This is a genomic window from Streptomyces sp. CAI-85, assembly GCF_013363615.1.
Classification (GTDB): domain Bacteria; phylum Actinomycetota; class Actinomycetes; order Streptomycetales; family Streptomycetaceae; genus Streptomyces; species Streptomyces antibioticus_B.
Window position 1 is genome coordinate 1 of the sequence record NZ_JAANNX010000045.1, and the last position, 42,297, is coordinate 42,297.

The window sequence follows — 42,297 nt, forward strand, 5'->3', positions numbered from 1 at the left end:
GGATGCCGAGCTTGTCGTACGTGTTCTTGATGTCCTCGGGCAGGTCCTCCCAGGACTCCGCCTGCTTCTCCGTCGACCGCACGAAGTACTTGATGTTGTCGAAGTCGATGCCGGAGAGGTCGGAGCCCCAGTTCGGCATGGGCTTCTTCTCGAAGAGGCGCAGGCCCTTGAGACGGAGCTTGGTCATCCACTCCGGCTCGGACTTCTTCGCCGAGATGTCCCGGACCACGTCCTCGTTCAGACCGCGCTTCGCGGAGGCGCCGGCCTCGTCGGAGTCGGCCCAGCCGTATTCGTAGGTGCCCAGACCCTCGAGTTCGGGGTGGGCAGTCTCCGTGGGGAGAGTCATGCGGGGTTCCTCCCGGCCGTGCTGGCGGATGCGTTGTGGGTGGTCTGGGAAATCTCGGGGATGAACGTCGTGCACACGCCGTCGCCGTGGGCGATGGTCGCCAGCCGCTGGACGTGCGTGCCGAGAAGCTGGGAGAAGATCTCGGTCTCCGCGTCGCAGAGCTGCGGGAACTTCTCGGCCACATGGGCGACGGGACAGTGGTGCTGGCAGAGCTGCTCGCCTTTTCGGGGGAGGGGCGCGCTGCGCGCCGTCGCAGCGTACCCGTCCGCGCTGAGGGCCTTCGCCAGGGCCTCGGTGCGCCGCTCGGGGGCCGCGGCCTCGATCGCCGCGCGGTACGCGGCGGCCTGTTCGGCGATCCGGGCGCGGGCGAAGGCGACGACCGCCTCGTCCCCGCCGAAGCGCTCCTGGATCCAGCGCAGGGCGTCGGCGGCGAGCTTGTCGTAGGACTGGTCGAAGGCGTCCCGGCCGCAGTCGGTGAGGGCGAAGACCTTGGCGGGTCGGCCACGGGTCCGCGCTCCGTACACCCGCTGCTCACGGGCCTGTACGACGTCATCGGCGACCAGGGCGTCGAGATGGCGGCGGACGGCGGCGGGGGTGAGCCCGAGGCGCCCGGCCAGCTCGGTCACGGTCGACGGCCCGTGGTCCAGGATGGAGCGCGCGACGCGGTTGCGCGTGGAGCGCTCCCCGGTCGCGAGCTCTTCCTGGGGTGCCCCCTGAGGGGTCGCCCGAGCCTCGCCGACGTTTTTCACAACGCCATTGTTGCGTAATTCCTCAGGGGCAGGCAACCCGCGCCCGGACCGGTGGACGGTGCCCTGCGTCACTTAGGCATACCTAATCTGACCTGCGGAAACGATCACTGATCGATCACGGCGGGGGTCCGCCGAGGGGTCCGCGCGACCCGGCCCGCACCCCCTCCCACCGGCCCACTTGCCGGTGCCGGACGGGGTGACGTACCGGGCGGAGTCACCCTCTCCCGCACCTGCCGTCCCTCCCGTGGCCGGTTCCCGTACCCGGCCGTCGGAGGGCCCGTCCGCGAACCTAGACTCCTGTGCCATGCGAACTGAGCCTGTCGTCCGGATCCAGGCCCTGGTGAAGCGGTACGGGACGAAGACCGCGGTGGACGGCCTGGACCTGACGGCCCGGGCGGGCGTCACCGCCGTACTCGGACCCAACGGCGCCGGCAAGACGACCACGATCGAGGCGTGCGAGGGATACCGCAGGCCGGACTCCGGCACCGTGCGCGTCCTCGGCCTCGACCCCGTACGGCAGGCCGCCCTGCTGCGCCCCCGGATCGGCGTGATGCTCCAGTCCGGCGGCGTCTACTCCGGTGCGCGGGCCGACGAGATGCTGCGGCACATGGCGAAGCTGCACGCGCATCCGCTGGACGTGGACGCGCTGATCGAGCGGCTCGGCCTCGGCTCCTGCGGCCGGACGACGTACCGCCGGCTGTCCGGCGGCCAGCAGCAGCGGCTCGCGCTGGCGATGGCCGTGGTCGGCAGACCCGAACTGGTGTTCCTGGACGAGCCGACGGCCGGCCTCGACCCGCAGGCCCGCCGCGCCACCTGGGACCTGGTCCGCGATCTGCGCGCGGACGGTGTCTCGGCCATCCTCACCACGCACCACATGGACGAGGCCGAACAGCTCGCCGACGACGTGGCGATCATCGACGCGGGCCGGGTCATCGCACAGGGCTCCCCCGAGGAGCTGTGCCGCGGCGGCGCCGAGAACACCCTGCGCTTCACCGGCCGCCCGGGGCTCGACGTGAACTCCCTGCTCAAGGCGCTGCCCGTGGACAGCGCCGCCACCGAGCCGACCCCGGGCTCCTACCGGGTGGCCGGCAAGGTCGACCCGCAACTGCTGGCGACGGTCACCTCCTGGTGCGCCCAGCACGGGGTGATGCCGGACCGGATCTCCGTCGAACGGCACACCCTCGAAGACGTCTTCCTCGAACTGACCGGCAAGGAGCTGCGCGGATGAGCGCCCTCGGGACCTACTCCCCCAGGCCGGGCGCGGCCCCGCTGCCCCGGATGATCGCGGCGCAGGCGGCGCTGGAGACCAGGATGCTCCTGCGCAACGGCGAGCAGCTCCTGCTCACCGTCGTGATCCCGGCGCTGCTGCTGGTGCTGTTCAGCACGGTGGACATCGTCGACACCGGCGCGGGCGAGGCGGTGGACTTCCTCACCCCCGGCATCCTGGCACTCGCGGTCATGTCCACGGCGTTCACCGGACAGGCCATCGCGACCGGCTTCGAGCGGCGCTACGGCGTCCTGAAGCGGCTCGGGACCTCCCCGCTGCCGCGCTGGGCGCTGATGACGGCGAAGACGGTGTCCGTGCTGGTCACCGAGGTGCTCCAGGTGATCCTGCTGACGGTGATCGCCTTCGCGCTGGGCTGGGACCCGCAGGGCAACCCGCTCGCGGTGCTGCTGCTCCTGGTGCTGGGCACCGCCGCGTTCTCCGGCCTCGGGCTGCTGATGGCCGGCACGCTGAAGGCGGAGGCGACGCTGGCCGCCGCCAACCTGGTCTTCCTGCTGCTGCTCGTGGGCGGCGGGGTGATCGTGCCGCTGGACAAGTTCCCGTCCGGCGCCCAGGACGTGCTCGGACTGCTGCCGATCTCGGCGCTCTCCGACGGTCTGCGGGACGTCCTCCAGCACGGCGCCGGGATGCCCTGGGGCGACCTGGGGATCCTGGCGGTGTGGGCGGTGGCCGGGCTGGCCGCGGCCGGCCGGTTCTTCCGCTGGGAATGACCGGCGCCCGGCACGGGGGGACCCTCGTGAACGCGTGCACAAGCGGCCCCCTACGATGGACGGCGTGCCAAACGTGACCCGCGCCGACGCCCTGGCGGCCCTGCGCAACCCGCTCGCCTTCATCGCCTCCCGCTGGACCCCGGACCCCCGGACGGTCGAGCGCGCGGCCCTCGGCGCCCTCGTGATGTCGGTGCTCATCGTGGTCACCGGCGGTGCCGTACGGCTCACCGGTTCCGGTCTCGGCTGCCCGACCTGGCCCAAGTGCACGGAGGACTCGCTCACCGCGACCAGTGCGATGGGTCTGCACGGCGCGATCGAGTTCGGCAACCGCATGCTGACGTACGTGCTGTGCGCCGCCGTCGGCTGGGCGATCATCGCCGCGCGGGCCGCCAAGCCGCACCGCCGGGACCTCACCCGGCTGGGCTGGGCCCAGTTCTGGGTCGTGATGAGCAACGCGATCCTCGGCGGCATCGTGGTCCTCGTGGGCCTCAACCCGTATACGGTCGCGGCGCACTTCCTGCTGTCGTCCGCGCTCATCGCCGTCGCCACGGTGATGTGGCAGCGCACCCGGGAGGGCGGCGGGGAGCCGCGTCCGCTGGTCGGCAAGGCCGTCCAGCAGTTGGTGTGGTTCCTGGTCGCCGCGTCGGTTCTTGTCATCGCGGTCGGCACGGTGGTCACCGGCGCGGGTCCGCACGCGGGCGACTCCAGCGAGGTGGAGCGCATCCCGATCGACTGGGAGACGGTCGCCAAACTGCACGCCGTACTGGCGTGGATCGTGGTGACACTGACCTTCGCGCTGTGGTTCGTCCTGAAGGCGGTGGACGCGCCGAAGGGCCCGCTGGACCGGACCCGCGAGCTGTTCATCGTGCTGCTGGCTCAGGGAGCGGTGGGCTACGTGCAATATTTCACCCACCTCCCCGAGGTCCTGGTGGCCGCGCACATGCTCGGCTCCACCCTCATGTGGATCTGGGTGCTGCGGGTACTGCTGTCGCTGCGCGAACGCCCCGAGACGACGATCCCCCTGCCGGGCCCGTCCCCCGAGGCGACCGTCGGCTCCCGCGCCTAGCCGTACACCACGACGAGCCCGTCGATCGCCGGACCGAGGTAGCCCCGGGCAAGCCCCGCCCTGCGCTCGGTCCAGCCCGCCTCGGGTGCCACACGACGGTCGTCGTAGCGGCGTCGGGTGATGTCCTCGACGACCTCGGTGGGCGCGCCGAGGGTCGGCAGCAGGTCCAGGGCCTCGCGCTTGGAGATCAGCCGGCCGTCCCGCAGGGTGGCGGTGGCGCGGGCGAAGGTGAGCAGGCCCAGGTCGACCCAGACGTCCTGGCGCCACAGCGCCGCCCGGTCCACATGGGGCCGCCAGAACTCCCGCTGGTCGCGGACGACGAAGGCGCCGAGTTCACCGTCCGGCACCGGCGGCAGGACCGCACGTGGGGGCTCGCCGTGCAGCACCCGGCCGAATTCGTGCAGTTCGCGCCGGGTCACGGGGGTGACCGGTCGCCGGAACAGTTCGCCGTGCGCCCAGGTGACGTGGCGCCGCTCCGGATCCGCCGCCCCGCCGGGGGTGAGGTAGGTGCAGTGCAGCAGCGGGGCGAGCGGTTCGCCGCGGAGGCGGGCGTGCAGCCGGGCCAGGGCCCACACCGTGCGCGGACCGAGGGGCCCCGGCAGGACCGCGACCAGGTCCAGATCGCTGCGGCCCTCCTGGTAGTCGCCCCCGGCGAGCGACCCGTGGGCCCAGACGGCGGCGGGGTCCAGCGCCGCGAGCCCGGCGAGGAAACGGCCCAGTAGGGCGTCCGTACGGCGTGTCATGCGCCCAGTGTCCCGGCCTCACTCCAGCCCGTACACCCGCCGCGCGTTCCCCGAGGCGATCAGGGCCGCCACCCGCTGGGCGTCCGGGCGGGACCAGGCGCCCTCGGTGACCCAGGCGCCCAGGACCCGGGCCAGGGCCTCGCGGAAGAGACGGGCGCCCACCACATGGAGTTCGGGCAGACGCTGGCCGCCGCTGGAGAAGAGGATCTTGCCGAAGGGGGCCAGTTCCAGGGTCTCCGCGAGGACCGTCGCGGCCCGGGCGCCGGTGCGCACCAGGGCGGCGCCGGAGTCGGCGTACACATGGGGGAAGACGCCCGCAAGATGGGCGGCGTGGCGGTGGTACGGGTAGGCGTGCAGCAGCACGAGGTCCGTGCCGAGGCCGGCGGTGGCCCGGACGAAGTCCGTGAGCAGCACGGGGTCGGTGCGGTCGATGCGCGCGCCGGTCTCGCCGAGCCCCGCGTGCAGTTGGAGCGGCAGCCCGGAGGCGACGGCGATCCACAGCAGATGCCGTAGCAGCACCGGGTCGGTCAGTTCGTCGCCGACCCGGCGGGCGGCCAGCCAGCGGCCCGCCGCGCCCCGCACCTCCCCCGGGCCCGGCGGTTCGGGCGCGAGGGCGAGGCCGTGGCGCACCCCGGCCACCGAGGTGAAGGCGACCGCGCTCGCGGCGGCCCCGTGGACCGACTCGGCGAGGTTGGCGAGGAAGGACTCGACGGTGCCGGAGGTGTCGGCGACCTGCTCGGCGAGGAGTTCCAGGCGGACGATCTCACGCGCCTCGGCGTCCCCGGCGGAGGCCAGTTCGCCGGGCCCGGTGAGGTCGCCGGGCAGCCCGGTGTCGACGAGGTAGGTGGTGATGCCGCTGCCGCGCAGCAGCCGGCGGCCCGATTCCAGTACGCCGAGTTCACGGCGGCGGGCGAGATAACCGGCGGGCGGGCAGTGCGGTTCCAGGCCGAGCAGCGGGGGGCACCAACGGCGTACCGCGAAACCGGTCTGGGTGTCGAAGAGGGTGGTGCCCGGGGCGGGCGGGCCCTCGGTACGGGCGAGCTGGGCCTCGAAGGTGCCGAGACCCAGCTCCGTTCGCAGGACGCCGTGGCAGTACTGGTCCACCAGGGACGGCGTTTCGATCATCGGCACTCCCGTGAGGCGGACCGCGTACTCCTGAAGGTCCTAACGGGTGAACCGGGTGTCAGGTGTTGCTCAGGTGCCGCTCGGGGTGTCGCCCGTCGGGTTCTTCGGGCCGCCGACCTGGATCCCGGCCATCCGGCTCCACTCGTACGGTCCCGTGGTCACCTTCGCCGCGAACTCGCCGTCGAACTCGTCGTGGACCGTGATCCCGGCCTTCTCCACGGCCCGGTTCGCGATCTCGACCGAGGGGGCCACCAGGTCGCCCCAGCCGCCGTCCGCGCCGACGAGCACGATCCGGGCGCCGCGCTCCCCGATGTACGCGACCTGGCCCTCGGCCCCGCCGTGCTCGCGGGAGAAGGCGCCGATCTGCTTGGCGAGCCGGGCGACCCGGCGTCCGTCCTTCGCGTCAACCTGCTGCGTGTCTGCCATGGTCAGGATGCTACCGACGGGTAGATCGAACGGCGACGGCCGGGGTGCGTGGCCTTGCCCACGCACCCCGGCCGTCGCACGGATCCGGGAGGGACTACCGCAGGAAGGGGTCCACCGCGACCGCCACGAACAGCAGCGACACATAGGTGATGGACCAGTGGAAGAGCCGCATCTCCTTCAGCTTGCCGCCCGTGACCTCGGCCTTCGCCCGGCCGTGCAGGGCGTGCGCCTCCCACAGCCACCAGCCGCCCGCGACCAGCGCGACCGCCGTGTAGAACCAGCCGGTGTAGCCCAGCGGGGTGAGCAGCAGCGAGACGGCGACCATCACCCAGCTATAGAGGACGATCTGCTTGGCGACCGTCTTGTTGGAGGCGATGACCGGCAGCATCGGCACGCCCACGCGCGCGTAGTCGTCCTTGACCTTCATGGAGAGCGGCCAGTAGTGCGGCGGCGTCCAGAAGAACATGACGAGGAAGAGGACGACCGGGGCCCAGGACAGGGAGTTCGTCACCGAGGACCAGCCGATGAGGACGGGCATGCAGCCGGCGATCCCGCCCCACACGATGTTCTGCGAGGTACGCCGCTTGAGGATCATCGTGTAGACGACCACGTAGAAGAGGAGCGCGCCGAGGGCGAGCCAGGCGGACAGCCAGTTGACGGTCAGTCCGAACAGCAGTGTGGAGACCACCGCGAGGGTGATGCCGAAGGCGAGACATTCACGCGGGCTCACCATCCCGGTCACCAGCGGCCGCTGCGAGGTGCGGTCCATCAGCGCGTCGATGTCGCGGTCGATGTACATGTTCAGCGCGTTGGCGCCGCCCGCGGAGAGATAGCCGCCGAGGCAGGTCAGAAGGACCAGGCCGAGGTCGGGGACACCCTGCTGTGCCAGGAACATCACCGGAACGGTGGTGATCAGCAGCAGCTCGATGATCCGCGGCTTGGTCAGCGCCACGAACGCCTTGACCCGGGCCCCGAACGGCCGCCGGCTCGGGCTCTGGCTCGTCCCGATAATCCCCACTGGACGGGATTCAACGGCCGTCACGCACACCCCTGACAGAGACTCCCAGCAGGCCTCCCCATGTGAATAGGGGGTAAAGGCCCGCGCGTACCACGCCACTGTAGACGTTGCCCACACCCCGGCCTTCGCGGGGGTGGGGTCGTGTTGGAAGGGGGTGTCCGGCGGCGTCTTCGGGCCATGATCGACAGGTGGTCGGAGGCCCGCTCAGATGTCCGCTCAAGGGTCCGCTCAAAGGTCGTACAGAAACTCGATTGAGCAGTCAGATGAGCGGCTCCGTATTCATGTGCCGAATGCGGAACGTGCCAGTCGGGAGGCGGATCCCAGCCCGGCCCGGCAGTCTGGAATGACTCGAAAAAACGCACGTCTTCGCAGGGGTAGGCTCGACAGCGGCCGGTGGACATCCAGTGCATCGGCAGCCGGTGGGCGCGCGCCCTCAGCAGCCGGTATTCGACATGTGGAGAGGAGCCCTGACCCAGGGTGAGCACCAAGCCGACCACCACAGACCTCGAGTGGACCGAGTTGGACCAGCGGGCCGTGGACACCGCACGCGTTCTGGCCGCCGACGCCGTACAGAAGGTCGGCAACGGCCATCCCGGTACGGCGATGAGCCTGGCCCCCGCCGCGTACACCCTCTTCCAGAAGGTGATGCGGCACGACCCGGCCGACGCCGACTGGGTGGGCCGCGACCGATTCGTGCTGTCCGCGGGCCATTCGTCCCTCACTCTTTACACCCAGCTCTACCTGGCCGGCTTCGGCCTGGAGCTGGACGACCTGAAGTCGTTCCGCACCTGGGGTTCGAAGACCCCGGGCCACCCCGAGTACGGGCACACCGTGGGCGTGGAGACGACGACCGGCCCGCTGGGCCAGGGTGTCGCCAACGCCGTCGGCATGGCGATGGCCGCCCGCTACGAGCGCGGTCTGTTCGACCCGGAGGCCCCGCAGGGCGAGTCGCCCTTCGACCACTTCATCTACGTCATCGCCGGTGACGGCTGCCTCCAGGAGGGCATCTCCGCGGAGGCGTCCTCGATGGCCGGCCACCAGGAGCTGGGCAACCTCATCCTGCTGTGGGACGACAACCACATCTCGATCGAGGGCGACACGGAGACGGCCGTCTCCGAGGACACCGTCAAGCGGTACGAGGCGTACGGCTGGCATGTGCAGCGGGTCGCCCCGAAGCCGGACGGCGACCTCGACCCGCACGCGCTGTACGACGCGATCGAGGCCGCGAAGCTGGTGACGGACAAGCCGTCCTTCATCGCGATGCGCTCGATCATCGCCTGGCCCGCCCCGAACGCGCAGAACACCGAGGCCGCCCACGGCTCGGCGCTCGGCGACGACGAGGTGGCCGCCACCAAGCGCGTCCTCGGCTTCGACCCGGAGCTGACCTTCGAGGTCACCGACGAGGTCATCAACCACACCCGGGGCGCCCTGGAGCGCGGCGCGCAGGCGAAGGCCGAGTGGGAGAAGTCCTACCAGCTCTGGCGGGACGACAACCCGGAGCGGGCCGCCGAGTACGACCGCATCGCCGCGACCGAGCTGCCGGCCGGCTGGGAGGAGAAGCTCCCGGTCTTCGAGCCCGGCAAGGGTGTCGCCACCCGCGCCGCCTCGGGCAAGGTGCTCCAGGCGCTCGGCGCGGTCATCCCGGAGCTGTGGGGCGGCTCGGCCGACCTGGCCGGTTCCAACAACACGACGATCGACAAGACGTCGTCGTTCCTCCCGGCGGACAACCCGCTGCCGGAGGCGGACCCGTACGGCCGCACGATCCACTTCGGCATCCGCGAGCACTCCATGGCCGCGGAGATGAACGGCATCGCGCTGCACGGCAACACCCGTATCTACGGCGGCACGTTCCTCGTGTTCTCCGACTACATGCGCAACTCCGTGCGGCTGTCGGCGCTGATGCACCTGCCGGTGACGTACGTGTGGACGCACGACTCCATCGGCCTCGGCGAGGACGGCCCGACGCACCAGCCGGTCGAGCACCTCGCGTCGCTGCGCGCGATCCCCGGCCTCAACGTGGTCCGCCCGGCGGACGCCAACGAGACCGCGATCGCCTGGCGCGAGATCCTGCGCCGCTACACCAAGGTCTTCGGCGAGGGCGCCCCGCACGGTCTGGCGCTGACCCGCCAGGGCGTGCCGACGTACGAGCCCAACGAGGACGCGGCCAAGGGCGGCTATGTGCTGTTCGAGGCGTCCACGGGCACGCCCGAGGTCATCCTGATCGCGACCGGCTCCGAGGTGCACGTCGCCGTCGAGGCGCGCGAGCTGCTGGAGGCCGACGGGGTCCCGACGCGCGTCGTGTCGATGCCGTCGGTGGAGTGGTTCGAGGAGCAGGACCAGGGGTACCGGGACGGCGTTCTGCCGCCGTCGGTGCGGGCCCGGGTCTCGGTCGAGGCCGGTATCGGTCTGACCTGGCACAAGTACGTCGGGGACGCCGGACGCATCGTTTCCCTGGAGCACTTCGGTGCCTCCGCGGACGGCAAGGTCCTGTTCCAGGAGTACGGCTTCACCGCGGAGAACGTGGCCGCGCAGGCCCGGGAATCCCTCGCCGCGGCTCGGCGCTGACGCTCACACACGACACGTAGGAGATGCAATTTCCATGACAGACGCACTGAAGCGCCTCTCCGAAGAAGGCGTCGCGATCTGGCTGGACGACCTGTCGCGCAAGCGGATCACCTCGGGCAACCTCGCCGAGCTGATCGACCAGCAGCACGTCGTGGGCGTCACCACCAACCCGTCGATCTTCCAGAAGGCGATCTCCCAGGGCGACGGCTACGACCGGCAGCTCGCGGACCTCGCCGCCCGCAAGGTCACCGTCGAAGAGGCCATCCGCATGATCACGACGGCGGACGTCCGCGACGCCGCCGACATCCTGCGCCCGGTCTTCGACGCCACCGACGGCCAGGACGGGCGGGTGTCGATCGAGGTCGACCCCCGGCTCGCCCACAACACCCGGGCCACGGTCGCCGAGGCCAAGCAGCTCGCCTGGCTGGTCGACCGCCCCAACACCCTGATCAAGATCCCGGCCACCAAGGCGGGTCTGCCGGCGATCACCGAGGTCATCGGCAACGGCATCAGCGTCAACGTCACGCTGATCTTCTCGCTGGAGCGCTACCGCGAGGTCATGGACGCCTACCTGGCGGGCCTGGAGAAGGCCAAGGAGAAGGGCCTCGACCTCTCGCTGATCCACTCGGTGGCGTCCTTCTTCGTGTCCCGCGTGGACACCGAGATCGACAAGCGCCTCGACGCGCTGGGCACCGACGAGGCCAGGGCGGCGCGCGGCAAGGCCGCCCTCGCCAACGCCCGGCTCGCCTACCAGGCGTACGAGGAGGTCTTCTCGGGTCCCCGCTGGACCGCGCTGGAGAAGGCGGGCGCCAACAAGCAGCGTCCGCTGTGGGCCTCCACGGGTGTGAAGGACCCGGCGTACAAGGACACCCTGTACGTGGACGACCTGGTCGCCCCGAACACGGTGAACACCATGCCGGAGGCGACCCTGTTCGCCACCGAGGACCACGGGCGGATCACCGGCAACACCGTCGCCGGGACGTACGAGCAGGCCCGCGCCGAACTCGACGCGGTCGACAAGCTCGGCATCTCGTACGACGACGTGGTCCAGCTCCTGGAGGACGAGGGCGTCGAGAAGTTCGAGGCGTCCTGGAACGACCTGCTCAAGTCGACCGAGGCGGAGCTGGAGCGCCTCGCCCCCTCGGAGGGCTGAGACCTGTCGAGCAGCAATCCGCTGCGTGACCCCGCAGACCGACGGCTCCCGCGTATCGCGGGGCCGTCGGGCCTGGTCATCTTCGGCGTCACGGGCGATTTGTCCCGGAAGAAGCTCATGCCCGCCGTCTACGACCTCGCCAACCGGGGTCTGCTGCCGCCGGGCTTCTCGCTGGTCGGGTTCGCCCGCCGCGAGTGGGCGCACGAGGACTTCGCGCAGGAGGTCCACGACGCGGTCAAGGAGCACGCCCGCACGCCCTTCCGCGAGGAGGTCTGGCAGCAGCTCATCCAGGGCATGCGCTTCGTGCAGGGCACCTTCGACGACGACGAGGCGTTCGAGCGGCTGCGCTCCACGATCCAGGAACTGGACAAGGCGCAGGGCACGGGCGGCAACTTCGCCTTCTATCTGTCGGTGCCGCCGCGGTCCTTCCCCGTCGTCATCCAGCAGCTCAAGAAGCACGGCCTGGCCGACCAGACGAAGGACTCCTGGCGCCGCGCCGTCATCGAGAAGCCCTTCGGCCACGACCTGGAGTCGGCCAAGGAGCTGAACCAGGTGGTCCACGAGGTCTTCGCCCCGGACCAGGTCTTCCGCATCGACCACTACCTGGGCAAGGAGACCGTCCAGAACATCCTGGCGCTGCGGTTCGCCAACACCATGTTCGAGCCGATCTGGAACCGGTCCTTCGTCGACCATGTCCAGATCACGATGGCCGAGGACATCGGCATCGGCGGCCGCGCCGGCTACTACGACGGCATCGGCGCCGCCCGCGACGTCATCCAGAACCACCTCCTCCAGCTCATGGCGCTCACCGCCATGGAGGAGCCCGCCTCCTTCGACGCGGACGCGCTGGCCGCCGAGAAGACCAAGGTGCTCGGCGCGGTCCGGCTGCCGAAGGACCTGGGCCGCGACACCGTGCGCGCCCAGTACGCGGCCGGCTGGCAGGGCGGCGAGAAGGCCGTCGGCTACCTCGAAGAGGACGGCATCGACCCGCAGTCCAAGACCGACACCTACGCGGCCATCAAGGTGGAGGTCGACAACCGCCGCTGGGCGGGCGTCCCCTTCTATCTGCGCACCGGCAAGCGGCTCGGCCGCCGGGTCACCGAGATCGCGGTGGTCTTCCAGCGGGCCCCGCACTCCCCCTTCGACCACACGGCGACGGAGGAGCTGGGCAAGAACGCCATCGTCATCCGGGTCCAGCCCGACGAGGGCGTGACGGTCCGCTTCGGCTCCAAGGTGCCGGGCACCTCCATGGAGATCCGGGACGTGTCCATGGACTTCGCCTACGGCGAGTCCTTCACGGAGTCCTCGCCCGAGGCGTACGAGCGCCTCATCCTCGATGTGCTGCTCGGCGACTCGAACCTCTTCCCGCGCACCGAGGAGGTCGAGCTGTCCTGGAAGATCCTCGACCCGATCGAGCGGTACTGGGACGCCCACGGCCGGCCCGCGCAGTACCCGGCCGGTACCTGGGGGCCCGTCGAGGCGGACGAGATGCTCGAACGAGACGGACGGAGCTGGCGCCGGCCATGAAGATAGACCTGACGGACACCACCGCCAGCAAGATCAACAAGGCGCTGGTCCAGGGCCGCCGTGCCATCGGCACCCCGGCCGTGGGCATGGTGCTGACGCTGGTCATCGTCACCGACGAGGAGAACGCGTACGACGCCCTCAAGGCGGCCGGCGACGCCTCGCGCGAGCACCCCTCGCGCACGCTCGTCGTCATCAAGCGCGTCTCCCGCTCCCCCCGCGACCGCACCCAGTCCCGCCTCGACGCCGAGGTGCGGGTGGGCGCGGACGCGGGCACCGGCGAGACGGTCGTGCTGCGGCTGTACGGCGAGGTCGCCGACCACGCCCAGTCGGTCGTGCTGCCGCTGCTGCTGCCGGACGCCCCGGTGGTCGTGTGGTGGCCGGTGAACGCGCCGCTGGACCCGGCCGCCGACCCGCTCGGCGCGCTCGCCCAGCGCCGGGTCACCGACACCTACGCCTCCGAGCAGCCGGTGCGGGAACTCGGCGCCCGCGCCGACACCTACGCGCCCGGCGACACGGACCTGTCGTGGACCCGGATCACGCCCTGGCGTTCGATGCTGGCCGCCGCCCTGGACCAGGTCACCTGCACGGTGAACTCGGTCGAGGTGGAGGGCGAGGAGTTCAACCCGAGCTGCGAGCTGCTGGCGATGTGGCTCGCGGACCGCCTCGCGGTGCCCGTCAAGCGGTCGCTGTCCGGCGGTCCGGGGCTCACGGCGGTGCGGATGGCGACCGACGCCGGTCCGATCGTGCTGGACCGGGCCGACGGCTCGCTGGCCACGCTCTCCATCCAGGGCCAGCCCGACCGGGCGGTGGCGCTCAAGCGCCGCGACACGGCCGAGCTGATCGCGGAGGAGCTGCGCCGGCTGGACCCGGACGACACCTACGCGTCCGCGCTGCGGTTCGGGGTGGCCCGGCTGAACGCGTCGACGGCGGTGCCGGCCGGGAAGGCGCCCGCCGCCCCGGACGAGAAGGGGGAGGGTGCCGTCGCCAAAGGAGAAGGGCCCGGCACCGGCGAAGGACCTGCGGAAGGTGCCGCACGGGAAACGGCGGCGCCGGCACCGGTGACGCCCGCCTCGGCTCCGGATCCGGCGCCTGCCGCGGCTCCGGCTCCGGCTCCGGCTCCGGGCAAGAAGGCGGCGGCGAAGTGAGTGCTCCCCAGCTCGTCGTGCACCACGACAAGGAACTGATGGCGCAGGCCGCCGCGGCCCGCCTCATCACGAAGATCGTGGACGCCCAGGCGTCCCGCGGCACCGCGTCCGTGGTCCTCACCGGCGGCCGCAACGGCAACGGCCTGCTGGCCGCGCTGGCCGCCGCCCCGGCCCGGGACGCCGTCGACTGGAGCCGGCTCGACCTGTGGTGGGGCGACGAACGCTTCCTGCCCGAGGGCGATCCGGAGCGCAACGTCACGCAGGCCCGCGAGGCCCTGCTCGACGCGGTGCCGCTGGACCCGAAGCGCGTGCACGCCATGCCCGCGTCCGACGGTCCGTACGGCAGCGACGTGGAGGCGGCCGCGGAGGCGTACGCCGAGGAGCTGGCCCACGCGGCGGGCCCCGAGGACCACGCGGCCGTGCCGGGCTTCGACGTGCTGATGCTGGGCGTCGGCCCGGACACCCATGTGGCCTCGCTCTTCCCGGAGTTGCCGGCCGTACGGGAGACCGAGCGCACGGTGGTCGGGGTGCGGGGCGCGCCCAAGCCGCCGCCCACCCGGGTCACCCTCACCCTCCCGGCGATCCGGGCGGCGCGTGAGGTGTGGCTGCTGGCGGCCGGCGAGGACAAGGCCGAGGCCGCGGCGATCGCCCTGTCCGGCGCGGGCGAGATCCAGGCCCCGGCGGCGGGCGCGCGCGGCCGTGCCCGCACCCTGTGGCTGCTGGACAGCGCGGCGGCCTCCCGGCTGCCGCGGTCGCTGTATCCGCCGGCGTCGCCGTGAGGCCGCCCGTCTGAGGCGTCCGAGGGCCGGAGGGCGGTGGGGGTCAGGTTCCCCACCGCCCTCCGGCCCTTCGCGCTCACTTCACCGATCCCGCCATCACCCCCTGCACGAAGTGCCGCTGGAAGGCGAAGAACACGGCCACCGGCACCACCAGCGAGACGAACGCGCCCGGTGCCAGGACGTCGATGTTGCTGCCGAACTGCCGGATCTGCGACTGGAGTTCGACGGTCAGCGGCTGGGCGGAGCTGTCCGCGAACAGCAGGGCGACCAGCATGTCGTTCCACACCCACAGGAACTGGAAGATGGCGAGGCTGGCCAGCGCGGGCCGGCCCACCGGCAGGACGAGGCGGGTGAAGATCCGCCACTCGGTGCCGCCGTCCATCCGCGCCGCCTCCAGCATCTCCTTCGGCATCTCGGCGAAGTAGTTGCGCAGCAGGAACACGGCGAACGGCAGACCGTACGCCACATGGAAGAGGACGACTCCGGGGATCGTGCCGAACAGGCCGAGCTGGCCGAAGAGTTTGGCCACGGGCAGCAGACCGATCTGCACCGGCACCACCAACAGCGCCACCACCACCAGGAAGACGGCGTCCCGGCCGGGGAAGTCCAGCCAGGCGAAGGCGTATCCGGCGAGCGCCGCGAGGACGACGACCAGGACGGTCGTCGGCACCGAGATCAGCACGGTGTTCCAGAACGCCCGGGTGATGCCCGCGTTCCCCAGCAGCGCCGAGTAGTTGTCGAAGGAGAGCTGCGCGGGGCTGGTGAACACCGTCCACCAGCCGCCCTTCGCCGTGTCCTCGGCCGACCGCAGCGAGGACATCAGCAGTCCGGCCAGCGGGGTCAGCCAGACCAGGCCGATCACCACGAGGAAGCCCTGCACCAGGGCGCTGCCCAGGCCGCGCCTGACCGCGTTCATCGCTGACTCCTCCGGAATCGACGGACGTTGAAGACCATGGCGGGGACCACCAGGAGCAGGAGCAGTACGCCGAGCGCGCTGCCGAGGCCCTGGTCGTTGCCGCCGCCGAAGGACACCAGCCACATCTGGGTGGCGAGCACGGTGGCGTCCTCCTGCACCGGTCCGGGCGCGATGATGTAGACGAGGTCGAAGACCTTCATCACATTGATCACGAGGGTCACGAAGACGACGGTGAGGACGGGTGCCAGCAGCGGCACGGTGATCCGCCGGAAGATCTGCCACTCGTTCGCGCCGTCCATCCGCGCCGCCTCCAGCGCGTCCCGGGGGAGGGTCGCGAGGCCGGCGCCGATCAGCACCATCGCGAACCCGGTCCAGATCCACAGGTAGGCGCCGATGATCGCCGGGGTGACGAGCGCGGGGCCGAGCCAGGAGATCCCGTCGTAGGGGGCGGCGAAGTTCGCGGCGGGCAGCCGTACGGTGTACGAGGCGTCCGCGTCGAGTCCGGTGAGGCGGAAGGAGCCGTCGGCGGCCGTGGTGGCGGAGGCGGCCGTCCTCCCGTCCTTGACCGCCTCGACCGTCATCTCCGGCAGTCCGCTCTCGCGGGCGTCGACCTGGCCCTGACGGCCTCCGCCGCCGGGGGTGAAGTCCAGGTAGACGACGCCGCGCAGCTCGTCGGGGGCCGCCGCGGCGGCCCCCGCCCGGGACGCCGGTTCGGCGCCGTCGGGCAGGTCCTTCGGCAGGACGCCGACCAGGCCGAGCGTGACGGTCTCCCCCGGCGCCACGGCGGTGTCGGTGCGGTACGAGCCGTCGGGGGCCGCGGTGAGCCCCTGTCCTTCGCGGGCCCGTGCGGTCGGGTAGGCGGAGGTGCCGGTGAAGGCGTCGTGCACGGAGACCACGGCCGCGTTCAGGACGCCCTTGTCGGGGTCCTCGTCGTAGGCGAGGCGGAAGACGATGCCGGCGGCGAGGAAGGAGACGGCCATCGGCATGAACAGCAGCAGCTTGAAGGCGGTGGCCCAGCGGATCTTCTCCACCAGCACCGCGAGGATCAGCCCGAGGCCGGTCAGCAGGGCCGGGGCCACGACGACCCAGATCGCGGTGTTGCGCACCGCCTTGAGGGTCGCCGGGTCGCGGAACATCTCGGTGTAGTTGTCGCCGCCGACGAAGCGGGAGCCGGACGCGTCGAAGAAGCTGCGGCCGACGGAGAACAGCACGGGGTAGACGACCAGCGCGCCGAGCAGGAGGAGCGCGGGGAGGGCGAAGAGCACGGCGACGGCACGGCCGCGCCGTCGTCTGCTCCGGGCCCGGCCGGCGGGGCCGCCGGCCGGGGGCGCGGGCGCCTCGTTCAGCAAGGTCGAGGACATGGTCCGTCAGCCCTTGTAGGCCTTGGCGGCCGCGGCCTCCAGGCGGGCGGCGGTGGCCTTCGGGTCGGACGGGTCGCGCAGGAAGTCCTGGAGGATCTTCCACTCGCCGGCGCCCTTGGTGCCGCCGAAGGCCGCCGGGGCCTGGTCGGACATGTCGAAGCGGACCGAGTCGCCGGCCTCGACGAGGGACTTGGCGGTCTCGCGGGTGACGTCGTCGCCGTACGCGGCGAGGTCCAGCTTCTTGTTCGGGGAGAGGAAGCCGCCGGCCTCGGCCCACACGGCGGCGGCCTCGGGGGTGGCCAGGTACTCCAGCAGCTTCATGCCGGCGTCGGCGTTCTTGCCGTCCTTGAGGACGACGGCGGCGTCACCCCCGCTGACCACGGGCGCCACGCCGCTGCCGACCGGCGGGAAGGGGAAGAAGTCGGCGTCCTCGCCGATGGACTTGCCGAACTGGTCCTTGGCGACACCGGCGACGAAGTCGCCCTCGTAGACCATCCCGGCCTCGGGCTTCGGTCCGAAGACCTTCTCCACCGAGCCGGGGAAGTCGGTGTTGAGGGCGCCCTTCGCGCCGCCCGCGGTGAGCTGGTCGTCGGAGAAGACCTTGCCGAGGGTGGTGAGCGCGTCGACCACGGAGGCGTCGGTCCACTTCAGCTCGTGCGCGGCGAGGGCGTCGTACTTCTCGGGTCCGGCCTGGGAGAGGTAGACGTTCTCGAACCAGTCGGTGAGGGTCCAGCCGTCCTGTCCGGCCACCGAGAAGGCGGCGAGGCCCGAGTCGGAGACGGTGCGGCCGGCCTGGAGCAGCTCGTCGAAGGTCTTCGGCGGTTCGACCCCGGCCTGGGCGAGGGCGTCGGGGCTGTACCAGACGGTGGACTTGTGGGCGGCCTTGAAGTAGAGGCCGTAGAGGGTGCCGTCGACGCTGCCGTAGGTCTTCCACACGGGTGCGTAGCCCGCGTCGACGGCCTTCTCGGTGCCGGCGGACAGCGGCTTGAGCCAGCCCTGCTCCGCGAACTGCTGGAGCACGCCGACCTGCGGGACCATCACCACGTCGGGGGCGTTGCCGCCCTCGATCTTGCTGCCGACGACGGTGGAGACGTTGTCGCCGGTCGACACGAACCGGGTGTCGGCGCCGGTCTTCTCGGAGAACGCGTCGAGGACCTTCTGGAAGTTCTTCTGCTCGCTGCCGGACCAGACGCCGGCCACGGTGACGGTCTGGCCGTCGAGGCTCTTGTCGCCGCCGCCGGCGGAGACCGGGTCGCTGTCGCCGCAGGCGGTCGCGCCGAGCGCCATGACGAGGGCGGTGCAGCCGGAGAGCAGGGCGGTACGTCGTCGCATCATCGTTGATGTCCCTTCGGGGATGGGGAGTTGACGGAGGTTCAGGGGGTGTGCCGGTCGTCGGTCCACCAGGCGGCGGTCGAGCCGGGCAGCACACCGGGCGGGCACGGTCCGCTGGACAGCAGCGGGGTGCCGGGGACGGGCGCGGGGGTGGGCGCCGTACCGAAGTTGACGGCGCAGACGAGGTCGTCGCCGCGCACGAAGGCGAGGACGCCGGGCGGGGTGTCCAGCCAGCGCAGGGTGCCCTCGCCCAACTGGTCGAGGGCGGAGCGCAGTTGGAGTCCCTCGCGGTAGAGGTGCCAGAAGGAGCGGGTGTCGGCGAGGGCGCGGTCGGTGGCGTACTCGGCGAAGTACTCGGGCTGCGGCAGCCAGGGCGCGGCGGCCCCCGCGCCGGAGGTGAAGCCGAACGGCGACGCCTGGCCCGACCAGGGCAGCGGCACCCGGCAGCCGTCCCGGACCCGGTCGCGGCGTCCGGTGCGGTGGAAGATCGGGTCGGTGAGCACGTCGTCGGGCAGATCGAGGACCTCGGGAAGCCCCAGCTCCTCGCCCTGGTAGATGTAGGCGGCCCCGGGCAGCGCCAGCATCAGCAGGGCGGCGGCACGGGCGCGGGCGGCGCCGACGCTGCCTTCGGCGGGTTCGCCGTAGCGGGTGACGGTGCGGATCTGGTCGTGGTTGTTGAGGACCCAGGTGACGGTGGAGCCGGTGCCCGCGATGTCCTGCATGGCCTCGGAGACGACCTTGCGGAAGGCGTCGGCGTTCCAGGGGGCGCCGAGCAGGTCGAAGAAGAACGCCTGGTGGAGTTCGTCGGGGCGGACGTAGCGGGCGTGTTCGCGGGCCGTGGGCACGGAGACCTCGCCGACCAGGAGGCGGTCGCGGCCGTCGCGGGCCGTGTACTCCTCGCACACCGACCGCCAGTGCCGCCACACGTCGTGCACCTCGGGCTGGTTCCAGGCGAGCGGGTTGACGGAGTCGCGGGTGCGGGCGTCGGCCTCGGGGTCGTCGGAGTCGGGCAGTTCCGGGTGCTTGTAGAGGCCGGCGGCGACGTCGATGCGGAAGCCGTCGACGCCCCGGTCGAGCCAGAAGCGCAGGATGCCGTCGAACTCGTCGGCGACCTCGGGGGTGCGCCAGTTCCAGTCGGGCTGCTGGGGCGTGAACATGTGCAGGTACCACTGGCCGGGCCGGCCGTCCGCCTCGGTGACCCGGCTCCAGGCCGGTCCGCCGAACATGGCGTGCCAGTTGTTGGGCGGTTCGGCGCCGTCGGGGCCGCGGCCGTCGGCGAAGTGGAAGCGGGCGCGGGCGGCGCTGCCGGGTCCGGCGGCCAGTGCCTCGCGGAACCAGGGGTGCTCGCTGGAGCAGTGGTTGGGGACGATGTCCAGGAGGACCTTGATGCCGAGCCGGCGGGCGGCCGTCATCAGCAGGTCGAACTCGGCGAGGTCGCCGAAGAGCGGGTCGACGTCGCGGTAGTCGGCGACGTCGTAGCCGTGGTCGTGCTGCGGCGAGGGGTAGAAGGGGCTCAGCCAGATCCCGTCGACGCCCAGCTTCCGCAGGTACGGCAGCCCGGCCCTGACCCCGGCGAGATCGCCGACGCCGTCCCCGGTGCTGTCCAGGAAGCTGCGCACGTAGACCTGGTAGATCACCGCGTCGCGCCACCAGTGATGCCTGTTCAACCCATTGACCTGTCTCTGCGGAGGGCAACCGTTATGCATGCATGTTAGGTAGCGGTGTCGCGAGGGTGTCAATGAGAAGTACGGAAACTACTGCGGAGTTGGCCTTTTATATCGGTACTTAACGCACCAAAAAACGCCGGGACGATATCCCGGCGTTACCTAACATGTAACTAGGTCGGGGCTGGCGACGGCTAGCGGCCCTGGCAGTCGGCGAGGACGTCGAGTTCGCGCGCCAGCCGCCGCACCGCCGCGGCGGACGTCCCGTGCCCGGCCATCGCGTCGCGCACGACGGCCTGCACGACCAGGCTGACCTGGTCGTAGCAGGGGCTCTTGGGGCGCGGCGCGGCCGCCAGCACACTGGCGCGCAGGGTCGGCAGATACGGGAACGCCCGCACCAGCTCGGGATCCTCGTACAGCGCGGCGCGTACGGGCGGCAGCGCGCCCCGGGTGAGGACCTGGCGCTGCACGGGCTCGCTGGTCAGATAGGCGATCAGGCGCGCGGCGGAGTCCGGATGCCGGGCGTGCGTGCTGACGGCCAGGTTGGAGCCGCCGAGCACACTGGTCCCGGGCCCGTCCGGACCCGGCAGCGGTACGGCGCCGATCTTCCCGGCGACGGGCGAGCCGGGGGCCGACGCGACGGCGTACGCGTAGGGCCAGTTGCGCAGGAAGAGCAGCCGGCCGTCCTGGAACGCCTGTTTGGACTCCTCCTCCTTGAAGGTGAGCGCCCGGCGCGGGATCCACCCCTCGCGCACCCCGCGGGCGAGGAAGTCGATGCCCTCGCGGGCGGCCGTGGAGTTCACCGTGACGCGTTCGCCCTCGTCTCCGAGGATCGTGCCGCCCGCCGAGTACACGGCCTCCGCCGCGTTGACGGTGAGGCCCTCGTACGGCAGGAACTGGCCCGCGTAGCCGTCGAGTCCGTACTTCGGCGCGACGGTCTTGGCGAGCCGCTCCAGCTCCGCCCAGGTGCGCGGCGGCGGGACGCCCTCCCGGGCGAGGACGTCCTTGCGGTACAGGAGCAGCCCGGCGTTGGTCACGTACGGCACCGCGTACAGCCGGCCGTCGTAGGTCGCCGTGTCGACGACCGGCGGCAGGAAGGTCTCCAGCGGGAAGCTCTCGCGCGGCAGGGGCCGTATCCAGCCCGCCGCGGCGAACTCCGAGGTCCAGCTCACATCGATGTTGAGGAGGTCGAAGCGGCCGCCGTCGGCCCGCAGATCGGTGATCATCTGGGCGTGGGTCTCGTCGGCGGAGTCCGGCAGCTCGACGAGGGTGACCCGTTCACCGGGGTGGGCGCGGTTCCAGCCTTCGAGGAGCGGGCCCAGATAGCCCGTGAGGTCCCCGGCGGTGGCCAGGGTGAGCGGCCCGCGGCCGCCCGCCGGGCCGTCGTCGGCGCGGGCGCCGGAGGCTATATAGCCGGTCATGACCACGACCAGAACGAGAAGGCCCCTACCCGCGGCGCGTATCCACCGCATAGGTTCCTCCCTGTACACAGGCGCCGGGCGCCGTCGTCCGGAGTCAGAGGCCATGTATACCCGTTAGGTATGCGCGATACTAGGGCCCGCGGCACATTACCCAGGATGCGAGGAGGAGAGCACGAGTGCGGCTGCCCCTCCTGGCCCTGCTGGCACGCGGCCCGGCCCACGGCTACGAACTCAAGCAGGACCTTGAGCAGATGCTGGGCTCCGCGTACCCTCAGCCGAACGTCGGCCAGATCTATGTGACCCTCGGCCGTCTGGAGAAGTCCGGACTGATCGAGGGCGAGGACGTCGAGCAGGCCGGCCGGCCCAACAAAAAGGTCTACCACCTCACCGACGCCGGGCGTACGGCACTGAGCGCCTGGTTCGAGGAGCCCGAGGACGAACCACGGGTGCGGGACGAGTTCTTCATGAAACTGGCCCTCGCCCCGCGCACCGGACTCGCGGACCAGATCGCCCTCATCAACAAACAGCGGCGCCAGTACCTGACCACCATGCGCAGTCTGTCGAAGCTGGCCGCCGCCGAGAACCGGGACAACCGCATCGCCCATCTGCTGATAGAGGGCGCGATGCTGCACCTCCAGGCCGACCTGGACTGGCTGGAGCGGTGCCAGGAAGAGCTGGAGGAGCTGGAGTGAGCGACCGTCCCGCCCCGCGGCCGCGCGCCGCGGAGCCTCCCCAGCCGGACACCCCTCCCCTGCTGCGCGCCGAGGGGCTCGTCAAGACGCACCACGGCGAGGGCGCGCCGGCGCACGCGGTGCGCGGGGTCGACCTGTGCGTACGGCGGGGCGAGTTCGTCGCCGTCACCGGCCCGTCCGGCGCCGGCAAGTCCACCCTGCTGCATCTGCTGGGCGGGCTCCAGCGCCCCGACGCCGGCAGCCTCTGGCTGGACGGCCGCCGCACCGACGGCTACGGCGAGGCGCGCTGGGCCGTGGAGCGCAGGAAGCGCATCGGGATCGTCTTCCAGTTCTTCAACCTGGTGTCGAACCTGTCGGTCGCCGACAACGTCGAGCTGCCCGCCCTGCTCGCCGGGGTGCCGCCGCGCCGGGCCCGCGCCGAGCGCGAGGACCTGCTGGCCGAGCTGGGGCTCGCGGGCAAGGAGCGCTGGCCCGCGCCCTGGTCAACCATCCGCCGCTGCTGCTGGCCGACGAGCCCGCGGGCAGCCTGGACAGCAAGGGCACCCGTGAGGTGATGCGGCTGCTGTCCCGCTTCCACCAGCGCGGCCAGACGATCGTCCTGGTCACCCATGACGCCCGCCTGGCGAGCGCCGCGGACCGGGTGATCAGTTTCTTCGACGGCCGGATCGCCGACGACGCGGCCCTGGACGGCACACCGGCGCGCGGCACCGGGATATCCGGTGTGCTGGAGCTGAGGGACTGAGATGACCTACATGCGGGTGGCCTCCGGGCGGGGGGCCGACGTGCGGGGGGCCTCCGGGCGGATGGCCGACGTGCGGGCGGCCCACCTGCGGATGGCGGCGCGGGTGGCCCACGTGCTGGTGGCCGACGGTGGTCGGCTCCCCTGCCGGCCGAGAGGCTGAGGCCCGTGCGAGCCACCCTGCGCTGGGCCCACTCCGATCTGCGCACGCACCGCGGCGAGGCGCTGTTCCTGGTGCTCGCCACGGCCGGCATCGTGGCCTCGCTGCTGCTGGCCACGGCGCTCTTCGGCTACGCCACCAACCCGTGGCAGCGCGTCTTCACCCAGGCGCGCGGCGCCCATGTCTGGCTGCACACCGCCCCCTCCGCACCGGCCGGGAAGCTGGCCTCCCTGGACGGCGTCGAGTCCGTCGCCGGCCCCTACCCCACCGTCTCCACCGCGCTCGCCTCCCGCGGCACCCGGGCCTCCGTCGAACTGCGCGGCACCGCGCAGCGGCCCGCCGTCGACCGGCCGCTGCTCACCTCCGGGCGCTGGCTGGACGCCTCCGCCCCCGACGGGGTGGTCCTGGAAAGCCGTCTCGCCCGCGCCCTGCTGGCCGGCCCCGGCGACACGCTCACCCTGCCCGGCACCGGCCGCTCCCTGACCGTGCTCGGCGTCGCCGACAGCGCCGAGCCGCGCTACCGGCCGGGCGAGCAGCCGGGCCTGGTCTGGGCGCTGCCGTCCGCCGTCCCCGACCCGGGCGGCCAGGTGATCGGGCTGCGGCTGACCGACCCCGACGACACCGACTACGCCGTCCAGCGGGCCGTCACCCTCCTGGGCTCGGGCGCGGTCAGCGAGGTCTCCACCTGGCAGCAGGCACGGGCCGAGGCCCAGGGCGACAACCGGCTGCTGGGACAGGTGCTCGGGCTGTTCGGGATCGGCGCGCTGGTGGCCGCGGGACTCGCCGTGCACGGGGCGATCGGCACCCGGATCCGGGGCCATCTGCGGGACATCTCGGTGCTCAAGGCGATCGGTTTCACGCCCGGTCAGGTGGTCCGGGTCTTCCTGCTCCAGCACATCGCCTACGCCCTGCTGGGCGCGGCGGCCGCCGCCACCCTCGCGCAACTGCTGGGCAGCCGGATCCCGGGCCGGCTCGGCGACGCGATCGGCGTGTGGCAGGGGCTGCCCGGGCACACGACGGCCCTGGTCGCGGTGCCGGTCGCCGCGGTGCTGTTCATCGGGGCCACCACCGGGCTGGCGGCCTGGCGGGCGGGGCGGGTGCCCCCGGTGCCGGTGCCCCGGCCCGCGGCGGGACCCCGGCCGCGGACCCCCGGCGCGGCGGGTCCGCTGTCCGGTGCCGCGCGGTGGGCGCTCGCGGCCCGGGTGCCGCCCGCGCTGGTGCTCGGCTGGCACCGGACCTCCACCCGGCGGCTGCGGTCGCTCGCCACGATCACCCGGCTCGCACTGCCGCTGCTGCTGATCGTGGTGGCGATGAGCGCCTGGACCACCATCGACCGCTTCCACCGCAGCCCCGAGCGGATCGGCCTCCCGGCGGCCCTCACCGTCCACGCGGACTCCGGGCTCGCCGACCGGGACGCCCGCGCCCTGCTGGAACGCGACCCGCAGGTCGTCGCCGCCCACCCCGGCGTCGAACTGGCGGCCCTGGTCCCCGGCCAGACGGCGACGATCGCGCTGCGCGGCCTCGGGGTCGACGGCGACCCCTACCCGTACACCCTCGCCGAGGGCCGCCCCGCCCGCGCCGAGGACGAGGCGGTGGCCGGACAGGGGCTCCTCGACCTGCTGGACGTACGGGTCGGCGACTGGGTCCGCATGACCGTGGGCGACCAGCCGCAGATCCTGCACATCGTGGGCCGCAGCATCGAACCGGAGAACGCCGGCCGGGTCATCTCCACCTCGCTGGACACCCTGCGCGAGAACGACCCGGAGCTGGCCCCCACCCTCTACCAGGTACGGCTGGAGCCGGGCGCCGACCCCGGCGAGGTCGCCGCCCGGCTGACCGCGGCCGGTCAGGGGCATCTGGACGTGCACCCCGTGACCAACCCGGCGGACGGCCTCTCGCCGCTGCGCGCGGTGGTGGCCGGGCTGATCGTGGTCCTGGCCCTCATCGGCCTCATCGAACTGCTGACGGCGATCGGCGGGACGGTCCGCGAGGGCGAGCGGGACCTGCTCGCCCTGAAGGCCGTGGGACTCTCCCCACGCCAGATCACCGCGATCACCGTGACCGCGACCGCCGGCACCGCCCTGGCCGCGGCCCTGATCGCCACCGTGCTGGGAGCGCCCCTGGCCCGCTGGCTGATCGACGCCCAGGGCGCGTCGAGCGGCATCGGCGCCGGCATCGCGACGGTGCCGTCCCCGCCCCTGCTGGCCCTGTTCGCCCTGGCCGCGGTGACAGGAGCGGCCGCCCTCGCAGCCCTCCCGGCAGCCCGAGCGGCCCGCCGCCGCCTGGCGGACACGCTGAGCGCGGTGACCTGAGCGCCGGTGACTTCAGCACGGTGATCCGAGCGTCGTAGGGCCCGAACGCCCGGCCCCTCACCGCGGCCGGCACGGCCCGCCCCGACGGCGACACCAGGGACAGCCACGCCGACCGCCCCTGCGGCCCGCCCCGACGGCGATGCCCGGAACAACCGCACTCGCCGCCCCACCGGCCCGCCGACGCCCTGAGCGCGGTGACCTGAACGCCGTAGGGCCTACGTGTACGGGTTCGGGCGCGGAGCGTACGGGTTGCCCTGGCGGTAGGGGTTGCCCGGTGGGTAGGTCGGAGGGGGCGGCGGGACCGGGGGTGGCAGGGTCGCCGGGTGGGACGTCAGGCGGATGCCGTAGCGGTGTTTCAGGCGGCGGGTCTCCAGCAGGGAGATCGCCGTGACCGTGACCGGCGCACCCAGGATGAACACGATGCCCAGGGTGAGGCTCAGGCCGTGCAAATCGCCCGTGATCAGGTCGGGCACGGCCATCAGCCAGGTCGTGACGGTGGCGAGCAGCGGCGGCAGACAGCGGTGCACGGCGGCCGTGCCGAAGAAGTTGCCGGTGAGGCGGAACGCCCCGGCCATCACGAAGACCGCCATCCACAGTCCCGCCAGGCTGAGGAGGAGTTGCGGGAGCATGCCCAGGGTGGCGCCGGCCGAGAACAGCGTCACGGTCGTGAACACCGAGGCGATGAAGATCAGCAGCAGCTTCAGGGAGTTGAGCAGCGGCACCTTCAACTGCCGTACGGTGCCGCCGCGCCGCCAGACGAACAGCATCACGCCCACCGTGACCGGGGTGAGGAAGAACAGCACGGCTGAGGCGGTCGCCGCGTTGTCCAGCATCTCCTCGAAGGCGAACCCGCCCTGGACGAACGAGTAGACGCCGAGCGCGGCGACCGCCCCGGCGATGACCCGGATCCGCTTGAGCTGGTCCACGGTCGGGTCCAGCGAGTGCGGGATCCACGTCGGGTGGAACACCGCCCTGGCCACCTGATGAGGCTTCAGGAACGACCGGGCGGTGAGCGTGCCGTCGGTCCAACTCCTGTGCGTACGTGTCACCTTGAGCTCCCCCGAGCGATCTTCTCGATGATCGCCCGGGAGTCTACAAGAACGCGCTCACTTCCTGCCGCGGAGTTCCCGGTAGGTGGCCACCAGCGCCTCGGTGGAGGTGTCCAGGCCGGGCACCTCGGCGCCCTCGGTCAGGGCGGGCTCGATCCGCTTGGCGAGGACCTTGCCCAGCTCCACGCCCCACTGGTCGAAGGAGTCGATGTTCCACACCGCGCCCTGGACGAACACCTTGTGCTCGTAGAGGGCGATGAGCTGACCGAGGACCGACGGGGTCAGCTCCCGGGCGAGGATCGTGGTCGTCGGGTGGTCGCCCTTGAAGGTCTTGTGGGCGACCAGCTCCTCCGGAACCCCCTCCGCACGGACCTCGTCCGGCGTCTTGCCGAAGGCCAGCGCCTGCGTCTGCGCGAAGAAGTTCGCCATCAACAGGTCGTGCTGCGCGGCCAGTTCACCGCTCAGCTCCGGCACCGGCCGGGCGAAGCCGATGAAGTCCGCCGGGATCAGCTTCGTGCCCTGGTGGATCAACTGGTAGTACGCGTGCTGCCCGTTGGTACCCGGCGTACCCCAGACGATCGGCCCCGTCTGCCAGTCGACCTCCTTGCCGTCCCGGCCGACCGACTTGCCGTTGGACTCCATGTCGAGCTGCTGGAGGTAGGCGGCGAACTTCGACAGATAGTGCGAGTACGGCAGCACCGCGTGCGACTGCGCGTCGAAGAAATTGCCGTACCAGATGCCCAACAGGCCCAGCAGCAGCGGGACGTTGGACTCGGCGGGCGCGGTGCGGAAGTGCTCGTCGACGGTCCGGAAGCCGTCCAGCATCTCGCGGAACCGGTCGGGACCGATGGCGATCATCAGGGAGAGACCGATCGCCGAGTCGTAGGAGTAGCGGCCGCCGACCCAGTCCCAGAACTCGAACATGTTCGCCGTGTCGATGCCGAAGTCGGCGACCTTCTCGGCGTTGGTGGACAGGGCCACGAAGTGCTTCGCGACGGCCGCCTCGTCGCCGAGGGCGTCCAGCAGCCAGGAGCGGGCCGAGGTGGCGTTGGTGATCGTCTCGATGGTGGTGAAGGTCTTGGACGCGATGATGAACAGCGTCTCGGCCGGGTCCAGGTCGCGGACCGCCTCGTGCAGGTCGGCGCCGTCGACGTTCGACACGAAGCGGACCGTGAGGTCGCGGTCGGTGAAGCTGCGCAGCACCTCGTAGGCCATGGCGGGGCCGAGGTCGGAACCGCCGATGCCGATGTTGACGACGTTCCTGATGCGCTTGCCGGTGTGTCCGGTCCAGGCGCCGGAGCGGACCCGGTCGGCGAAGCCGGCCATCTTGTCGAGGACGGCGTGCACCGCGGGGACCACGTTCTCGCCGTCGACCTCGATCACCGCGTCGCGCGGGGCGCGCAGGGCGGTGTGCAGGACCGCGCGGTCCTCGGTGGTGTTGATCTTCTCGCCGCGGAACATGGCGTCCCGCAGCCCGAACACGTCGGTGGCGGCGGCCAGCTCACGCAGCAGCCGCAGCGTCTCGTCGGTGACGAGGTGCTTGGAGTAGTCGATGTGCAGGTCGCCGACCCGCACGGTGTATCCGCTGCCGCGCCCGGGTTCCGCGGCGAACAGCTCGCGCAACCGCACCTCGCCGAGTTCCTCGCGGTGCTTGGCCAGAGCGGTCCACTCGGGTGTCTGGTTGAGCCTCGTACGGACGTCTGCGTTCATGTCGGACTTCAGCCTTCTTTCGTGCGCCTGTCCTGCTGTGTACCTGCCCCGCTGCCGGTCCCAACCTAGTTGATCAGTGGGCGGCGTGACCTGTTGTGACGCCGTAGCGCGGTGCGACAAGTGGTACGTCCCGGCGGCGTCCGGGTATCAGCGCGGCGACGGGCGAAGGCTCAGGAACAGGAACGGCCGGACGCCTCATGGGCACCCGGCCGTTCTCGGTCGCTAGATCTCGCCCCGCAGTTTGGCGAGCGCCTCGGCGAGGATCGCCTCGCCGTCCGCGTCGCTGCGGCGCTCGCGCACATAGGCGAGGTGGGTCTTGTAGGGCTCGGTGCGCGGCGGGTCCGGGGGGTTGTCCCGGTCCTGGCCGGCAGGGAAGCCGCAGCGCGGGCAGTCCCAGGTGTCGGGAACCTGCGCGTCGCTGGCGAAGCTGGGCTGCGTCTCGTGCCCGTTGGAGCACCAGAAGGAGATGCGCAGACGGGGCGCGGACTCGCCCCGCTCGGCCTCGCCCATCGGCCCCGCCCCGACCCGGCTTCCTCGGATCGCGTTGCCACTTGCCACGGTCGTAACTCCCTGCGTGATGGTGCCGCGAAGCGAGTCGACGTTTCGCTTCGCCGCGAGCGCCTCAGTCTACGTAAGGCCCAACGCGCGTCCAGTGATTGGAGTTACAGCTCCCGCACCTAGACGCAAGCCCCATGATAGGCCGCGCTCCGCTGCGCGTACCGAACATGGGGCCTTACGTACGGATTGTGCGTGCCTGTGAGAGGCTGATCAGTTGTTCGTCTTCATCAGGATGCCGAGGACGACGATGCACGCGAACCAGAGCAGACCGATCACCACGGTGATCCGGTCGAGGTTGCGCTCGGCGACCGAGGAGCCGCCGACGGACGACTGCATGCCGCCACCGAACATGTCGGAGAGGCCGCCGCCCTTCCCCTTGTGCATCAGCACCAGCAGCATCAGCAGCAGGCTGAAGACGATCAGGGCGATCGAGAACCCCAAAACCACGGCTGGACCAACTTCCTCGGATTCGGATAACGACGGGGGCACAGCTCCAGGGCTGTGCCCCCGCAAGGGTACGACGGATCGGGCCTACCGCATACTCGCGGCCCGGATCACTGATCGCGGAAGCGCACGATCCTGACGAACTCCTCGGCGTCCAGCGAGGCGCCGCCCACCAGCGCGCCGTCGATGTCGGCCTGCGCCATGATCTCCGCGACATTGCCGGCCTTGACGGAGCCGCCGTACTGGATGCGGACCTTGTCGGCCAGCTCCTGCGAGTACAGGTCGGCGATCTTGCCCCGGATCGCGGCGCAGACCTCCTGGGCGTCGGCGGCGCCGCAGACCTTGCCGGTGCCGATGGCCCACACGGGCTCGTAGGCGATCACGACGGTCTCGGCCTGCTCGGCCGGGAGGTCCTTGAGACCGCCCTCGACCTGGGCGAGGGTGTGCGCGACGTGGTTGCCGGCCTCGCGGACGTCCAGCTCCTCGCCGACGCACAGGATCGGGGTGATGCCGTGCTTGTAGGCGGCCTTGACCTTGGCGTTGACCAGTTCGTCGGTCTCGCCGTGGTACTGGCGGCGCTCGGAGTGGCCGACGGCCACGTAGGCGCACTTCAGCTTGGCCAGCATCGCGCCGGAGATCTCGCCGGTGTAGGCGCCGGACTCATGCGCCGAGAGGTCCTGGGCGCCGTACTTGATGGCCAGCTTGTCGCCCTCGACCAGGGTCTGCACGGAGCGCAGGTCGGTGAAGGGCGGCAGGACGGCGACCTCGACGGCCTCGTAGTCCTTGTCGGACAGGGCGAAGGCGAGCTTCTGGGTGTGGGCGATGGCCTCCAGGTGGTTGAGGTTCATCTTCCAGTTGCCCGCCATCAGCGGCGTACGGGTGGTCATTGAGGGTCAGTCCTCCAGTGCGGCGAGGCCGGGGAGCGTCTTGCCCTCGAGGTATTCGAGGGAGGCGCCGCCACCGGTCGAGATGTGGCCGAATGCGTTCTCGTCGAAGCCCAGGATCCGGACGGCGGCGGCGGAGTCGCCACCACCGACGACCGTGAAGGCCGGGGAGTCGATGAGGGCCTGGGCGACCGCCTTGGTGCCCTCGGCGTAGTCGGGGTGCTCGAAGACGCCCATGGGGCCGTTCCAGAAGACGGTGGCGGCATCGGCGAGCTTCGAGGCGTACAGCTTGCGGGTCTCGGGACCGATGTCCAGACCCTCCTGGTCGGCGGGGATCGCGTCCGCGGCGACGGTGGTGGGGTGCGCGGGGGCCTTGGTCTTCAGGTCCGGGAACTCGCCCGCGACCAGGACGTCGACCGGCAGGACCAGCTCGACGCCGGTCTTCTCGGCGCGCTCGATGTACTCGCGCACGGCCGGGACCTGGTCCTCCTGGAGCAGCGAGATGCCGACCTCGTGGCCCTGGGCCTTGAGGAAGGTGTAGGCCATGCCGCCGCCGATGAGGATGCGGTCGGCCTTGCCGAGCAGTTCGTCGATGACGGCGAGCTTGTCGGAGACCTTGGCGCCGCCGAGCGCGACGACGTAGGGGCGCCGGACGTCCTCGGTGAGCTTCTTCAGGACGTCGACCTCGGTGGCGATGAGGTGGCCGGCGTAGTGCGGCAGACGGGCCGGGAGGTCGAAGACCGAGGCGTGCTTGCGGTGCACGGCGCCGAAGCCGTCGCCGACGTAGACGTCGGCGAGTTCGGCGAGCTGGTCGGCGAAGGCGCCGCGCTCGACGTCGTCCTTGGCGGTCTCGCCCGCGTTGAAGCGGAGGTTCTCGACGACGGCGACCTGGCCGTCCTGGAGGCCCGCGACGGTCTCCCGGGCGGAGTCGCCGACGGTGTCGGTCGCGAAGGCCACGCCGGTGCCGAGCAGTTCACCGAGGCGGGCGGCGACGGGGGCGAGGGAGAACGCCGGGTCCGGGGCGCCCTTGGGGCGGCCCAGGTGGGAGGCGACGACCACCTTGGCGCCCGCGTCGGCGAGGGCCTTGACGGTCGGCAGGACGGCGCGGATGCGGCCGTCGTCGGTGATGGTGGTTCCGTCCAGCGGCACGTTGAGGTCGGCGCGGACGAAGACCCGCCGGCCGGCCACGCCTGCGGCGAGAAGTTCGTCGATCGTCTTCATGAAAGGGACTCCCGAGGGCTGTTGATGCTCCGTGATCGTAGACAGGGCGGTCGCGCACGCGACTCAGGGCCCGGGCGGCGCGTCCTTGCGCTGCCCGAGCCCTGCTGTCACATCGAGGTGCCTGATCCGGCGATCAGAGCTGGTCGCCGACGAAGACCGTCAGGTCGACGAGGCGGTTGGAGTAGCCCCACTCGTTGTCGTACCAGCCGAGGATCTTCACCGTGTTGCCCTCCTGGACCATGGTCAGGGAGGAGTCGAAGGTGCAGGAGGCCGGGTCGCCGACGATGTCCGAGGAGACGATCGCGTCCTCGGTGTAGGCGAGGAAGCCCTTGAGGTCGCCGTCCTCGGATGCCTTCTTGAACGCGGCGTTGACCTCGTCCTTGGTGACCTCGCGCTGGAGCGTGACGACGAGGTCGGTGGCCGAGCCGGTGGGGACCGGGACGCGCATCGCGATGCCGTCCAGCTTGCCCTTGAGCTGCGGGAGGACCAGGGCGGTGGCCTTCGCGGCACCGGTCGTGGTCGGGATGATGTTCTCGGCGGCGGCGCGGGCGCGGCGCAGGTCCGAGTGCGGGAAGTCCAGGATGCGCTGGTCGTTGGTGTACGCGTGCACCGTCGTCATCAGGCCCTTGACGATGCCGAAGTTCTCGTCGAGGACCTTGGCCATCGGCGCCACACAGTTGGTGGTGCAGGAGGCGTTGGAGATGACGTCGTGCTCGGCGGGGTCGTACTGGTGCTGGTTGACGCCCATCACGATGGTGATGTCCTCGTCCTTGGCCGGAGCCGAGATGAGGACCTTCTTGGCGCCGCCGGCGATGTGCTTGGCGGCGTCGGCCTTCTTCGTGAAGATGCCGGTCGACTCGATGACGATGTCGACGCCCAGCTCGCCCCACGGGATGTCGGCGGGGTTGCGCTCGGACAGGACTTTGATGGTGTGGCCGTCGACGGTGATCGTGTCGGCGGTGTGCGACACCTCGGCCTTCAGGCGGCCCAGGATGGTGTCGTACTTCAGCAGGTGCGCGGTGGTGGCGGTGTCACCCAGGTCGTTGACAGCCACGATCTCGATGTCAGCACCCTGCTCCAGCAGCGCGCGGAAGTAGTTACGACCGATGCGGCCAAAGCCGTTGATGCCTACGCGGATCGTCACGAACCGATCTCCTCGTTGGTACGCCGGCCATGCGGTGCCGGCGAGCTGTATTTGGGATGTCCCCGACCACCCACGACCCTACCTCTCCGTGGGCCCCGTGGTGACATCGACTTCGCCCATACACGGCATGGCGGTCCGTACCCGCCAGTAGGGGTACGGACCGCCCTGGTCGGAGGGCCTTGACGCCCGTTTTCACTACGCTGTGTCAAGGCACTTGGGACGGTGCGTCACTGATCAAGTGATGCGAGGGCCTTACCGATGAGCGTTCTGCGGTCGGCCGCCGACGTCACGTGCTCCAGGCCGAAGCCGAGCAGCACGGTGTCGTCGGTGGTGACCGCGCCGTAGGTCTGGAAGAGCGCTCCGGTGCGCGTCCAGTCCTTGAGTACGGCGGGGCTTCCGGCGGGCGGGCCGGACGCCCGCCAGGCGCCGAGGGAGGTCTCGAAGCCCTCGGTCTCGGTGGCGGTGCCGCCGACGACCAGCGAGGCGTCGTCGGCGAGGACGCCGTGACCGCCCGAACCGGGGTCGGTGACATAGGCGAGGGAGATCTCGACCTGCTTGCCGGCGTAGGCGCCGAGGTCGAAGCTCACCTGCTGCCAGCCGTTGGAGGCGCCGGTGAGGGCGTTCCAGGTGCCGCTGGTGCCGGTGGCGGTGCAGGTGTTGGCGCCGAGCGTCAGATAGCGCCGCAGCCACGGGTGCTCGGCGATGTAGAAGCCGGCCCCGCACTCCTCGGGTACGCCGGTGCCGGTGGCGCCGCCCGCCTCGGGCAGCGTGGTCCAGTCGTCGCCGCCGACGGTGTGGATCTCCACGATCGCGTTGTCGTAGCCGGGTTCGGTGTCCCACAGCAGCCGGGTGCGCAGCGCGGGAGCGTCGGCGGCCGTGATTCCGGTGAGGTCGACAGTGCGGGTGAGGCGCTTGTAGGCGTCGTCGGTGTGCACCGCGGCGGCCATGTACGCACCGCTGTACGGGCCGTACGGGTTGACGGTGCCCGCGAACTGTCCGGCGCCTGCGCTGGCGAACTGCGGGAACCGGGTCGCGGGCAGTTCGTCCGAGGTGACGCCGTAGGTGCCGGCCCGGTCCAGCGGGTTGCCGGGGGCCGCGCCGAGGGCGCCGCCGGATCCGGCGAGGCTTCCGGAGCCGGTGAACCCGGTGGCGCCGGGGGTCGACGTACGGGAGTAGGCGCCGAGGTAGTACTGGCTGAAGTCGTTCGACGGGGTGCCGTCGCCGAGGTCGACGTTGCCGCCGGCCAGTTCGCCCGCCTCGATCAGTTTGCCGCCCTCGTTGAGGAAGGCGCGCAGCTCCAACTGGGTCGGGTTGCCGGGGACGCTGGCGCCCGTGTAGTGGACGACGGTGCCGAAGTGGCCGAGCACACCGAGCGCGTCGGGGGCGCCCTGGGTGGCGACGTCCCAGACGATCGCCCTGCGGCCGTTGGCCTTCAGCGCGTCGACGTAGGTCTGGGCCTGGGTGGCGGCCGCGCCCTCCTCGGCGACCACGAGGGTGTCGGCCCTGGGCCGCGTGGCGACGGTGTAGGTGAAGTGCTCGCTCGTGACCTTCTTGCCGTCCTTGGTCTCGCCGCTGAACCAGACCTCGACCTTGTCGCCCGGTTCGCCGTCCTGCACCTTGGCGCGGTACTCGTCGAAGTAGAGGTTGTCCTCGCCGCCGTAGGTCTCGCCGCCCTTCCAGGGCCGGAGCGCCTGGTCGAGGGTGCGGCCGCCGTTGACGCGGTACTTCAGCTCCTTGTCGCGGACCGCCTTGCGGACGACGACGGAGACCTCCTGGTCCGCGCCGCGGGAGTACGACGTGGTGAACGGCGCCGGGGTGAAGTCGGCGGCGGTCAGACCGACCGAGGACTTGGGCTGATCGGGCCGGGCCGCGGACTCGGCGACGGAGAGCGCGAAGGGGACGTTCTTGGCGAACTCGTCCTGGATCAGCTTCTCGTCGTCGGGGAAGTTGAAGACCGACTGGCAGTCGGCGGCCTTCCACTCGTCGTTCGGGTCGGCGTTCGACGCGGTCTGGCAGGTCGACATCTCCGGGGTGAACATCGCGGTGCCGTTGACGTTCGCCGCGTGGCCGTCCGCCTCGCCGTTGGTGGTGTACAGCTCCGAGGAGACCTGCGGGTGGTAGCCCGGGATCGCGGAGTTGCCGGGGGTGCCTGCGAGTGCCTTGTAGAGGACGTCGTCCGGGGTGTCGGTGGCGACCTGCCAGCCGACGCCGTAGAGCAGGAGTTCGGCGGCGGAGTGGTAGTTGATGCCGTACGTGAAGCCGATCCGCTTCTCCAGCGCGTCGAGCGCCTTGGTCTCGGGCTCGGAGCCGGGGCTCGCGCCGCGGTAGGTCTGGCTGGTGGGGTTGGGGGACGAACCCTCGTCGTCGTAGCCCCACTTGTAGGCGAAGTTGCGGTTGAGGTCGACGCCGTCACCGGTGGAGATCACGCCGTCGCCGTTGACGTCCCGCAGGTTCTTGCGCCACAGCCGGTTGGCGGTGCTCGCGAAGGTGTGGTCGTAGCCGTCGGGGTTGGCCGACAGGACGAACCACAGCTCGGTGGAGTCGACGATCTTCTTGATCCGCCGGTCGGTCTTGTAGCTGTCCAGGTAGTGGTGGAGGAGCCGCCGGGTCATCTCCGGGGTGATCCACTCACGGGCGTGCTGGTTGGACGCGTAGAGCACGGAGGGCTTGGAGCCGTCCTTGGAGGTCTTCGCGTTCTTGGTCAGTTTGACCGCGAGGATGTCCTGGCCCTTGATCGTCTTGCCGATGGAGACGACCTTGGTGAGACCGGGGTTCTCCTGGCCGGTGCGGAGGATCTCCTCCTTGAGGCCACCGCTGCCGCTGTACGGGCGGAACACCCCGTCGGCGGCGGCCGCCACCCGCCTCTCGGCCCCGGCGGTGAGGGAGTGCTCGGTGAGCCGGACCCCCTTGTCCTCCAGCTTCTGCGCCTGCTGGTCGGTGAGGTAGACCTCGACGGTGGCCGTGCCCTTCTCGGGCGCCTGCTCGCTGAGTTCGTGTCCGTCCTGGCCGGCCTCCAGCAGCAGGGGTACCTGCTTCTTGGTGACCTCGGCACGGAAGACCTTGACCTCGTCGGTGTCGGAGGCCGGGTCCGGCGTGCCGTTCTGTGCCTGGGCGACGGGTGCGAGGCTCGCTCCGGTGATCAGGAGCGCGCCGACAGCGAGGATCGATCTCGCTCTGTGTCTCATGAACCCCCCTAGCAGTGGTCCGCCACACCGGCGAACAGATGTCAGGCTCGTGTCAGTTCATGATCGAGTCAAGGGTGCCTCACGGGCCGTCACACACCGCCGCGGTAGCCCAATCGGACTACCGCGGAAGGGAGGTGATGCTCCGTCAGTGACTCATTCCGGCCGATCCGACGGCCGGTGCCGGCGTTTCCGGCGGCCGTTGTACCGGCGTTTCCGGCGGCCGTTCCGTCAGCCCACGAGGTTGTCGGCCAGCTCCTCGGAGAGGTTGGCCTCCGTGCCCGGGATGCCGAGGTCGGAGGCGCGCTTGTCGGCCATCGCCAGCAGGCGGCGGATCCGGCCGGCGACGGCGTCCTTGGTGAGCGGCGGGTCGGCGAGCGCGCCCAGCTCCTCCAGGGACGCCTGCTTGTGCTCCATGCGCAGCCGGCCGGCGGCCGCGAGATGCTCGGGGACCTCGTCGGCGAGGATCTCCAGGGCGCGCTGGACGCGGGCCCCGGCGGCGACGGCGGCGCGGGCGGAGCGGCGCAGGTTGGCGTCGTCGAAGTTGGCCAGGCGGTTCGCCGTGGCCCGCACCTCGCGGCGCATCCGACGCTCCTCCCAGGCCAGCACCGACTCATGGGCGCCGAGACGGGTGAGCAGCGCGCCGATCGCGTCGCCGTCGCGGACGACGACCCGGTCGACGCCGCGGACCTCGCGGGCCTTCGCGGCGATCGACAGCCGGCGGGCGGCGCCGACCAGCGCGAGCGCGGCCTCGGGGCCCGGGCAGGTCACCTCAAGGGAGGAGGAGCGGCCGGGCTCGGTGAGCGAGCCGTGCGCCAGGAAGGCACCGCGCCAGGCGGCCTCGGCGTCACAGGTCGCGCCGGAGACCACCTGCGGCGGCAGACCGCGGATCGGACGGCCGCGGCCGTCGACCAGTCCGGTCTGCCGGGCGAGCTGGTCACCGCCGGCGACGACCCGGACCACATAGCGCGAGCCGCGCCGCAGACCGCCGGGCGCCATCACGATCAGTTCCGAGCTGTGGCCGAAGATCTCCAGGATGTCCCGCTTGAGGCGCCGGGCCGCCATCGCCGTGTCCAGCTCCGCCTCGATCACGATGCGGCCGCTCACCAGGTGGAGGCCGCCGGCGAACCGCAGGATGGCCGAGACCTCCGCCTTTCTGCAGCAGGTCCGGGTGACGGGGAGCCGGGAGATCTCGTCCTTCACCGCTGCCGTCATCGCCATGGGCCGATCCTTCCATGCATCCGAAAAATACGGTCGTACGCGGCGGCGAGGAGCTCCGGGTCGTGCCGGGGCGTTCCGTCGGTCCGGGCCACCGTCGCCAGCTCGACCGCGGCTCCGAACCGCTGGGCGGCGTCGGTGAGGGAGTCCCGGTCGGGCACGGCGGCCTCGTCGGCCAGCACCACGTCCAGGGCGAGTTTAGGGGCGTGTCGTCCCAAAACCTCCAAATGACGCTGCGGGGAGAAGCCGTCGGTTTCTCCCGGCTGCGGCGCGAGGTTCAGCGAGAGTACCCGGCGCGCCTTGGTCTCCATCAGGGCGTCCAGGAGTTCGGGCACCAGCAGATGCGGGATGACCGAGGAGAACCAGGAGCCGGGGCCGAGCACCACCCAGTCCGCGTCGAGGACGGCAGCCACCGCCTCGGGCACGGCCGGCGGGTCGTGCGGCACCAGGTGCACGGACAGCACCTCGCCCGGGGTGAGGGCCACGGTGGCCTGGCCGCGGACGGTGTCCACGTCCTCCGGCCGCCGTGGATCGTGCCCCTTGACCAGCGCCTGGAGCTCCAGTGGTACGGCGGACATGGGCAGCACCCGGCCGTGCGCGCCCAGCAGGTTGCCGACCAGGTCCAGGGCCTGGACATGGTCGCCGAGCTGCTCCCAGAGGGCGACGATCAGCAGATTGCCGACCGCGTGGCCGTTGATCTCGCCCTGGGACTGGAAGCGGTGCTGGATGACCCGGGCCCAGGTCTGGCCCCAGTCGTCGTCACCGCAGAGCGCGGCCAGGGCCTTGCGCAGATCGCCGGGGGGCAGCACCCCCAGTTCGTCCCTGAGGCGTCCGCTGGAGCCGCCGTCGTCGGCGACGGTGACGACACCGGTGAGGTCGCCGGTGATGCGGCGCAGCGCGGTCAGCGAGGCGGACAGCCCCATACCGCCGCCGAGCGCGACGACCTTCGGCTGGGTGCCGCGGCGGCGCGCCCGGGCGCCCCTGGCCTCGGCCGGCCGGCCGGCGCGCCGGTCCGGCGGCACTCTGCGCAGCCGGCCCAGCCGCGGAGTACGTCCTGTCATTCCCGTCCCATGTCCCGGTGCACTACCACCGTCTCCACGCCCTCGGCCGCCAGACGCGCGGCGAGCTTCTCCGACATCGCGACCGAACGGTGCTTGCCGCCCGTACAGCCGACCGCGATGGTCACATACCGCTTGCCCTCCCGACGGTAGCCCGCGGCAACCAACTGGAGGAGTTCGGTGTACCGGTCCAGGAACTCCTTCGCCCCGGGCTGGTTGAGGACGTACGCCGAGACCTCGTCGTTGAGACCGGTGTAGGGCCGCAGCTCGGGGACCCAGTGCGGATTGGGCAGGAACCGCATGTCCACGACCAGGTCGGCGTCGACCGGGAGGCCGTACTTGAAGCCGAACGACATGACGGTGGCCCGCAGCTCGGGCTCCTCCTCGCCGGCGAACTGGGCGTCCATCTTGGCGCGCAGCTCGTGCACGTTGAGGCTGGAGGTGTCGATCACCAGATCGGCGTCGCCGCGCAGCTCGCGCAGCAGCTCGCGCTCGGCGTCGATGCCGTCCACGATCCGGCCGTCGCCCTGGAGCGGGTGCGGGCGGCGCACCGACTCGAAGCGGCGCACCAGGGCGTCGTCCGAGGACTCCAGGAACACGATCCGCCGGGTGACGTGCTTGGACTCCAGGTCGGCGAGCGACTCGCGGAGGTTGTCGAAGAAGCGCCGGCCGCGCACGTCCACGACGACCGCGATCCGCGCCACATTGCCCTGGGAGCGGGCGCCCAGCTCGACCATGGTGGGGATCAGGGCGGGCGGGAGGTTGTCGACCACGAACCAGCCGAGGTCCTCCAGGCACTTCGCGGCCGTGGAACGGCCGGCCCCGGACATACCGGAGATGATCACCAGCTCGGGGATGGCCGCGTCGGGGATCCCGGGCGGCGTGCTGTCCGTACTCACCTGTGCTCCGTCTTCGTGGTTCGCGGGTCGCGCCGTCCTCGCGGACTGCGCGGCCGCCGCGGACGTCTGTTCTCGCTCGGTCCTGGGTTCCGCGTCGTGCTCGCTCATGTCTCCTGCCCCCGTCGTTCTTCCGGAGCGCCCGCCGGGACGGGCTCTCCGGGGGAACCCGCCGTCGTGTCGGGTTCTCCTTCTTCAATGATCTCTCCGGTCGCCGTGTTCACGGCGGGGGCGGGCGGTGCCGCCCGGGCGAGGGCCACGGCGATGGTCTCGGCCGTCTTGCGGCCGATGCCGGGGACCTCGCGGATCTGGTCGATCGTCGCGGCCCGCAGCCTCTTCACCGAGCCGAAGTGCTTGATCAACGCCTGCTTGCGGGTCTCGCCGAGACCCGGCACGTCGTCCAGCGGGCCGGCCCGGAACCGCTTGGCCCGCTTGCTGCGCTGGTAGGTGATCGCGAAGCGGTGCGCCTCGTCCCGGACCCGCTGGAGCAGATAGAGGCCCTCGCTGCTGCGGGGCAGCACGACCGGGTCGTCGTCCTGCGGCAGCCAGACCTCCTCCAGCCGCTTGGCGAGGCCGCAGACGGCGATGTCGTCGATCCCCAGCTCGTCCAGGGCGCGCCGGGCCGCCGCCACCTGCGGCTTGCCGCCGTCCACGACGACGAGCTGCGGCGGGTAGGCGAAGCGCCGGGGACGGCCGTCCTCGTCCTTGAGGCCGCGGTCCTTAAGATCCCGGTCCTTGGGGTCGCGGTCGCCCAGGCCGGTGCCGGGGCCTGCCTCGCCGCCGGTCTCGCCGCCCGGCTCCGCCTCCTCGTCGGTCCACTCCCCCGTGCGTTCCTTCTCGGCCAGGTAGCGGCGGAAGCGGCGGGTGATCACCTCGTGCATCGAGCGGACGTCGTCCTGGCCCTCGAAGCCCTTGATCTGGAAGCGGCGGTACTCGCTCTTGCGGGCCAGGCCGTCCTCGAAGACGACCATGGAGGCCACCACGTCGTCGCCCTGGAGGTGGGAGATGTCGTAGCACTCGATCCGCAGCGGCGCGCTGTCCAGGTCGAGGGCGTCGGCGATCTCCTCCAGCGCGCGCGAGCGCGTGGTGAGGTCGGAGGCCCGCTTGGTCTTGTGCAGGACGAGCGCCTGCTGCGCGTTGCGCTCGACCGTCTCCATCAGGGCGCGCTTGTCGCCGCGCTGCGGTATGCGCAGCGAGACACCGGAGCCGCGGCGGCCGGTGAGCCACTCCTGCACCGGCTCCACCGGATCGGGCAGGGCGGGGACCAGCACCTCCTTGGGCACGGCGTCGCCGGTCTCCTCGCCGTAGAGCTGCTGGAGGGCGTGCTCGACGAGGGCGCCGGTGGTGATCTCCTCGACCTTGTCGGTGACCCAGCCGCGCTGGCCGCGCACCCGGCCGCCGCGGACGTGGAAGATCTGGACGGCCGCCTCCAGCTCGTCCTCGGCGACCGCGATCAGGTCGGCGTCGGTCGCGTCGGCGAGCACGACCGCGTTCTTCTCCATGGCCTTCCGCAGCGCGCCGATGTCGTCACGCAGCCGGGCCGCCCGCTCGTACTCCATCTCCTCGGCCGCCTCCGCCATCTGCTTCTCCAGACGGCGGAGGTAGGTGCCGGTGCGGCCCGTCATGAAGTCGCAGAACTCGTCCGCCAGTTCCCGGTGGTCCTCGGGGGAGACCCGGCCGACGCAGGGCGCCGCGCACTTGCCGATGTACCCGAGCAGACACGGGCGGCCCGTGCGCGCGGCGTTCTTGAAGACGCCGGCGGAGCAGGTGCGGACCGGGAAGACGCGCAGCAGGAGGTCGACGGTGTCCCGGATCGCCCACGCGTGCGCGTACGGCCCGAAGTAGCGCACGCCCTTCTTCTTGTGGCCGCGCATGACCTGGACGCGCGGGAACTCCTCGTTCATCGTCACCGCGAGGTACGGGTAGCTCTTGTCGTCGCGGTACTTCACGTTGAACCGCGGGTCGTACTCCTTGATCCAGGAGTATTCGAGCTGGAGCGCCTCGACCTCCGTGGACACGACCGTCCACTCCACGGAGGCGGCCGTGGTGACCATCGAGCGGGTGCGCGGGTGCAGGCCGGCCAGGTCCTGGAAGTAGTTCGCCAGGCGCTGGCGCAGGCTCTTCGCCTTTCCGACGTAGATCACCCGGCGGTGCTCGTCGCGGAAGCGGTACACCCCGGGAGAGTCCGGGATCTGTCCCGGCTCGGGGCGGTAACTGGAGGGGTCGGCCATGTCTCACACCCTACTGGCGCGGGGTGACACTCCGGCGGGGCTGTGGACAACCGTCGGGGTGTCCGCGAAGGGGCCCGCCCGGCACTCCGGCCGGGCGCATGTGCCACTCGGGCATCAGGTGTTGTCGGGACTTGGTCAACACGCTTCAATGCGGGGGAACTCGAGGCCCTGAAGGACGCCGTACGGATGTGAAGGAGGCCCGGCGTCGCCGAGGAGGCCCCGTTCCCGACGCGAGCGGTCCGACCAGCCGTCGCGCGCATTCACAGAGAGGCCCCTGCATGCCGCACGCCACACAGCACGCGGACGCCCCCGACACCACCCGCACCGTCCACACCGCGGACGACACCGTCGCCGGTGTGCCGGTGCTCACCGCTGTCCCCGCTGTCCCCGCGGTCACGGCCGGCGCCGCCGGGTCCGCCGTCTCCGCGCTCACCGCGGAACTGGACACGGTCCTGCGGAGCGGCCCGTTCCATGTCGCGCTGCGTGCCGCGATAGCCGCCCGTGGACTGCCCCTCCAGCGGGTCCAGCACCATCTGTCGCGGTACGGGGTCAGAGTCGGCGTCACGAGTCTGAGCTACTGGCAGCAGGGCGCCCGCCGGCCCCAGCGCCCGGAGTCGCTGCGTGCGGTCCGCGCGCTGGAGGAGATCCTGCATCTGCCGGACGAGTCCCTGATCCGGCTGCTCGCGGACACCGACACCCGGGACCAGGACACCACCGGGCAGCCCGCGAGCCGCTCCTACCGCTCGCTCCTGGAGGCCGGCGACGCCCTCGAACGACTGCTTGCCGAACTGGAGTGCCCACCCGACGACGGGCTGCACACCCTCGGCCATCACGAGCGGGTCCGCATCGGGGGCCGCCGCGAGCTGAAGCACCGCGAGTCGCAGCACATCGTGCGCGCGCACCGCGACGGCGTGGACCGTTTCGTCGCCGTCCACCACGGGGACCCCGGCTGCACACCCGAACGGATGACGGTGCACGCGCTGGAGAACTGCCGCACGGGCCGGATCCGCCGCCACCACGGCACCGGCGTCCTGGTGGCCGAGCTGCTCTTCGACACCCGGCTGCGGGCCGGTGACACCTTCCTGTTCCGCTACGCCGTCGAGGACGGCACCGCCGGTGCCTCCCGCGAGTACGTCCGCGGTTTCGGCGCGGCGGGCGGCCAGTACGCGCTTCAGGTCCGCTTCGACGGGGGCGCGCTGCCGTTGCGCTGCCACCGCTTCACCCAGCACTCACCGGCCGCCCCGCGCGGGGGCCGCCAGGAACTCCCCCTCAGCGACCACCACCGCTCGGTCCATCTCGTGGAGCCCCGGGTGCGGTCGGGGATGGTGGGCATCGGGTGGGAGTGGGAGTGACGGCGCCCCGGCGCCTGTCATCCTGTCCACGGCGTCAGTGCCGTGCCCGCTGTCTGTGAAGGGATCGTTCGCGTGATCGTCGTCGCCGGTGAGGCCCTCATCGATCTGGTGCCCCA

The 42,297-nt window shown here is 71.4% G+C and carries 33 protein-coding genes and 2 pseudogenes; 12 read left to right on the top strand and 23 right to left on the bottom strand.

Annotation, left to right across the window (positions count from 1 at the left end; genetic code table 11):
• Window positions 1-346, bottom strand: a pseudogene (locus G6W55_RS29145) (Fe-S cluster assembly protein SufB); the annotation flags it as partial.
• Window positions 343-1,095, bottom strand: coding sequence for a metalloregulator ArsR/SmtB family transcription factor (locus G6W55_RS29150; RefSeq protein ID WP_175523761.1), 753 nt, complete (start codon window positions 1,093-1,095; stop codon window positions 343-345). The gene G6W55_RS29150 and the pseudogene G6W55_RS29145, both read right to left, overlap by 4 nt.
• Before the next feature lie 304 nt (window positions 1,096-1,399).
• On the opposite strand from G6W55_RS29150, the gene G6W55_RS29155 reads away from it, so the two are divergent.
• Genes G6W55_RS29155 through G6W55_RS29165 form a run of 3 tightly spaced genes read left to right on the top strand, consistent with a single transcriptional unit; the run spans window position 1,400 to window position 4,156 of the window.
• Window positions 1,400-2,323: an ABC transporter ATP-binding protein gene (locus tag G6W55_RS29155; RefSeq protein ID WP_030791252.1), complete on the top strand. Its 924-nt coding sequence runs from the start codon at window positions 1,400-1,402 to the stop codon at window positions 2,321-2,323.
• Window positions 2,320-3,090 (top strand): ABC transporter permease, encoded by a 771-nt coding sequence (locus tag G6W55_RS29160; protein ID WP_175523762.1) that lies wholly within the window; start codon window positions 2,320-2,322, stop codon window positions 3,088-3,090. The genes G6W55_RS29155 and G6W55_RS29160 overlap by 4 nt, the downstream gene beginning before the upstream one ends.
• A gap of 55 nt (window positions 3,091-3,145) precedes the next feature.
• Window positions 3,146-4,156, top strand: coding sequence for a heme A synthase (locus G6W55_RS29165; RefSeq protein WP_175523763.1), 1,011 nt, complete (start codon window positions 3,146-3,148; stop codon window positions 4,154-4,156).
• Here G6W55_RS29165 and G6W55_RS29170 read toward each other — a convergent pair.
• The 4 genes from G6W55_RS29170 to G6W55_RS29185 all read right to left on the bottom strand — a co-directional run bounded on the left by G6W55_RS29170 (window position 4,153) and on the right by G6W55_RS29185 (window position 7,498).
• Window positions 4,153-4,899, bottom strand: coding sequence for a nucleotidyltransferase domain-containing protein (locus G6W55_RS29170; RefSeq protein WP_175523764.1), 747 nt, complete (start codon window positions 4,897-4,899; stop codon window positions 4,153-4,155). The two genes, G6W55_RS29165 and G6W55_RS29170, sit on opposite strands and share 4 nt — an antisense overlap.
• Window positions 4,900-4,917: 18 nt before the next feature.
• On the bottom strand, window positions 4,918-6,024 hold the full coding sequence (locus tag G6W55_RS29175) for an amidohydrolase family protein (protein ID WP_175523765.1): 1,107 nt from the start codon (window positions 6,022-6,024) through the stop codon (window positions 4,918-4,920).
• A gap of 69 nt (window positions 6,025-6,093) precedes the next feature.
• Window positions 6,094-6,450, bottom strand: coding sequence for a hypothetical protein (locus G6W55_RS29180; RefSeq protein ID WP_175523766.1), 357 nt, complete (start codon window positions 6,448-6,450; stop codon window positions 6,094-6,096).
• Between the two features lie 94 nt (window positions 6,451-6,544).
• Window positions 6,545-7,498: a heme o synthase gene (locus tag G6W55_RS29185; protein ID WP_175523767.1), complete on the bottom strand. Its 954-nt coding sequence runs from the start codon at window positions 7,496-7,498 to the stop codon at window positions 6,545-6,547.
• Between the two features lie 447 nt (window positions 7,499-7,945).
• On the opposite strand from G6W55_RS29185, the gene tkt reads away from it, so the two are divergent.
• Genes tkt through pgl form a run of 5 tightly spaced genes read left to right on the top strand, consistent with a single transcriptional unit; the run spans window position 7,946 to window position 14,637 of the window.
• Complete coding sequence (gene tkt, locus G6W55_RS29190) at window positions 7,946-10,033, top strand: transketolase (protein WP_175523768.1); 2,088 nt, start codon at window positions 7,946-7,948, stop codon at window positions 10,031-10,033.
• Between the two features lie 34 nt (window positions 10,034-10,067).
• Complete coding sequence (tal, locus tag G6W55_RS29195) at window positions 10,068-11,186, top strand: transaldolase (RefSeq protein WP_175523769.1); 1,119 nt, start codon at window positions 10,068-10,070, stop codon at window positions 11,184-11,186.
• 3 nt (window positions 11,187-11,189) lie between these two features.
• Entirely contained in the window at window positions 11,190-12,713 is a 1,524-nt protein-coding gene (gene zwf / locus G6W55_RS29200; RefSeq protein ID WP_078633085.1) for a glucose-6-phosphate dehydrogenase, read from the top strand.
• Window positions 12,710-13,858: a glucose-6-phosphate dehydrogenase assembly protein OpcA gene (gene opcA, locus G6W55_RS29205; protein WP_175523770.1), complete on the top strand. Its 1,149-nt coding sequence runs from the start codon at window positions 12,710-12,712 to the stop codon at window positions 13,856-13,858. Before zwf ends, opcA begins: the two co-directional genes overlap by 4 nt.
• Complete coding sequence (pgl, locus tag G6W55_RS29210; RefSeq protein WP_175523771.1) at window positions 13,855-14,637, top strand: 6-phosphogluconolactonase; 783 nt, start codon at window positions 13,855-13,857, stop codon at window positions 14,635-14,637. The genes opcA and pgl overlap by 4 nt, the downstream gene beginning before the upstream one ends.
• A gap of 76 nt (window positions 14,638-14,713) precedes the next feature.
• Here pgl and G6W55_RS29215 read toward each other — a convergent pair whose 3' ends face one another.
• The 5 genes from G6W55_RS29215 to G6W55_RS29235 form a co-directional block, all read right to left on the bottom strand.
• Entirely contained in the window at window positions 14,714-15,553 is an 840-nt protein-coding gene (locus G6W55_RS29215; protein ID WP_030791292.1) for a carbohydrate ABC transporter permease, read from the bottom strand.
• Window positions 15,550-16,914: a carbohydrate ABC transporter permease gene (locus G6W55_RS29220; RefSeq protein ID WP_175523772.1), complete on the bottom strand. Its 1,365-nt coding sequence runs from the start codon at window positions 16,912-16,914 to the stop codon at window positions 15,550-15,552. The genes G6W55_RS29215 and G6W55_RS29220 overlap by 4 nt, the downstream gene beginning before the upstream one ends.
• Window positions 16,915-16,920: 6 nt before the next feature.
• Window positions 16,921-18,249 carry an ABC transporter substrate-binding protein gene (locus tag G6W55_RS29225; RefSeq protein WP_175523773.1) on the bottom strand — a complete coding sequence of 443 codons (1,329 nt, stop codon included), beginning with the start codon at window positions 18,247-18,249 and terminating at the stop codon, window positions 16,921-16,923.
• Between the two features lie 38 nt (window positions 18,250-18,287).
• Complete coding sequence (locus G6W55_RS29230) at window positions 18,288-19,952, bottom strand: glycoside hydrolase family 13 protein (RefSeq protein WP_175523774.1); 1,665 nt, start codon at window positions 19,950-19,952, stop codon at window positions 18,288-18,290.
• A gap of 152 nt (window positions 19,953-20,104) precedes the next feature.
• Window positions 20,105-21,382, bottom strand: coding sequence for an ABC transporter substrate-binding protein (locus G6W55_RS29235; RefSeq protein ID WP_175523775.1), 1,278 nt, complete (start codon window positions 21,380-21,382; stop codon window positions 20,105-20,107).
• Between the two features lie 125 nt (window positions 21,383-21,507).
• Here G6W55_RS29235 and G6W55_RS29240 point away from each other — a divergent pair, with 125 nt between their 5' ends.
• The 3 genes and pseudogenes from G6W55_RS29240 (at window position 21,508) to G6W55_RS29250 (ending at window position 25,234) form a co-directional block, all read left to right on the top strand.
• Window positions 21,508-22,023: a PadR family transcriptional regulator gene (locus tag G6W55_RS29240; protein ID WP_030791304.1), complete on the top strand. Its 516-nt coding sequence runs from the start codon at window positions 21,508-21,510 to the stop codon at window positions 22,021-22,023.
• Window positions 22,020-22,765: pseudogene (locus tag G6W55_RS29245) on the top strand (ABC transporter ATP-binding protein). The gene G6W55_RS29240 and the pseudogene G6W55_RS29245 overlap by 4 nt, the downstream one beginning before the upstream one ends.
• A gap of 165 nt (window positions 22,766-22,930) precedes the next feature.
• Window positions 22,931-25,234: an ABC transporter permease gene (locus G6W55_RS29250; RefSeq protein WP_175523776.1), complete on the top strand. Its 2,304-nt coding sequence runs from the start codon at window positions 22,931-22,933 to the stop codon at window positions 25,232-25,234.
• Window positions 25,235-25,449: 215 nt separating this feature from the next.
• Here the strand turns inward: G6W55_RS29250 and G6W55_RS29255 are convergent, their stop codons facing one another.
• The 12 genes from G6W55_RS29255 to uvrC all read right to left on the bottom strand — a co-directional run bounded on the left by G6W55_RS29255 (window position 25,450) and on the right by uvrC (window position 40,829).
• Window positions 25,450-26,283: a hypothetical protein gene (locus G6W55_RS29255; RefSeq protein ID WP_175523777.1), complete on the bottom strand. Its 834-nt coding sequence runs from the start codon at window positions 26,281-26,283 to the stop codon at window positions 25,450-25,452.
• A gap of 57 nt (window positions 26,284-26,340) precedes the next feature.
• Window positions 26,341-27,993: a glucose-6-phosphate isomerase gene (gene pgi / locus G6W55_RS29260; protein WP_175523778.1), complete on the bottom strand. Its 1,653-nt coding sequence runs from the start codon at window positions 27,991-27,993 to the stop codon at window positions 26,341-26,343.
• A gap of 222 nt (window positions 27,994-28,215) precedes the next feature.
• Window positions 28,216-28,551 (bottom strand): RNA polymerase-binding protein RbpA, encoded by a 336-nt coding sequence (locus tag G6W55_RS29265; RefSeq protein ID WP_003957010.1) that lies wholly within the window; start codon window positions 28,549-28,551, stop codon window positions 28,216-28,218.
• A gap of 210 nt (window positions 28,552-28,761) precedes the next feature.
• Window positions 28,762-28,998, bottom strand: coding sequence for a preprotein translocase subunit SecG (gene secG / locus G6W55_RS29270; protein ID WP_107419058.1), 237 nt, complete (start codon window positions 28,996-28,998; stop codon window positions 28,762-28,764).
• A 107-nt stretch (window positions 28,999-29,105) separates the two neighbouring features.
• Window positions 29,106-29,882 carry a triose-phosphate isomerase gene (gene tpiA, locus G6W55_RS29275; protein WP_175523779.1) on the bottom strand — a complete coding sequence of 259 codons (777 nt, stop codon included), beginning with the start codon at window positions 29,880-29,882 and terminating at the stop codon, window positions 29,106-29,108.
• 6 nt (window positions 29,883-29,888) lie between these two features.
• A complete protein-coding gene (locus G6W55_RS29280; protein ID WP_175523780.1) occupies window positions 29,889-31,100 on the bottom strand; it encodes a phosphoglycerate kinase in 1,212 nt (403 codons plus the stop codon).
• A 133-nt stretch (window positions 31,101-31,233) separates the two neighbouring features.
• Window positions 31,234-32,244, bottom strand: a complete 1,011-nt coding sequence (gene gap / locus G6W55_RS29285) for a type I glyceraldehyde-3-phosphate dehydrogenase (RefSeq protein WP_175523781.1) — start codon at window positions 32,242-32,244, stop codon at window positions 31,234-31,236.
• A 227-nt stretch (window positions 32,245-32,471) separates the two neighbouring features.
• Entirely contained in the window at window positions 32,472-35,429 is a 2,958-nt protein-coding gene (locus G6W55_RS29290; protein ID WP_175523782.1) for a M14 family metallopeptidase, read from the bottom strand.
• 228 nt (window positions 35,430-35,657) lie between these two features.
• Entirely contained in the window at window positions 35,658-36,647 is a 990-nt protein-coding gene (gene whiA, locus G6W55_RS29295) for a DNA-binding protein WhiA (protein ID WP_030791337.1), read from the bottom strand.
• Window positions 36,638-37,705, bottom strand: coding sequence for a uridine diphosphate-N-acetylglucosamine-binding protein YvcK (yvcK, locus tag G6W55_RS29300; RefSeq protein WP_175523783.1), 1,068 nt, complete (start codon window positions 37,703-37,705; stop codon window positions 36,638-36,640). The genes whiA and yvcK overlap by 10 nt, the downstream gene beginning before the upstream one ends.
• On the bottom strand, window positions 37,702-38,709 hold the full coding sequence (rapZ, locus tag G6W55_RS29305) for an RNase adapter RapZ (protein ID WP_175523784.1): 1,008 nt from the start codon (window positions 38,707-38,709) through the stop codon (window positions 37,702-37,704). Before rapZ ends, yvcK begins: the two co-directional genes overlap by 4 nt.
• Window positions 38,706-40,829, bottom strand: a complete 2,124-nt coding sequence (uvrC, locus tag G6W55_RS29310; RefSeq protein WP_175523785.1) for an excinuclease ABC subunit UvrC — start codon at window positions 40,827-40,829, stop codon at window positions 38,706-38,708. Before uvrC ends, rapZ begins: the two co-directional genes overlap by 4 nt.
• A 278-nt stretch (window positions 40,830-41,107) precedes the next feature.
• Here uvrC and G6W55_RS29315 point away from each other — a divergent pair, with 278 nt between their 5' ends.
• The gene (locus G6W55_RS29315; protein WP_244369742.1) at window positions 41,108-42,181 is read left to right on the top strand and encodes a hypothetical protein; all 1,074 of its coding nucleotides are present in this window, start codon (window positions 41,108-41,110) and stop codon (window positions 42,179-42,181) included.
• Window positions 42,182-42,297: the final 116 nt, after the last annotated feature.

Bases quoted from the DNA above. Each gene is read 5' to 3' on its own strand.
- G6W55_RS29315 (WP_244369742.1), top strand. From the start codon at position 41,108: ATGCCGCACGCCACACAGCACGCGGACGCCCCCGACACCACCCGCACC.
- G6W55_RS29220 (WP_175523772.1), bottom strand. From the start codon at position 16,914: ATGTCCTCGACCTTGCTGAACGAGGCGCCCGCGCCCCCGGCCGGCGGC.
- G6W55_RS29225 (WP_175523773.1), bottom strand. From the start codon at position 18,249: ATGATGCGACGACGTACCGCCCTGCTCTCCGGCTGCACCGCCCTCGTC.
- G6W55_RS29280 (WP_175523780.1), bottom strand. From the start codon at position 31,100: ATGAAGACGATCGACGAACTTCTCGCCGCAGGCGTGGCCGGCCGGCGG.
- tal (WP_175523769.1), top strand. From the start codon at position 10,068: ATGACAGACGCACTGAAGCGCCTCTCCGAAGAAGGCGTCGCGATCTGG.
- G6W55_RS29155 (WP_030791252.1), top strand. From the start codon at position 1,400: ATGCGAACTGAGCCTGTCGTCCGGATCCAGGCCCTGGTGAAGCGGTAC.
- opcA (WP_175523770.1), top strand. From the start codon at position 12,710: ATGAAGATAGACCTGACGGACACCACCGCCAGCAAGATCAACAAGGCG.
- pgi (WP_175523778.1), bottom strand. From the start codon at position 27,993: ATGAACGCAGACGTCCGTACGAGGCTCAACCAGACACCCGAGTGGACC.
- G6W55_RS29180 (WP_175523766.1), bottom strand. From the start codon at position 6,450: ATGGCAGACACGCAGCAGGTTGACGCGAAGGACGGACGCCGGGTCGCC.
- G6W55_RS29215 (WP_030791292.1), bottom strand. From the start codon at position 15,553: ATGAACGCGGTCAGGCGCGGCCTGGGCAGCGCCCTGGTGCAGGGCTTC.
- tpiA (WP_175523779.1), bottom strand. From the start codon at position 29,882: ATGACCACCCGTACGCCGCTGATGGCGGGCAACTGGAAGATGAACCTC.
- uvrC (WP_175523785.1), bottom strand. From the start codon at position 40,829: ATGGCCGACCCCTCCAGTTACCGCCCCGAGCCGGGACAGATCCCGGAC.
- G6W55_RS29160 (WP_175523762.1), top strand. From the start codon at position 2,320: ATGAGCGCCCTCGGGACCTACTCCCCCAGGCCGGGCGCGGCCCCGCTG.
- G6W55_RS29170 (WP_175523764.1), bottom strand. From the start codon at position 4,899: ATGACACGCCGTACGGACGCCCTACTGGGCCGTTTCCTCGCCGGGCTC.
- G6W55_RS29290 (WP_175523782.1), bottom strand. From the start codon at position 35,429: ATGAGACACAGAGCGAGATCGATCCTCGCTGTCGGCGCGCTCCTGATC.
- yvcK (WP_175523783.1), bottom strand. From the start codon at position 37,705: ATGACAGGACGTACTCCGCGGCTGGGCCGGCTGCGCAGAGTGCCGCCG.
- G6W55_RS29230 (WP_175523774.1), bottom strand. From the start codon at position 19,952: ATGCATAACGGTTGCCCTCCGCAGAGACAGGTCAATGGGTTGAACAGG.
- G6W55_RS29175 (WP_175523765.1), bottom strand. From the start codon at position 6,024: ATGATCGAAACGCCGTCCCTGGTGGACCAGTACTGCCACGGCGTCCTG.
- rapZ (WP_175523784.1), bottom strand. From the start codon at position 38,709: ATGAGCGAGCACGACGCGGAACCCAGGACCGAGCGAGAACAGACGTCC.
- whiA (WP_030791337.1), bottom strand. From the start codon at position 36,647: ATGGCGATGACGGCAGCGGTGAAGGACGAGATCTCCCGGCTCCCCGTC.
- G6W55_RS29235 (WP_175523775.1), bottom strand. From the start codon at position 21,382: ATGCGGTGGATACGCGCCGCGGGTAGGGGCCTTCTCGTTCTGGTCGTG.
- G6W55_RS29165 (WP_175523763.1), top strand. From the start codon at position 3,146: ATGGACGGCGTGCCAAACGTGACCCGCGCCGACGCCCTGGCGGCCCTG.